This is a genomic window from Saccharopolyspora sp. NPDC050642, from assembly GCF_040654735.1.
Lineage (GTDB): Bacteria > Actinomycetota > Actinomycetes > Mycobacteriales > Pseudonocardiaceae > Saccharopolyspora > Saccharopolyspora elongata.
In genome coordinates this window covers 1-50,911 of sequence record NZ_JBFAIN010000052.1, presented here as the reverse complement: position 1 = coordinate 50,911, position 50,911 = coordinate 1, and the positions used below count along the sequence as shown (strand labels likewise).

Annotated in this window: 60 protein-coding genes, 1 tRNA gene and 1 pseudogene; 40 read left to right on the top strand and 22 right to left on the bottom strand. The window is 68.4% G+C overall.

The features are described 5' to 3' along the window. Positions 1-205: 205 nt before the first annotated feature. The 4 genes from AB0H93_RS40475 to AB0H93_RS40460 all read right to left on the bottom strand — a co-directional run bounded on the left by AB0H93_RS40475 (position 206) and on the right by AB0H93_RS40460 (position 4,119). Positions 206-1,465, bottom strand: coding sequence for an amidase (locus AB0H93_RS40475; protein ID WP_358581330.1), 1,260 nt, complete (start codon positions 1,463-1,465; stop codon positions 206-208). Next, complete coding sequence (locus AB0H93_RS40470) at positions 1,462-1,740, bottom strand: hypothetical protein (RefSeq protein ID WP_358581328.1); 279 nt, start codon at positions 1,738-1,740, stop codon at positions 1,462-1,464. Before AB0H93_RS40470 ends, AB0H93_RS40475 begins: the two co-directional genes overlap by 4 nt. Positions 1,741-1,983: 243 nt before the next feature. Further along, the gene (locus AB0H93_RS40465) at positions 1,984-2,496 is read right to left on the bottom strand and encodes a flavin reductase (protein ID WP_358581325.1); all 513 of its coding nucleotides are present in this window, start codon (positions 2,494-2,496) and stop codon (positions 1,984-1,986) included. Positions 2,497-2,604: 108 nt separating this feature from the next. Continuing rightward, complete coding sequence (locus tag AB0H93_RS40460) at positions 2,605-4,119, bottom strand: PAS domain-containing sensor histidine kinase (RefSeq protein WP_358581323.1); 1,515 nt, start codon at positions 4,117-4,119, stop codon at positions 2,605-2,607. A 133-nt stretch (positions 4,120-4,252) separates the two neighbouring features. Here AB0H93_RS40460 and AB0H93_RS40455 point away from each other — a divergent pair, with 133 nt between their 5' ends. The 6 genes from AB0H93_RS40455 to AB0H93_RS40430 all read left to right on the top strand — a co-directional run bounded on the left by AB0H93_RS40455 (position 4,253) and on the right by AB0H93_RS40430 (position 9,594). Beyond that, positions 4,253-5,422: an acyl-CoA dehydrogenase family protein gene (locus tag AB0H93_RS40455; protein ID WP_358581321.1), complete on the top strand. Its 1,170-nt coding sequence runs from the start codon at positions 4,253-4,255 to the stop codon at positions 5,420-5,422. 257 nt (positions 5,423-5,679) lie between these two features. After that, positions 5,680-6,060, top strand: a complete 381-nt coding sequence (locus tag AB0H93_RS40450) for a hypothetical protein (RefSeq protein WP_358581319.1) — start codon at positions 5,680-5,682, stop codon at positions 6,058-6,060. Positions 6,061-6,082: 22 nt separating this feature from the next. After that, entirely contained in the window at positions 6,083-7,360 is a 1,278-nt protein-coding gene (locus AB0H93_RS40445) for an aromatic ring-hydroxylating dioxygenase subunit alpha (protein ID WP_358581317.1), read from the top strand. Next, the gene (locus AB0H93_RS40440) at positions 7,353-7,880 is read left to right on the top strand and encodes an aromatic-ring-hydroxylating dioxygenase subunit beta (protein WP_358581314.1); all 528 of its coding nucleotides are present in this window, start codon (positions 7,353-7,355) and stop codon (positions 7,878-7,880) included. Before AB0H93_RS40445 ends, AB0H93_RS40440 begins: the two co-directional genes overlap by 8 nt. After that, positions 7,877-8,623: an SDR family NAD(P)-dependent oxidoreductase gene (locus AB0H93_RS40435; RefSeq protein ID WP_358581312.1), complete on the top strand. Its 747-nt coding sequence runs from the start codon at positions 7,877-7,879 to the stop codon at positions 8,621-8,623. The genes AB0H93_RS40440 and AB0H93_RS40435 overlap by 4 nt, the downstream gene beginning before the upstream one ends. Positions 8,624-8,637: 14 nt before the next feature. Then, positions 8,638-9,594 carry a PDR/VanB family oxidoreductase gene (locus tag AB0H93_RS40430; RefSeq protein ID WP_358581309.1) on the top strand — a complete coding sequence of 319 codons (957 nt, stop codon included), beginning with the start codon at positions 8,638-8,640 and terminating at the stop codon, positions 9,592-9,594. A gap of 227 nt (positions 9,595-9,821) precedes the next feature. Here AB0H93_RS40430 and AB0H93_RS40425 read toward each other — a convergent pair whose 3' ends face one another. From AB0H93_RS40425 to AB0H93_RS40400, 6 genes and pseudogenes are all read right to left on the bottom strand, one after another. Continuing rightward, positions 9,822-10,670, bottom strand: coding sequence for an ABC transporter ATP-binding protein (locus AB0H93_RS40425; protein WP_358581307.1), 849 nt, complete (start codon positions 10,668-10,670; stop codon positions 9,822-9,824). Continuing rightward, complete coding sequence (locus tag AB0H93_RS40420; protein ID WP_358581305.1) at positions 10,667-11,068, bottom strand: GntR family transcriptional regulator; 402 nt, start codon at positions 11,066-11,068, stop codon at positions 10,667-10,669. Before AB0H93_RS40420 ends, AB0H93_RS40425 begins: the two co-directional genes overlap by 4 nt. Before the next feature lie 55 nt (positions 11,069-11,123). Beyond that, positions 11,124-12,086: a hypothetical protein gene (locus tag AB0H93_RS40415; protein ID WP_358581303.1), complete on the bottom strand. Its 963-nt coding sequence runs from the start codon at positions 12,084-12,086 to the stop codon at positions 11,124-11,126. Further along, positions 12,083-12,958: an ABC transporter ATP-binding protein gene (locus AB0H93_RS40410; protein WP_358581301.1), complete on the bottom strand. Its 876-nt coding sequence runs from the start codon at positions 12,956-12,958 to the stop codon at positions 12,083-12,085. Before AB0H93_RS40410 ends, AB0H93_RS40415 begins: the two co-directional genes overlap by 4 nt. Positions 12,959-13,216: 258 nt before the next feature. Then, a pseudogene (locus tag AB0H93_RS40405) lies at positions 13,217-13,394 on the bottom strand (helix-turn-helix domain-containing protein); the annotation flags it as partial. A gap of 289 nt (positions 13,395-13,683) precedes the next feature. Continuing rightward, positions 13,684-14,091 carry a helix-turn-helix domain-containing protein gene (locus AB0H93_RS40400; protein WP_358581298.1) on the bottom strand — a complete coding sequence of 136 codons (408 nt, stop codon included), beginning with the start codon at positions 14,089-14,091 and terminating at the stop codon, positions 13,684-13,686. Between the two features lie 152 nt (positions 14,092-14,243). Between AB0H93_RS40400 and AB0H93_RS40395 the strand changes: the two genes are divergently transcribed. Both AB0H93_RS40395 and AB0H93_RS40390 read left to right on the top strand, forming a co-directional pair. Next, on the top strand, positions 14,244-14,801 hold the full coding sequence (locus tag AB0H93_RS40395; RefSeq protein WP_358581296.1) for an SRPBCC domain-containing protein: 558 nt from the start codon (positions 14,244-14,246) through the stop codon (positions 14,799-14,801). A gap of 268 nt (positions 14,802-15,069) precedes the next feature. Then, positions 15,070-15,456, top strand: a complete 387-nt coding sequence (locus tag AB0H93_RS40390) for a PPOX class F420-dependent oxidoreductase (RefSeq protein ID WP_358581339.1) — start codon at positions 15,070-15,072, stop codon at positions 15,454-15,456. Between the two features lie 152 nt (positions 15,457-15,608). On the opposite strand, the gene AB0H93_RS40385 is transcribed toward AB0H93_RS40390, so the two are convergent. Further along, a complete protein-coding gene (locus AB0H93_RS40385) occupies positions 15,609-16,238 on the bottom strand; it encodes a TetR/AcrR family transcriptional regulator (protein WP_358581293.1) in 630 nt (209 codons plus the stop codon). 141 nt (positions 16,239-16,379) lie between these two features. Here AB0H93_RS40385 and AB0H93_RS40380 point away from each other — a divergent pair, with 141 nt between their 5' ends. Together AB0H93_RS40380 and AB0H93_RS40375 are read left to right on the top strand one after the other, a co-directional pair. Continuing rightward, positions 16,380-17,810: an MFS transporter gene (locus AB0H93_RS40380; RefSeq protein WP_358581291.1), complete on the top strand. Its 1,431-nt coding sequence runs from the start codon at positions 16,380-16,382 to the stop codon at positions 17,808-17,810. Positions 17,811-17,846: 36 nt separating this feature from the next. Next, positions 17,847-18,509, top strand: coding sequence for an SGNH/GDSL hydrolase family protein (locus AB0H93_RS40375; protein WP_358581289.1), 663 nt, complete (start codon positions 17,847-17,849; stop codon positions 18,507-18,509). Positions 18,510-18,890: 381 nt separating this feature from the next. On the opposite strand, the gene AB0H93_RS40370 is transcribed toward AB0H93_RS40375, so the two are convergent. Continuing rightward, positions 18,891-19,151, bottom strand: coding sequence for a hypothetical protein (locus AB0H93_RS40370; protein WP_358581337.1), 261 nt, complete (start codon positions 19,149-19,151; stop codon positions 18,891-18,893). A gap of 97 nt (positions 19,152-19,248) precedes the next feature. Here AB0H93_RS40370 and AB0H93_RS40365 point away from each other — a divergent pair, with 97 nt between their 5' ends. From AB0H93_RS40365 to AB0H93_RS40355, 3 genes are all read left to right on the top strand, one after another. After that, positions 19,249-19,758 (top strand): RHS repeat-associated core domain-containing protein, encoded by a 510-nt coding sequence (locus AB0H93_RS40365; RefSeq protein WP_358581287.1) that lies wholly within the window; start codon positions 19,249-19,251, stop codon positions 19,756-19,758. Positions 19,759-19,937: 179 nt separating this feature from the next. After that, positions 19,938-20,300, top strand: coding sequence for a hypothetical protein (locus AB0H93_RS40360; protein ID WP_358581285.1), 363 nt, complete (start codon positions 19,938-19,940; stop codon positions 20,298-20,300). Between the two features lie 114 nt (positions 20,301-20,414). Further along, positions 20,415-20,582 carry a hypothetical protein gene (locus AB0H93_RS40355; protein ID WP_358581282.1) on the top strand — a complete coding sequence of 56 codons (168 nt, stop codon included), beginning with the start codon at positions 20,415-20,417 and terminating at the stop codon, positions 20,580-20,582. 44 nt (positions 20,583-20,626) lie between these two features. Here AB0H93_RS40355 and AB0H93_RS40350 read toward each other — a convergent pair whose 3' ends face one another. The 4 genes from AB0H93_RS40350 to AB0H93_RS40335 form a co-directional block, all read right to left on the bottom strand. Then, on the bottom strand, positions 20,627-20,923 hold the full coding sequence (locus AB0H93_RS40350) for a DUF1330 domain-containing protein (protein ID WP_358581280.1): 297 nt from the start codon (positions 20,921-20,923) through the stop codon (positions 20,627-20,629). A 33-nt stretch (positions 20,924-20,956) separates the two neighbouring features. Further along, on the bottom strand, positions 20,957-22,357 hold the full coding sequence (locus tag AB0H93_RS40345; RefSeq protein ID WP_358581277.1) for an MFS transporter: 1,401 nt from the start codon (positions 22,355-22,357) through the stop codon (positions 20,957-20,959). Between the two features lie 26 nt (positions 22,358-22,383). Then, a complete protein-coding gene (locus AB0H93_RS40340; protein WP_020131559.1) occupies positions 22,384-22,746 on the bottom strand; it encodes a MarR family transcriptional regulator in 363 nt (120 codons plus the stop codon). 1,667 nt (positions 22,747-24,413) lie between these two features. After that, positions 24,414-24,971, bottom strand: a complete 558-nt coding sequence (locus tag AB0H93_RS40335) for an NIPSNAP family protein (protein WP_358581275.1) — start codon at positions 24,969-24,971, stop codon at positions 24,414-24,416. A 278-nt stretch (positions 24,972-25,249) separates the two neighbouring features. On the opposite strand from AB0H93_RS40335, the gene AB0H93_RS40330 reads away from it, so the two are divergent. Both AB0H93_RS40330 and AB0H93_RS40325 read left to right on the top strand, forming a co-directional pair. After that, on the top strand, positions 25,250-25,411 hold the full coding sequence (locus AB0H93_RS40330) for a hypothetical protein (RefSeq protein WP_358581273.1): 162 nt from the start codon (positions 25,250-25,252) through the stop codon (positions 25,409-25,411). Positions 25,412-25,576: 165 nt separating this feature from the next. Continuing rightward, the gene (locus AB0H93_RS40325) at positions 25,577-26,119 is read left to right on the top strand and encodes an HD domain-containing protein (protein ID WP_358581271.1); all 543 of its coding nucleotides are present in this window, start codon (positions 25,577-25,579) and stop codon (positions 26,117-26,119) included. Here the strand turns inward: AB0H93_RS40325 and AB0H93_RS40320 are convergent. The 3 genes from AB0H93_RS40320 to AB0H93_RS40310 all read right to left on the bottom strand — a co-directional run bounded on the left by AB0H93_RS40320 (position 26,116) and on the right by AB0H93_RS40310 (position 27,860). Beyond that, positions 26,116-26,592 (bottom strand): NUDIX domain-containing protein, encoded by a 477-nt coding sequence (locus AB0H93_RS40320; protein ID WP_358581269.1) that lies wholly within the window; start codon positions 26,590-26,592, stop codon positions 26,116-26,118. The genes AB0H93_RS40325 and AB0H93_RS40320 overlap by 4 nt on opposite strands. 11 nt (positions 26,593-26,603) lie before the next feature. Then, on the bottom strand, positions 26,604-27,347 hold the full coding sequence (locus AB0H93_RS40315; RefSeq protein ID WP_358581266.1) for a helix-turn-helix transcriptional regulator: 744 nt from the start codon (positions 27,345-27,347) through the stop codon (positions 26,604-26,606). A gap of 141 nt (positions 27,348-27,488) precedes the next feature. After that, positions 27,489-27,860, bottom strand: a complete 372-nt coding sequence (locus AB0H93_RS40310; protein ID WP_358581264.1) for a winged helix-turn-helix domain-containing protein — start codon at positions 27,858-27,860, stop codon at positions 27,489-27,491. 103 nt (positions 27,861-27,963) lie between these two features. Here AB0H93_RS40310 and AB0H93_RS40305 point away from each other — a divergent pair, with 103 nt between their 5' ends. From AB0H93_RS40305 to AB0H93_RS40220, 18 genes are all read left to right on the top strand, one after another. Continuing rightward, positions 27,964-28,476 (top strand): hypothetical protein, encoded by a 513-nt coding sequence (locus AB0H93_RS40305; protein WP_358581261.1) that lies wholly within the window; start codon positions 27,964-27,966, stop codon positions 28,474-28,476. Beyond that, positions 28,473-28,859, top strand: coding sequence for a hypothetical protein (locus tag AB0H93_RS40300; protein WP_358581258.1), 387 nt, complete (start codon positions 28,473-28,475; stop codon positions 28,857-28,859). Before AB0H93_RS40305 ends, AB0H93_RS40300 begins: the two co-directional genes overlap by 4 nt. Continuing rightward, positions 28,859-29,143 carry a hypothetical protein gene (locus AB0H93_RS40295; protein ID WP_358581256.1) on the top strand — a complete coding sequence of 95 codons (285 nt, stop codon included), beginning with the start codon at positions 28,859-28,861 and terminating at the stop codon, positions 29,141-29,143. The genes AB0H93_RS40300 and AB0H93_RS40295 overlap by 1 nt, the downstream gene beginning before the upstream one ends. Beyond that, a complete protein-coding gene (locus AB0H93_RS40290; protein WP_358581254.1) occupies positions 29,140-29,940 on the top strand; it encodes a hypothetical protein in 801 nt (266 codons plus the stop codon). Before AB0H93_RS40295 ends, AB0H93_RS40290 begins: the two co-directional genes overlap by 4 nt. Before the next feature lie 36 nt (positions 29,941-29,976). After that, positions 29,977-30,327: a plasmid transfer protein TraA gene (traA, locus tag AB0H93_RS40285; protein WP_358581251.1), complete on the top strand. Its 351-nt coding sequence runs from the start codon at positions 29,977-29,979 to the stop codon at positions 30,325-30,327. Between the two features lie 50 nt (positions 30,328-30,377). Further along, entirely contained in the window at positions 30,378-32,408 is a 2,031-nt protein-coding gene (locus AB0H93_RS40280; protein ID WP_358581249.1) for a hypothetical protein, read from the top strand. Between the two features lie 192 nt (positions 32,409-32,600). Then, positions 32,601-33,080, top strand: a complete 480-nt coding sequence (locus tag AB0H93_RS40275; protein ID WP_358581246.1) for a Pycsar system effector family protein — start codon at positions 32,601-32,603, stop codon at positions 33,078-33,080. A gap of 57 nt (positions 33,081-33,137) precedes the next feature. Continuing rightward, the gene (locus AB0H93_RS40270; RefSeq protein ID WP_358581244.1) at positions 33,138-33,503 is read left to right on the top strand and encodes a hypothetical protein; all 366 of its coding nucleotides are present in this window, start codon (positions 33,138-33,140) and stop codon (positions 33,501-33,503) included. A gap of 14 nt (positions 33,504-33,517) precedes the next feature. Further along, complete coding sequence (locus AB0H93_RS40265) at positions 33,518-33,763, top strand: hypothetical protein (protein ID WP_358581242.1); 246 nt, start codon at positions 33,518-33,520, stop codon at positions 33,761-33,763. Positions 33,764-33,834: 71 nt separating this feature from the next. Continuing rightward, entirely contained in the window at positions 33,835-34,101 is a 267-nt protein-coding gene (locus AB0H93_RS40260) for a hypothetical protein (RefSeq protein ID WP_358581239.1), read from the top strand. Between the two features lie 30 nt (positions 34,102-34,131). Beyond that, positions 34,132-34,533 (top strand): hypothetical protein, encoded by a 402-nt coding sequence (locus tag AB0H93_RS40255; RefSeq protein ID WP_358581237.1) that lies wholly within the window; start codon positions 34,132-34,134, stop codon positions 34,531-34,533. Further along, positions 34,533-35,483 carry a bifunctional DNA primase/polymerase gene (locus AB0H93_RS40250; RefSeq protein WP_358581235.1) on the top strand — a complete coding sequence of 317 codons (951 nt, stop codon included), beginning with the start codon at positions 34,533-34,535 and terminating at the stop codon, positions 35,481-35,483. The genes AB0H93_RS40255 and AB0H93_RS40250 overlap by 1 nt, the downstream gene beginning before the upstream one ends. After that, positions 35,480-35,833, top strand: coding sequence for a hypothetical protein (locus AB0H93_RS40245; RefSeq protein ID WP_358581233.1), 354 nt, complete (start codon positions 35,480-35,482; stop codon positions 35,831-35,833). The genes AB0H93_RS40250 and AB0H93_RS40245 overlap by 4 nt, the downstream gene beginning before the upstream one ends. Positions 35,834-35,870: 37 nt before the next feature. Beyond that, positions 35,871-37,400, top strand: coding sequence for a YfjI family protein (locus AB0H93_RS40240; RefSeq protein WP_358581231.1), 1,530 nt, complete (start codon positions 35,871-35,873; stop codon positions 37,398-37,400). A gap of 384 nt (positions 37,401-37,784) precedes the next feature. Beyond that, positions 37,785-38,195 (top strand): RRQRL motif-containing zinc-binding protein, encoded by a 411-nt coding sequence (locus AB0H93_RS40235; protein ID WP_358581228.1) that lies wholly within the window; start codon positions 37,785-37,787, stop codon positions 38,193-38,195. A gap of 13 nt (positions 38,196-38,208) precedes the next feature. Then, positions 38,209-38,883 carry a DNA methylase gene (locus AB0H93_RS40230; RefSeq protein WP_358581226.1) on the top strand — a complete coding sequence of 225 codons (675 nt, stop codon included), beginning with the start codon at positions 38,209-38,211 and terminating at the stop codon, positions 38,881-38,883. Positions 38,884-38,979: 96 nt separating this feature from the next. After that, on the top strand, positions 38,980-39,174 hold the full coding sequence (locus AB0H93_RS40225; protein ID WP_358581224.1) for a helix-turn-helix domain-containing protein: 195 nt from the start codon (positions 38,980-38,982) through the stop codon (positions 39,172-39,174). Next, positions 39,171-40,580 carry a tyrosine-type recombinase/integrase gene (locus AB0H93_RS40220; RefSeq protein ID WP_358581222.1) on the top strand — a complete coding sequence of 470 codons (1,410 nt, stop codon included), beginning with the start codon at positions 39,171-39,173 and terminating at the stop codon, positions 40,578-40,580. Before AB0H93_RS40225 ends, AB0H93_RS40220 begins: the two co-directional genes overlap by 4 nt. Before the next feature lie 136 nt (positions 40,581-40,716). Here the strand turns inward: AB0H93_RS40220 and AB0H93_RS40215 are convergent. Further along, a tRNA-Leu gene (locus AB0H93_RS40215) sits at positions 40,717-40,793 on the bottom strand. Positions 40,794-40,955: 162 nt separating this feature from the next. Between AB0H93_RS40215 and AB0H93_RS40210 the strand changes: the two genes are divergently transcribed. Next, entirely contained in the window at positions 40,956-42,347 is a 1,392-nt protein-coding gene (locus AB0H93_RS40210; RefSeq protein WP_358581335.1) for an amino acid permease, read from the top strand. 117 nt (positions 42,348-42,464) lie between these two features. Then, positions 42,465-43,076 (top strand): response regulator, encoded by a 612-nt coding sequence (locus tag AB0H93_RS40205; protein WP_093273187.1) that lies wholly within the window; start codon positions 42,465-42,467, stop codon positions 43,074-43,076. A 48-nt stretch (positions 43,077-43,124) separates the two neighbouring features. Here AB0H93_RS40205 and AB0H93_RS40200 read toward each other — a convergent pair whose 3' ends face one another. Beyond that, positions 43,125-43,601: a cupin domain-containing protein gene (locus tag AB0H93_RS40200; protein WP_358581220.1), complete on the bottom strand. Its 477-nt coding sequence runs from the start codon at positions 43,599-43,601 to the stop codon at positions 43,125-43,127. A 109-nt stretch (positions 43,602-43,710) separates the two neighbouring features. Here AB0H93_RS40200 and AB0H93_RS40195 point away from each other — a divergent pair, with 109 nt between their 5' ends. After that, complete coding sequence (locus AB0H93_RS40195) at positions 43,711-44,580, top strand: LysR family transcriptional regulator (protein WP_358581218.1); 870 nt, start codon at positions 43,711-43,713, stop codon at positions 44,578-44,580. Between the two features lie 4 nt (positions 44,581-44,584). Here the strand turns inward: AB0H93_RS40195 and AB0H93_RS40190 are convergent, their stop codons facing one another. Continuing rightward, entirely contained in the window at positions 44,585-45,007 is a 423-nt protein-coding gene (locus tag AB0H93_RS40190) for a hotdog fold thioesterase (protein WP_358581333.1), read from the bottom strand. Positions 45,008-45,095: 88 nt separating this feature from the next. Between AB0H93_RS40190 and polA the strand changes: the two genes are divergently transcribed. The 4 genes from polA (at position 45,096) to AB0H93_RS40170 (ending at position 50,803) form a co-directional block, all read left to right on the top strand. Continuing rightward, a complete protein-coding gene (gene polA, locus AB0H93_RS40185) occupies positions 45,096-47,789 on the top strand; it encodes a DNA polymerase I (RefSeq protein WP_358581215.1) in 2,694 nt (897 codons plus the stop codon). 237 nt (positions 47,790-48,026) lie between these two features. Next, the gene (locus AB0H93_RS40180; RefSeq protein ID WP_358581213.1) at positions 48,027-48,437 is read left to right on the top strand and encodes a VOC family protein; all 411 of its coding nucleotides are present in this window, start codon (positions 48,027-48,029) and stop codon (positions 48,435-48,437) included. Positions 48,438-48,624: 187 nt separating this feature from the next. Further along, a complete protein-coding gene (locus tag AB0H93_RS40175; protein ID WP_358581210.1) occupies positions 48,625-49,935 on the top strand; it encodes a hypothetical protein in 1,311 nt (436 codons plus the stop codon). Between the two features lie 43 nt (positions 49,936-49,978). Further along, a complete protein-coding gene (locus tag AB0H93_RS40170; protein ID WP_358581208.1) occupies positions 49,979-50,803 on the top strand; it encodes a MerR family DNA-binding transcriptional regulator in 825 nt (274 codons plus the stop codon). Positions 50,804-50,911 lie beyond the last annotated feature (108 nt).

Here is a 50,911-nt window from a genome sequence, read left to right as displayed (position 1 = left end):
GGCACGATAGGTGATCACGTGGGGTCCTGGCTCTGCGGAAGATGATCTTGTGGTGAGACCTCTTCTACCAGGACCCCACGCCCACACCTCTTCAACCCCCCAGCACACACCACCTCAAGACCCCAGCCCCCATCCCACTGAGATCACCTCAATGGAAATTGCGGATCCCCGATGCGCGGAGCCGGGGACTGGCCTCGCGGTCGACTCACGAGCGCAGGGCGGCTTCGACCCAGCAGCCGGTCGCGAGGAGCGCGGACTCGTTCCGCGCGGGCCCGACGAGCTGGAGGCCCAGGGGCAGCCGGGTCGCGCTGCGCAGCCCCGGCACCGCCACCACGGGCAGTCCGAAGGCCTGCCAGGCCCGGCTGAGCACCGGGTCGCCGGTGGCCGCGAGACCAGCGGGTGCCGTCCCCGGGGCGGCCGGGCCCAGCACCGCGTCGTACGAACTCAGCATGGCCGACACCTGGGCGCCCGCGTCGGCCACCGTCTGGAGAGCGGCCTGGTAGTCGCCGTCCCGGGTGGTCGCGCCGGTCTGGAGGAGCTGCGCCAGCGGCTGGCTCAGCCGAGACGCCTGAGCCAGTTCCGCCGCACGTTCCCGGGCCGCCTCGTAAGCCATCACCACCGGATGCGCGGCGGTCGCCTCGGCAACCAGCGCTTCCGCCGGGAAGGCGTCGACCACCGCACCCCGTGCGCGAAGCCGCCGCGCGGCGCCGGACAACGCGGCCGCCATCTCGGGACCGACCACGCCGAGTGGCTCGGCGGTCCACAGCAGCAGGCGCGGAGGGCGGCGGGGGAGCAGCCCGACGTCCGGTTCACCGGTGAGCGCCGACCAGGCCAGCGCCAGATCGGACGCGGTCGCGGCGTACGCGCCGTGGCTGTCCAGGCTCGGGCTCAGCCCGGTGACCCCTTCCACGGGGAACCGGCCGCGGGTCATCACGAGGGAGGCGACGCCGCAGTAGGACGCCGGCCGGGTCACCGAGCCCGCGGTCTGGGATCCGAGCGCCAACGGCACCTGGCCGGCCGCGACCGCGGCGGCGGACCCGCTTGATGAGCCGCCAGGGGTGTGACCGGGCGCGGCCGGGTTCCAGGTGGGACCGGGCGCGAAGAAGGCGAATTCCGTGGTGACGGTCTTGCCGATCGGCACCGCGCCGGCCCGGCGCCATTCGGCGACGATCGCCGCGTCGGCCTCGGCGGGTGGGGCTTGCGCACGCAACTCCGAGCCGCACCGGGTCGGAAGTCCGGCGACGTCGATGATGTCCTTCACGCCGAGCGGCACGCCGCCGAGCGCACCCGCGGCGGAGGCGAGATCGGGGGCGGGGTCCGGCGCCACCCACGCGCGCAGATCGGACTCGGTGCCGGCGATGCGGTCGCGGCTGCGAGCGAGCGCTTCGGCGGGGGTGGTCGTTCCGGCGGCGAGCTGACCGGCGAGCTCGCGCAGGGACCACGGCCGCCACACCGGGGCGCTCATGCCTCGGCCCAGGCCGCGTCGGCCACCCAGTAGTCCATGCCGCTCGCGCTGACGCCGTGGCGCCATTCCGAGGTCCGCCGCAACAACGGCTCGACCTCCGCGGTGACGGCGTCGGCCGCGTCCGGGCCGTCCGCGTGCACCTGCCAGTGGACCCAGTTCAGTTCGCGTCCCTCGGCGTCGTGGACGAACAGGTCGACGTGGCGCCAACCGTAGCCGTGGGTGTCGTTGTAGCAGGTCAGCGTCATGGTGCCGCCGGCGGTTGACGGTCGGTTCACGGGAGGTCTCCTCCTCAGCGGTTCTTTCGGGATGCGTCGTCAGCCGCATGCGGTGGGGGACTCAACTTGCACCGCCGCGGGTTCTCAGGCCGTGCCCGCCCTTCTGGGCTACTGGGCGAGGACAGCCCCAGCGCCGCTGGTCATACACAAGTCGGGGATCCCGGAGTCCAGACGGCGGCCGCAACTCCCGCAGGGGGGCCGCTACCCGCACCGCCATGCAAGCCCATTGAAGAAATCATTTCCTCATGCGCTCAGCGGCGCGGCGTCCAGGCTGTGGAACCGGCGCTGGAAGTAGACCAACGCGCCGCTGTCCTGCTTGGTGCGGACCTTTTCTACCTCGACGAACAGCACCGAATGCGAGCCCAGGGTGCGTTCGGACACGATCCGGCCGATGACGGAGGCGATCGCGTTGCGGAGCACCGGAACGCCATCGACGTCGAGGTCCCACTGGCCTTCGGCGAACCGCTCGGCGGTGGGGACCTTGGTCGCGCCCGCGAAGTGCATCGCCAAGTCGTCCTGGTCGGCGCCGAGCACGTTGACGCAGATCCGGCCGTTGGCCATGAGGATGTCGTGCGAACGGCTGGACCGGTTGACGCAGACCAGCACGGTCGGCGGCGAGTCGGTGACCGAACAGGCGGCGCTGACGGTCATCCCGGCCCGGCCGCGCGGGCCGTCGGTCGTGATCACGTTCACCGCGGCGGACAGATTCGCCATCGCGGCGCGGAACTCGCGCTGGGTGCGGGTCGGCTCTGACACGATTCCTCCTGTGACGGACGCGGGCGGGAGGCTTGCTCTGCTCCGACGGTACGTCCGCGATCACGGTCGGAATATCGAGACTTCCACCGGCCGGCCTGAGGATTTCCCCTACGCCGGCGGGTGGTGTTCCCGGGCGAGCGGCAATGTGAAGCCGAAGCGGGAGCCGCCCTCGTCGCGGCGCTGCGCCCAAATGGTCCCGTGCTGGCGCGTGATGATCCGGTAGCTGAGCGCAAGTCCGACACCGCTGCCGTGTTCCTTGGACGTGAAGGATTCCTCGAACGGGTCGTGCGGCAGGCCGCGGCCCTGATCGTCGACGGTGAGGACCCCGGCGGCGTCGTCGATGCGCGTCGTGATGGTGATCCGCCGCCGGTCGGGGTCGCAGGCGGCCATCTCGTCGATGGCGTTGAAGCAGAGGTTGAGCACGACCTGCCCGGTGAGCACGCGTTCGCACCGGACGGCCACCGGTTCCGGATGGCGCCGCACCGCCACCTGCACGCCCAGCGGGGCCGCTCGGAGCCGGACGAAGTGCAGGCACTGCTCGACCACGTCGTTGAGGTCGACGACCTGCTTGACGTGTTCGAGGTGACCGACGAAGGCGCGGACGGCATTGACGATCGTGCTGGCCCGTTCGATCTGCTTCTCCGCGCTGTCGACCCCGAAAGCCAGCCGCGCAGCGGCCTCGGACGGCAACTCGCCCGAGTTCACCAGCGTCTGGCTGCGGGCCCGCACCCCGGCGAGGTAGTTGCCCGCCGCGGCGAGCGGCTGACCGAGTTCGTGGGCGATCGCCATCGCCATGTCGCCCATCGCGTTGTAGCGCGCCAGGTAGTTCTCCCGGTGCAGTTCGCGTTCCCGGCGGGCCTCCTCCTGCACGCGGTCGGAGACGTCGTGCAGGATCATCAGCAGGGCTTCGTCGTCGGTGTCCTTCAGGCGTTCCAGGCTTCCTTCCAGCCACACCGGTTCACCGGCGTCGCGGGGGATTTCGAGCCTGATCGCGGTCACCGGATCCGCCCGCGCGGCCACCTCGTCCCAAGTGGACGCGCGGCCGTCCGACCACAGCCGGCCGTACTGCGCGAGCGGGCCGAGCGGCTCGGTCGGACGCGCGCCGATGAGCGCGACCGCGGTGTCGGTGGCGAACCGGAGGGCGCCGGTGGCGTCGAGCATCAGCGCGATCGTCGAGGTGTGGTGCGCCAGCGCGTCGATGTAGGACGTCGTCAGCCGCAGTTCGCGCTCGATCTCCTGTTCCCGTTCGATGTCGCGGAACTGCACCATCACCGCGGGTCCTTGGGCCAGTTCGACCCGCACGGCGACCGCCTCGCTGGGAATCACCCGGCCCGACTTGGCGCGGTAGTGCCATTCGATGCGGCTGGCGCCCTTGTCGACCGCTTCCTGCAGCCAGGCGCGTCCGAGCACCCGGTCGTACTGCTGCGCCGAGCTGCTCATGTGGTTGGCCTTGAGCGGGCGCAGCTCGGTGACGCTCCAGCCGAGCATTTCGCACGCGGCGGGGTTGGCCCACAAGATGTTCTTGGTGGCCGCGTCGTGGATGAGCACGCACATCCGGCTGGCGTTCAGCATCGCCACGAAGTCGTTCGCGGCGAGCTCGGGGGCGCGCGGGTCGACCTGCATGACGCCAGCGTAGTTCGGTCCGAGCCCGGGGACCGCTGAAGAAATCCCCTATACCGACGCCGGGCACTACCAATACCGCGAGCAAATCCCGCTTCCTACCGTCGGATGCAGGCCGGAACGACGAGGAGGACCAATGGTGCACACCCAGGAGGCGGCCCCCGGGGCGACACCCCGTTTCGCGGATGCCGCCGTCACCTTCGACGACGTTCTGGCAGAGCTCGCGCGGCGGCGGGCGGAGTTCCGCGAGCAGCGCTACGTGCCGAAGGACTTCGTCGATCGGCTCAAGCGGATCGGGCTCTACCGCGCCGCCACCCCGGCCAGGTTCGGCGGCGAGCCGCTGCCGCCGGCGGAGTTCCTGGACCGGATCGAGCGGATCTCCGTGGTCGACGGTTCCACCGGCTGGGTCGCCAGCTTCGGCTCCGCGCTGATCTACCTCGCCGCACTCCCGGTGGAAACGCAGGCGAAGATCTACCGGGACGGCCCGGACGTCGCCTTCGCCGGCGGGTTGTTCCCGATCCAGGCGGCCGAGCCCACCGACCGCGGGTTCCGGGTCGACGGGCATTGGAAGTTCGCCAGCGGCTGCATGGGCGCCGACATCCTCGGCGTCGGCATCCCCGGCGACGAGTCCACCGCCGGCAAGCCGCGGACCGCGCTGCTGCGCCCGGACCAGGTCGAGATCGTCCAGAACTGGGACGTGGTCGGCATGCGCGGCACCGGCTCGTTCGACCTGGTCGTCCGCGACGTCGAGGTCCCCCGGGAATGGACGTTCATCCGCGGCGGAGAGACCACAGTGGACGAACCGCTCTACCGCTACCCCGTGATCGCCTACGCCGCGCAGGTGCTGGCCGTGGTCGGCGCCGGTGTGGCGCGGGCGGCGCTCGACCACGCCGAGGAGGTCGGCAGCGGATACGCCGGCGTGACCGGCGCGCCGAAGCTGGCCGACCGGCCCTACTACCGCGCGGAGGTCGCCGCCGCCGAGGCCGCGCTCCGTTCGGCCCGGGCGTGGTTCTACGAGCTCAGCAACGAGGTCTGGGAGACCGTGGTCGCCGGTGATCCCGCCACCGACGAGCAGAACGCGCATCTCCGCCTCGCCTCGGCGCATCTGGCCAGGACCGCCTCGGAGGTGGTCGGCAGGCTCGTCGAGATCTCCGGCACGGCACCGATCTACCGCGACCACCCGCTGCAGCTGTTGCTCGGCGACGCCCTGGTGCCCAAGCAGCACGCCTTCCTCGGGCCCGCGATGTACGACGCGGCCGGCGCCGTCCTCATGGGACTACCGCCCACGACACCCGGCTTCCGCTGAAAAGTGATTTCTTCAATGGGCTTGCGTGGCGGTGCGGGTGGCGGCCCCCTGCGGGAGTTACGGCCGCCGTCTGGACTCCGGGATCCCCGACTTGTGTATGTCCAATACGCGGCGCTGGGGCTGTCCTCGCCAAGAACCCCGACGGGGTGGGCACAGTCTGAGAACCCGCGGCGGTGCGAGCTGAGTCCCACACCGCATGCGGCTGCCGCCGCATTTTGAAAGGACCCTGAGCCGACCACCGACGACAGGAGACGAGCATGACCGCACAGCCGCTTCGCGTGCTGTTCTGCATCGGCATCAACCAGAACTTCTTCGACCTGCCCTCCGACGGCATCACCTCCGGTGCTGTCTGGCAGGCGTTCGTGTCCATGATGGACCAGCTCAAGGCGCTGCCCGGGGTGAGCTTCATCGGCGACATCGACGACGACTCGCACCTGGTCGGCCCGTCCGACGGCTGGCCGTGGACCTGCTACATCCTCGCCGACGTCGACACCCAGGACACGGTCAAGGCCGCCTGCAACCTCTTCCGCACCACCCCGGTGGGCAGCAGCGAGTTCAAGCTCTGGCGGTTCGCCAAGATCGAGGCCCGCATCGGCCGTGCCCTCACCATCCGCGACGACGTCGAGCTTCCCGACTGATCCCCGGAAAGGTTTCAGACCCATGACCGAGAACGTCTTCGACGTCGCGCCCGCCGACCTGGTCTCCGGCGATCGCGTCGCCGGCCGCCTCTACACCGACCCCCAGATCTTCGAGCAGGAGATGACCCGGATCTTCGAGCGCACCTGGGTCTGGGTCGCCCACGAAAGCGAGGTGCCGAAGCCGGGCAGCTTCAAGTCGACCTACGTCGGCCGCCAGCCGGTGATCGTGACCCGCGACCGCAAGGGCAACATCCACACGTTGCTCAACCGGTGCCGCCACCGCGGCGCGAGCCTGTGCGAGAAACCGAAGGGACAGGCCAACGGCTTCACCTGCCCGTACCACGCCTGGTCCTACGGCCTGGACGGGAAGTTGCGCGGCATTCCCTATCCCGACGGCTACGAAGGCGTCGTGGGCAAGACCGAGCTGTCGCTGAAGAAGCTGCGCACCGAGTCCTACGGCGGCATGGTGTTCGCGACCTTCGACGACGGCATCGAGCCGCTCGACGAGTTCCTCGGCGACGCCAGGCTGTGGATCGACCGGTTCATGAAGCAGGGCGGCGGTTACCCGATCAAGGTGCTCGGCAAGCACCAGTTCAGGTTCAAGGGCAACTGGAAGATCCAGCTGGAGAACACCACCGACGGCTACCACTTCCCGATCGTGCACCGGTCGTGGATGGCGTCGGTGGATGCCGAGACCGCCGACATGATGTCGTTCATGACCGACCCCGAGGCCATCACCCACGACCTCGGCCAGGGCCACAGCGTGATGCAGATGGTGCCCGAGCACTCCGATCTCGACGCGGACGATGGGAGCGAGCCGTTGCAGGCCCGGTTCGGCCACCTCGTCGAGGAGCTGTCGAAGACCCTCGACGCCGCCCAGGTGCGCAAGCTGATCCGCGCCATGCACGGCACCGGCTTCAACCTGAACCTCTTCCCGAACGTGTCGATGTCGGCGGCGTTCTTCCGCGTGCTGCGCCCGGTCGCGGTGGACGAGACGGTGATCGAGCACATCGCCATCGGCCCGGACGGACCGCCCGAAGTGGACATCGTCAACCGGGAAAGACTGCGCATCCACGAGCACTTCCAGGGCCCGTTCGGCTTCGGCACCCCGGACGACGCCGAGGGCTGGGACCGCGTCCAGCGCGGCGCGCAGGGCGCCCCCGAGATGCCGATCATGGTCAATCGCGGCCTCTCCCGGGAGAAACCGAGCCCGGAAGGCTGGCCCACCTCCCACGTCACCGATGAGACCGGCATGCGCGCGGCCTACGACCAGTGGAAGCAGATGATGAGCGATGACTGACGCGACGCCCACGCTCGCCCCGGCCCCGATCCCGACGACCGATCCGCGGGTGGCCCGGGCGATCGACCTGGTCTGGCGCGAGGCCGACCTGCTCGACCGCAAGGAGTACCAGGACTGGAACGAACTGTTCGCCGAGGACGGGATTTACGTCATCCCGATCGAGCCGGACACCGAGGACTTCGCCAACACGCTCAACATGGTCTACGACGACGCCCGGATGCGGCGGATGCGCGTGACCCGGATGACCGAGGGCTACGCGATCGCGGCCGTGGACGCCGCTCGCATGGTGCGCACGGTGTCGCGGTTCGTGCCGGAATCGGTCTCAGACGAGGAAGTCGTGCTGCGCTCGTCGCAAGTGCTCGTCGCCTACAAGCGCGGCGATCACGACATCTGGGCCGCCGACCTGGAGCACCGGATCCGCCTCTCGACCGACGGCCCGGCGGCCGACCGGATCGCGCTGAAGGTGGTGCGGCTCGTGGACAGCGAAGCTGCCGTCCCCGCTACGGGATTCCTGCTGTGAGCGCCGCGCAGGTCGCGGTCGTCACTGGCGGCGGCAACGGGCTCGGCGCGGCCATCGTGCGCCGGCTGCACGCGAACGGCTACCGCATCGCGATCGCCGACCTCGACGGCTCCGCCGCGGCCGTCCTCGCGGAAGAACTCGACGGCTCGGGCACCACGGCGAGGGGGTACGTGGTCGACGTCAGCGAACGAGCGGCCCTGGAGCGCCTGCTCGCGGACGTGCTGGCCGATTTCGGCGCGGTGCACGTCCTGGTCAACAACGCGGCCCGGACCCAGGCCAAGCCGCTGCTGGAGATCACGCCCGCCGACCTCGACTCCGTCATGGCGGTGAACTTCTCGGGCACGTTCCACGCCTGCCAGGTCTTCGGCGCCCACTTGGCGGAACGGGGCTACGGCCGAATCGTGAACATGGCCTCGCTGGCCGCGCAGAACGGCGGCACCGCGACCGGCGGTCACTACGCCTCGTCGAAGGGCGCGATCCTGTCCGCGACAAAGGCATTCGCCCGCGAGCTCGCCCCGCGCGGCGTCACGGTCAACGCGGTCTCGCCCGGGCCGCAGGACACGCCGATGGTGCGCTCGATCGTCGGCGAGGACAACCTCGAGAACTACCTCACGAACATTCCGGTCGGCCGGCTCGGCGACCCGGCCTTCATCGCCGAGATGGTCGCCCTGCTCGCCTCCCCGGGCGCCGCCACCGTCACCGGCGCCTGCTGGGACGCCAACGGCGGCCTCTACCTGCGCTGACGACGGGAGCGACGATGACGAACATCCTGGTCCGGGTCGCGGAGATCGCCGAGGAGACCGCCGAAATCCGCACGTTGCGACTGGTCCGAGACGACGGCGAGCCGCTGGGGCCGTACGAGGCCGGCGCGCACATCGACGTCGCGGGCCCGACCGGATTGGTCCGGCAGTATTCGCTCTGCGGCCCGCCCAGCGAAGTGTCGTCGCTGCTCATCGCGGTCAAGCGCGAGCCGGAGTCCCGGGGCGGTTCGGAGGCGCTGCACACCGTGTCCGCGGGTGACCACCTCAAGATCGGTGAACCGCGGAACCTCCTGACCGTGGCCGGCGACGCGGACAGGCACGTCCTCGTCGCCGGCGGCATCGGCATCACGCCGCTGCTGAGCATGGCCTACGAACTGGCCGGCCGGTCCGCCGACTTCGAGCTGCACTACTTCGTCCGCTCCCCGGACGAGGCCGCCTTCGTCGAACTCCTGGAGAACCGGGTGGAGTTCCGCGACCGGGTGCGCCTCCACTTCGGAGCACCCCGCGCCGAACACCCCGCCCTGCTCGCTCCGGTGGTCCCCGGGCTGACCTCCGCCAGCCACGTCTACACCTGCGGACCGCAAGGCTTCATGGACCAGGTCACGGCGATCTTCGCCCCGGCCATCGGCGAGAACAACGTTCACGTCGAGCACTTCACGGCCAACGAGATCGACACCAGCGACGACCTGCCCTTCACCGTCGAACTCGACACCGGCGAGGTCTTCGGGATTCCCGCGGGAAAGTCGATCCTCTCCGTCCTCACCGAAAACGGGATCGACGTCGCGAAATCGTGCGAGGAAGGAATCTGCGGCTCTTGCGTCTCCGGAGTCCTGGAGGGTGCGCCCGATCACCGCGACCAGTGCCTCTCGGCGTCCGACAAGGCCGCAGGCACGGAGATCGCGTTGTGCGTCTCCCGCGCCCTGAGCGACAAGCTCGTGATCGAGCTGTACTGAGGGCAGCAGGCACTGCGTCGACCGAAATCCGGGGTGACGCGTTCCTTCGGCGGGTTTCCGGCATGACGTCGAGCCGAGAGATCAGGCCCGACCCCACGGCCGATCATCACTTGCCCCGTCCCGCGTGCGCCGAACAACCGCTCACCGGGCGCTCCACTCCGGCGCGCTCAGGCCGTGCACATTGCCGCGGCCCATTCCTCGCTCGAACCGGCCTCGTCGCGCGGTGATCAGCGACTTCCCTGCCGAGCCCGCAGGTAGTCCGTCACGAGCCCTTCGAGCTCCGGCCGCTGCCCCTCCCAGCCCGCCGCGAGCGAGCCGGGGGTGCGGACGAGCGAGCGCTGCTGCCGGCCCGTTCGCCTCGTGTGGATCACCGTGCCGGTGACCGAGGATCCGTCGTCGGCCGGGCCGATGACGTCGAGGTGGTCGTCGAGGATCTCCTCGACATCACCGTTGAGCAGCACCTGCCCGGCGTCCAGCAGCATGAGGTGATCGCACACGTCGCGCAGTTCACCGAGCGAGTGCGAGGACAGCACCACCGTCATCCCGCGCTCGGCGACATCGGTCATCACCAGTCGGAGGAAGTCCTCCCGGGCGAGCGGATCGAGATCCGACATCGGCTCGTCGAGCAGCAGCAGCTTCGGCAGCCGGCCGAGGCTGAGCGCGAGCGCGAACTGGGTGCGCATGCCCTGCGACAACGAACTGACGCGGCTGCTGCGATCCATCTCCGGGTGCGCGGCCAGGGCCTCCTCCACCCGCTCCGGCGACCACCGCTGGTTCACGGCGCCCACCGTCCGGATCATCTCCGCGATGGTGAAGTCCTTGTACAGCGGGCGGTGCTGCGGCAGGTACGACGCGTCCGGGTGCAGGCGGCCGCGCACCTCGTCACCGAACACCCGCACCTGCCCGGCCGACGGCCGGATCAGTCCGGCCGCCAGCCCGAGGAAGGTGCTCTTGCCCCCGCCGTTCGCGCCGACCAGCCCGATCACCTTTCCCTCGGGCAGTTCGACGGTGCAGTCCCGGAGTGCCTGCTTCCGGCCGTAGCTCTTGGACAACCCGGTGGTGCGCAACGCGCTCATGATGCGTTCGGCCCCTCAACGTTGAAATGCTCGTCTCGGACGGCAGCGTAGAGCGCGTCGACGGCCTCCACGGCGAGACCACCGCTCTTCGCGCGGCTCATCCAGTCCCCCAGATCGCGTCGCAACGGCGCTTCGAGGGCGGTCAGCTCGCTCGCCAGCGAACGCGTCACGAAGGTTCCCACTCCTCGCCGGGCCTCGACCAGCGATTCGCGCTCGAGTTCGCGGTACGCCTTGAGCACCGTGTTCGGATTGACCGCCGTCGCCTCCACCACCTCACGCGCAGTGGGCAGCCGATCACCGGGCCCAAGCAGGCCCAGCCGCATGGCCTGTTTGACCTGCTGGATGATCTGGACGTACGTGGAGACCCCGGAACGACGGTCGATCCGGAACTCGATCATACGACCCAGCATAATCCGCCCCGCTCATCCGAGCGCGGAACCCGGCGCCGCCGGATCAGTGCTGCCGTTGCAGCGTCCACGCGGTTCCCACCAGCAGCAAGATCGCGGCGAGGCCGAACACGGCGAACTCGGCCAGCTGCAGACCCGGCGCCGCGGACGGGTAGATCACGTCGGCGAAGGTTCCGGTCAGACCCTTCTCCGCGTAGCAGGCACGAAAGTCCACATCAATCGGGCAGGAGGTCACGTCCGACGACTCAGGGCGCAGGACCTGCCCGCCTTTACCGAGGAAGCCGGAGTCCAGCACCATGGCCCCGGGCTCACTGGGCGTCGCACTGATCGTCGGGTCGGACGTGGTGAGGCGCTGCACCGGCAAGAAGTTCGGGGCGACGTTGGTCACCACCACGCGCAGTACGACCAGCGTGCCGAGCGTGGTGGACAAGGCCATCAGCGAACGCCGCATGACCGCGCCCAGCAGCGCACCCAGGGCGAAGCTGAACAGCAGGTGCACGACCGGCATCGGCCCGGTGCTGTCGAAGCTCAGCCACTGGAACGGGCCGCTCCGCAACGGGCCCAGCAGCCCGGCGGCCGCCACCCACCGGGCGACGAGCAACTGGAGCACCACCACCACGACGGCGGACGGCAGCAGCAGCACCGCCATCTTGGTGATCATCCAGCGGAGCCGGCTGACGGACTGGGTGAAGGCGAGCACGTGGGTGCCGTGCTCGATCTCCCGGGCGAACAACGGCGCGGCGAAGAACGCACCCAGCAGCGCCGGGAGCGCGAAGACCACCCCCTGTCCGACCTTGATCAGATCGAACCATTCCTTCTGGAACTCCACCCGCATCTGCGCGCAGTCGGGGGTCTTCTCGCGGATCGACAGGCACGCCTGCAGGCCGTACTCCTCGATGTCACCGGTCATGCTGGCATGCAGCACCAGCACGGTCGCGCTACCGAGCAGCAGCAGGGCGGCCAGGGTGATCAGCTGTGCGCGATGTTGCCGCCAGGCGACCCAGATCATGCCGCCACCTCCGTGTTGTCGTCGTTGTTGCGCATGTAGGCCAGCGCGATGTCGTTCAGCCGGGGCGCGTGCTCGCGCCACCCGGATGCTGTCACCGGCCCGCGCCGCTTGGTGATCAGGACCTGCTCCTGCCCGGAGTGCACGCTGTCGACGACGTCGCCCGGCGCAACGGGCAGCTGCCCGGCTCCCCGCAGAACGCGGTGCCGGGCAACGAGATCGGCGACCGGCCCGTCCAACCGCACCCGGCCGCGGCTCAGCAGCACCAGGTGATCGCAGACCGCTTCGAGTTCTTCCAGCACGTGCGAGGACAGCAGGATCCCGATGCCGTGCTGCCGGGATTCCTCCTGCAGCGTGCGCAGAGTCGCCTGCCGGGCCAGCGGGTCCAGCTCGGCCAGGGGCTCATCGAGCATCAGCAGCCTGGGGCGCTTCCCCAGCGCCAGCGCGAGCGCCACCCTGGTGCGCTGCCCGCCGGAGAGCTTGCCGACCTTGGCCTCGAACGGCACCTCCGCCGACCGGACGAGCTGCTCCGCGTACGCCTGGTCCCAGCGGGTGTTCATCCGCGCGGCGAAGCGCAGCGTCTCCGACACGGTCAGGCCGGCGTAGAGCGGCTTCTGCTGGGTCACGTAGGCCACTTCCTCAGGCGCACCGGTTCCGCTGGGCCGCCGCTCGAACACCTCGATGTAGCCTTCAGTCGGCTTGAGCAGACCGGCGGTCAGACCCATCAGAGTGCTCTTGCCCGCCCCGTTGTGGCCGACCAGCGCGACCACCCGGTTCGGGGGCAACGACAGCGAACAACCGCGCAGCGCCCACCCGCGGCGATATCTCTTGGCCAGCTGGTGCGTCCGCACCGCGGGCACCTCTCCTGCATTCATGATCGCCCTTCCCGGTTCAAATGACCATTTCACCAGTTATCTAGTGAAACAGTACACCAGGGAGATCGCGTTGTTCGCCGAACCGCCGAATCCCCGACCGGTCCCCGCGGAGCGGAAGCGGTAATCCCCTTCGCCACCAGCGGGATCGACGTTCGTGGGGGAGAACCCTCCGCCGCGCGCACCGGCGGACACGGTTGCTGGACGGCCCAGAATCGTTGTGTGGCCGGGACGTCTCGTCCCGGCCACTTCACGCCCGGATCACCGAGCAGCGGGCGAGCCGAACCGGTAACGGACGCACCACGCCGTCATCGGCATCCCGGGGCGCGACGGATCGTCCTCGATCTTCTCCCGCAGCCGCCGGACGTGAAGTGACGGTCGAAGCATCACCGAAGTCATGCGACCACACCGCCCGCATCAGCTCGTCCCGCCGCAAGTAGTCACATCAAGGCGATCCACAGTTGGTTCGACAGACCCGGGATGGTTCCCGGTGCCAGCAGGCGGTCGAGCCAAAGACACTCGAAGCACGCTTTCCCGGGCTCCTCACCGTCCTCTTCCAGGACCCGAACGAACCGTCCTGAGCGCGTCGTTCGAGCCCCTCCCGGGAAGGCGCGGGCGCAACCTGATCCGCGGTCAGGATGAGCACACGGCACCCGGCGGTGCGAGCCGCCGTGCCGACGCTGTCGCGCGCCCAGTGAGCCGAGAGCACCGCGACATTGCCCGTTGCCCTACGGTGCCGCGGGTTCGGATCCCTCGAACACCTCGCGGTTACGGGCAATCTCAACCTGGTGTTCCTGAACCCAGCGCACCACGTGCGCGACGGTGTCGCTGAGCGATCGCCCCAGCGGGGTCAGCGCGTACTCGACGCGAGGCGGTACCTCGGCGTAGGCCGTTCGCGTGATCAGACCGTCGCGGGTCAGCGCACGGAGAGTCTGGCTCAGCATCCGCTGCGACACCCCGGCGATCCGCTCGTGCAAGGTGGTGAAGCGCAGCGGTCCGTCCGCGAGCGTCGTGACGACCAGGACGGTCCACTTGTCTCCGACACGGGCGAGCACGTCGCGCACGAGTTCGATCGTCGCGGTGCACTCCGGGCCGACCCCGGCGGCCGCCAGCTGGGAACGCAGTGCGGAATCCAAGAGCCTGTTCCCTTCGAGTGCGTAGCTGACTTGAAAGTGCGTAAGCGCGAGACCTTGATCGCGGCGGCCACGCCCCGTTACATACGGATAGTAACTAACGGGCGCTGCGCCCCGAACCGCCGCGACACCACGTGAGGGAAAACATGGCCACCATGGGAGCCACTGCGCCGGACTCGGCCGCCGATGAGCACGTCGGCAGCGCGATCCCGGGGGTGCGGCACGAGACCTTCACAGTCGGATTCCACCTGGCCTCACCCCCGAGCGCGGTGTTCGAGGCCTTCGCCGACGCTCAGGTCCGGCACCGCTGGTTCAAGCTGCCGGGCCGCCACGTGTCGTACCACCACGACTTCGCGGTGAACGGCGGAGAAACGGCGTCCAGCGTCTTCACGGTCCCAGGCGCACGCCCGGAACGGCTCGCGTACGAATCCCGGTACCTCGACATCACGCCGGACTCGAGGATCGTCTACGCGTACACGTCTCACGTGGACGACGTCCCGCGATGGACCTCGCTGGTGACCGTCGAACTGCACCCGGAAGCCAACGGCACCCACCTGCGGTGGACCGAGCAGGCAGCCTTCCTGACCCCTTCCGCGGAGCCGGACCACGACTTCCCCCACCTGCGCGGCGCCACCCGCCTGCGATTGACCGGACTCGAGGTGGCCTTGACGGCCGCGGGCCGCGAAGACGCCCGTCCGCAAGCGAGCGGCTGAACCCTCGGACGCATCCACGACGCGCTCGATCGGCGGCGCCTGTAGCCGCCCCTACGTTGACTGTGGAGTTGATGAACAAGGTGTTCGCCCTGACGTTCGGTCGTAGTTCCGCGGCGCCAGGGCTGGACGAGCAACACCTTATTGATCTTGTGATGGGTTCGTGCCGGAGACGGACGCAGGGTGTCCGCACTGCACTGCTGCACCGATGACCTGTTCGCCGCCAAAGGATTGATCGACGTCAATGTCAAACTCGCATACTCGCCGCGTGATCTTCACGCAGGCAGAGCTCGAATATCTGGCCGGGCAGCGCCTCGGTCGCCTGGCCACGGCTTCTCCGACCGGCCAAGTCCAGAACAACCCAGTGGGATTCTTCGTGGATGCCACCTCGGGCACGATCACCATCGGCGGGCACGCGCTGGGAGCGTCCAAGAAGTTCAGGAATGTCCAGCAGGGCAGCACCGTGTCGTTCGTCGTCGACGACCTGGCCTCGGTGGACCCGTGGGTGGTACGCGGCATCGAGATCCGAGGCTCGGCCGTGGCCCTGACCGACCACGAGCCGCCGGTGCCGTACTTCTCGCGGGAGATCATCACGATCACACCCACCAAGATCATCTCCTGGGGGATCGACGGACCACGATCGAGCCGCGAGGTGTGAAAGCTCGCGAAGACAAGGACCACCCGAGCGAGGGCCGCGCAGCGCGCCGGCGACTACCGGCCAGTTCAGCCGAAAACCGAGGCCGGTCGCTGACGGCGATTCTGAGGCGCGGACGTCGGCGTGTGCGGACTCGAACCGGTGGAGACCGCAGATCAGGCGGCGGCATCCAGTAGACGGTCGACCACCTGCCGCGCCATGGTCACGCTGTCGTCGTCGCCGAGGCGCAGGGCCAGGTTGACGGCATTCAGCACGGCACTGACCTGGAAGGCGGCCGCCTCGGGATCGATATCGGCGATCTCACCGGCGGCGACGGCTCGCCGGAACTGCGTCGCAAGAATCGTGACCCAGGCACGCTGTTGCTGCAGCAGCGCATCCCGGACCGGCCCGGGCCGGCTGTCGAATATCGGCAGGTTCGCGCCCCAGAAGCAACCGCCGGGGAACAGCGGCTGTACGGCATAGTCGATCCATCCGTCGACGAGGGCGCGGATGCGTGCGACGCCCGCGGGGGAGTCCCGGGCGGGCCGGACGACCGCGTCGACGAATGCCTCCTGTGCCGCTTCCACGGTCGCGAGCTGCAGTCTCTCCTTGGTTCGGAACAGGGTCTGGATGCCGGCCTTGCTGATGCCGAGATCTTCGGCCAGACGCCCGAAGCTGAGTCCGTCGAGTCCGTCCAGCGAGGCGATCTCGACCGCGCGTGCGGTCACGGCACGCCGTGACCGCACGCCGCGCAGTAGCCGCCGATCGGCGCTTTCGTCGGCCGTCTTGTGCCCAGATGTGACCATACGGCCGATCGTATGCCGCTTGGTCCGGCGCGCGAAAGCAGGTTGCAATATAAATACGGTCGACCGTATTCTTGATTGGCACTGCATTGGTGGAGATCGGCGGGTGTTGCCGAGACCGGTGCCGACAAGAAGGGATGCCTGATGGATGGCGTAGCGGCCAAGCGGACCGTGACCACGGACAAGACGACGACGCTACGGTCGGGCCGGGATCATTCGACGGCGATCGTGTGGGTCCTGTGCTCGGCCGCGTTCATGGCGATGCTCGACGTATTCGTCGTGAACGTCGCGTTCACGAAGATCGGTGAGTCCTATCGGGGTTCCTCGCTGGCAGATGTGAGTTGGGTCCTCAATGGATATGCGATCGTCTATGCGGCACTGCTGATTCCGGCGGGGCGCTTCTCGGACCGGTACGGGCGCAAGGCCGGATTCCTGGTTGGCCTCGGCATTTTCACGCTGGCGAGCCTGGCCTGCGCGGTGGCTCCGTCGCTGTGGGCGCTGGTGGCGTTCCGGGTCCTGCAGGCCGTCGGCGCCGCTGCCCTGACCCCGGCCAGCCTGGGGTTGCTCGTCACCGTGCTGCCGCCGGCGCGGGTGCCGGGCGCGGTGAAGATCTGGGCGACAACGAGTTCCTTCGCCGCGGCGTTCGGTCCGGTGGTAGGCGGGGCACTGGTCGAGGCTTCCTGGCGCTGGGTGTTCTTGATCAATCTGCCGGTGGGCGTGGTGGCCGGGGTCGCGGCCATGCGCCTGGTGCCGAATCTGCGTCAGCGGATACCGGCTCGGGTGCCCGACCTGCTCGGGGCGGCGCTGCTGATCGTGGCGATCGGGGCGCTGTCGCTGGGCCTGGTGAAGATCAGCGAATGGTCGTGGGCCAGTGCCGCGACATTCGGCGCACTGGCCGTCGCGGTGGTCGGAGTGGTCCTGTTCGTGGCGCGGATGATGCGGAATCCGGATCCGGTGGTGTCGCCCGCCCTGTTCCGGGTGCCGACGTTCGTGTGGGCCAATGCCACCGTGTTGGCGTTCTGCGCCGCGTTCGGGGCGTGGTTCCTCAGCATCGCCATGTGGCTGGAGAACGTGGCCCGCTTCAGCTCCATCGAAACCGGGCTCGCCATCGTCCCGGGACCGATCATGGTGCCGATCTTCGCCGCCGTCAGCCAGCGACTGATCAAGCGGATGCCGGTGGGGTTCGTTGTGGCCCTGGGGAATCTGCTGTTCGCCGGCGGCGTGGTGCTCGTGCTGACCACCGCTTCCACACCCGTGCAGTACGCCACCGAGGTGCTGCCGGGCTGGGCGATCTCCGGCGTCGGCATCGGCCTCGCTCTGCCCAGCATGATCGCCTCCGCCGTCGTCGATCTGCCGCCGGACCAGTCCGCCACCGGCAGTGCCGTGGTGAACACCGCCCGCCAGCTCGGCTACGTGCTGGGCGTCGCCGTTCTGATCGCCATCCTCGGATCGCTCGATGCCGCCGCCGACCGGATGCTGACCGCGTTCCAGCACGGCTGGTTGTTCATCGCCATCGTTGCCGCCGGCAGCGCGGCAACGGCATTCGGCATCACGCCCCGCACTCGTCAGTCGTAATCGGAACCGAAGCAGGTGAACATGCTGATACCGGCAATGACCGAACAGTCCGATCCGCTCTGCTTATCCGAGGTAACCGCCGCGGCATTGCTGTTCGATGCTCCGTGGAGACGATTCGGCGTGGTCGGCGACAGCTTGTCGGCCGGCGCCGGCGACCCCACACCCCGGTACACGAACAAGGGCTGGGCCGATCGGGTCGCGGATGTGCTGCAGCGGGTGTGCCCGGATGTGCAGTACCTCAACACCTCGGAGTTCGGGGTCACCACGGCCCGGACCGTGGCCCACCAACTCGACCGCATGGTCGAGTTCGGCCCGGACCTCCTGCACCTGCCGTGCGGCCCGAACGATATTCGGCGGCGCAATCCCGATTTCGACGAGATCGAGAAGACGATGCGGCGCATGTACGACCTCGCGGCCCGCACCCGCGCCCTGCTGACGACATTCACCCTGGGGAGGGCGTATGTCGTGCCGGCATTTCCGGACTGGCACGAACGAATTCGGGCCATGAACGACATCACGCGCCGCCTCGCTGCCGAATACGAGGCCGTCGTCGTCGACATGTGGAATCACCCGGTCAACGACCGGGAAAACCTTCTCAGCGAGGATCGAATCCACTTCTCGACATCGGGTCAAGCGGTGATGGCGACCGAGGTCGTCCAGCAACTGGCGTACGTGCTCTCGAGCTGGACGAGCGAATAGCGCAGATGTCCGGGTCGGCGCTAGGGATCTGACATCCCTGCGGTACCGCCGATGGGATACACGGGCCGATGTGTCGCGGCTGCCCTCGACTCCGTCTTCCGGCAAGCGAGCAGGATGCCGCTGTGACGTCGTGTTCGCCTTGCTCCGCGACAAAGCCCTTTCCTAGCCACAGGCCTCTCGGACCGCATCCGTTCAGGCGGTTGGGCAAACCCGTGGAGACTCCAGGCGGCTCGACGTGACGCCCTCGCGACTTTGGAAGCCCCGACTTGGGTGTCACGGTGGTCAGTACCGGCACTTCGCCGTGAGCAGGGTGTCCCAGTGTTGGTCGTGGGCGCGAACAGCCTGCCTGTGGCCAACGCCCTGCGGGACAGGCCCACGACTTCACTGGTGGCGGTATGCGGTGGTGACTCCGGTGGTGGCGTTCCATTCGATGTAGCCACCTCGGAAGTCGTTTCGGCGTCCGGCGAGCACCGGGTATTCGTCGCTGGTGGGGTAGCCCAGCCAGGACGTTTCCCAGCCGAGGGCGCTCCAGTGCTCCCGGATGGCTCCGTGGACGAGGTGGGCGTCGGTGGTGGGTGTCCAGTAGATGGAGGCGTTCTTGGTGAAGTGGTTGTAGCGGCCGACTCCGTCAGGTGTGCCCAGTTCGTCGGTGGCGGGGTAGCCGGCAGGGCCTGTTTCCCAGCCGCTGGCGGCCTACGGCGAACCCCTCACCACGGCCGGTGCTGTCGATCCGGACAACGTGCCGGACAACCAAACCGGGCAACTCGACTACGGCTGGCTTGGCCAGCACCAACGCCCCTACGAACACGCAGGAGCGTTGTCCCTCGTCCAGATGGGAGCCCGTCCCTACTCACCCCTGCTCGGCCGCTTCCTGTCCGTTGACCCCGTCGAAGGCGGCTCCGCCAACGACTACGACTACACCAACGCCAACCCCATCAACACCACTGACCTCGACGGCCGCTGCCCCCCGTGCGCGGCCGCGGCTGCGGCCGCAGGCGCCATCCCTGCCAGTGCCTTCATCGCTGTCGGCGCGATCGTCGTCGGCGCCTTCGGCTTAGCGATGGCGAGCCGACACCCCTTCGCAATGCCCGCAAGGTGGACCACCAACCGCCGCTCTCTCAGCTTCAAAGGCCGCTCCCATTGCAGTTTCCCTGGAAAGAAGAACGCATCGCTCCGGTTCTACCGGACGATGATGTGGACACAAGCGAGTACGGCTACATGTGCGCTATACATGTCTCGCCGGAGATAGCTGCCGAAACGGACCCAAAAATCGTGTTCTCCTGGCTGTACGCGAAAGGTTTGGAAGCACTTGAGCGCATAGGCGAGAAGACAAGACTAGGAAGTCCGCCGTACGGGTCCCATCTGACCCTCCCGTCGGAATTCGCGCCCGAACCTTGAGCAGTCAGGCTCGTTGCCCTTCCTCGGCTGGTGAAGAAAATCGCTAACCTGGACGACGAACAGAGAGCCGTTCTCGACCCAGTTGGGAAGATGCGTGGCGTTGATGCTTGGACTGTGGACATTGGTGCTGTTTCGGATGCGGTACCTCGGTCTGCCCGTGGCCGCGCGGAGTTCGTCGAGCAGAGGATCAGGGCAAGCGGCGTGCTGCCCAGAGAACAGGGAACCTGGGGGCAGTTCCGGATCAACTCGCATGGCTTGAGCTACCGATCCGTTGTGAAGAGCCTCAAGCTTCTGGAACGCTGGGCAAATTATCAGCTGTCCTGCGACGTCGTCGATGTGGGCCGCGCCAACCACGTGTACTGGATGACCATCGCGCCAAGTCGTCGACGGTGAGCCAATCGACGCTTCGCCCGAGCCCTGATCCGCACCACTCTGTCCCGCCTGTGCCGCCCCGGAGGCACGTTCTACTTCTCCAACATCGCGACCCCGAACCCCTACGCCGCCTTGATGACCCACATCGGCCGCTGGAATCTCGTCGAACGCACCCCCGCCGACATCGATGCCGACGTCCGTGCCGCCGCGCCGCCGGGAACCGTCGCCGGACTGGACATCACCGCCGATGCCACTGGTCTGACGCTGTTCGCGACGGTGCGGCGCGCTGACGAGCCGGGGTGATCCCGGCAGTCGGCTTGGTGTTCGTCGCCGCGCGGCCTCGATCGTCAGTCGAGGCCTTCGATGATGCGGAAGTCGCGCTCGAAGCCGTCGGGGAGTTCGGCCAGCGCCTCCTGGTAGGCCGCGCTCGCGCGTGCGGCGACCGCCTGTTCGAAGCTGTCGAACTCGATCAGGACGACGCGCTCGGCGATTCCGGCTTCGTGTGCGTCGACCCGGCTGCCGATGCTGGCGAGCACCCGCCCGCCCGCGGCCGCGACGGCTAGACCGGCCAGTTCGTTGTAGACATCAAGCCCCTCAGGGTCGGTGATGGTGGGGTAGACGCTGACCCAGTAGCCCTTGGGCATGGAACCTCCAGTGTTGGGATGAGCGCATCTGACTTACGGGTTGGTCTCGGACGAGCGTCGGCGGGCGAGGGCGAGGCTTGTCAGCGTCGTGATCGCCATGGCGCCGATGCCGACCAGCGCCGCGGTGGTGTAGGCGCTGTCGTCGGGGAAGAGGTGGCCGGGGCCGGTGCCGGTGGCGAGGATCAGGCCGCCGATGGCGCTGCCCAGGGAGTACCCGACGCTGCGGACGACGTAGTTGAAGCTCATGGCGCTCGACGTCTCGCTCTTGGGGGTGACGGCCAGGATGACGCCGGGCATGGCGGCCGAGAAGCTGCCGACGCCGAAGCCCAGCACGCCCATGGCCGCGAGCAGTTCGGCCAGGTTGGACCGGGCGGTGGCGAACAGGACGAACCCGCCGCCGACGATGGCGGCGCTGCCGGCGAGGAGCAGGGGGCCGTCGATCCGTTCGCGGACCCTCGGCGTGAGCTTGCCGGCGACGAACCCCAGCACGGAGAACGGGATGAGGACCAGTCCCGCCACGAAGGTGGTCAGTCCGAAGCCGTAGCCGGCGCTGTGCGGCGTCTGCGCGTAGCGGGTGATGAGCGTGAGCAGGAGGTACATGCCGCTCCCGCCGACGAACATGGCGATGTTCGCCCCGGCGACCGCCGGGTGCCGTACCGCCCGGACGTCGACCAGGGGCGTCGTGGTTCGCAGTTCGGAAACGGTCCAGACGCAGAGCAGGAGTACGGCGGCGACGGCAAGGGTCACCGCCACGGCGAGGTGTCGGCTCCACAGGCTCCTCTCGCCGGCCAGGAACAGGACGAGGAGCAGTCCACCCGCCAGGACGAGCGCACCGGCCACGTTCACGTGAGCGGAGCGGCCTTCGGGAGCTGCGGGCATGGAGCGCCACGCGGTCACGAAGGCGATGGCGGTGACGAGCAGGCCGAGGCCGTAGGCGGCCCGCAGTCCGCCGAACTCGGCGAGCAGCGCGGCCAGCGGGTAGCCGACGCCGGCTCCGATGATGGAGACCACCGAGATCAGGGCGATCGTGGCCGCGCTGCGCTCCTCGGGAAGATGGTCGCGGGCCACGCCCATCATCAGCGCCGTGAGACCGAGTCCGACGCCTTGGGCCGCTCTGCCCACGAGCAGCCAGGCGAACGGCAGCGGCAGCACGGTGAGCGCGCTGCCGGCGACGACGATCGCCAGCGTGGCGAGAATCGTGGCCCGCCGGTGCGGGCCGGCTCCGAGCCGGCCGAGGACGGGTGTGGCGACGGCGCCGCTGAGCAGGGCGATGGTCAGCGTCCACTGCGCGCTGTCGAGGGAGACGTGCAACGTGGTCGCCACGCTGGTGATGAGCGGCGCCCCGAGGCTGGCGACCGCCGCCACGACCAGGGCGATGAACATCAGGGCGGGGACCAGCAGACGTGCCTCGGAACGTAACAGAGCGGTGCTCATGGGCTGGTCATGAGCCTGGGCCGCGGTCACCGGTCCGACTCCTCTCGGGCGTGGCTTTCGAGCTCCGCCAGATGCAGCAGCGCCGGAAGGGCTGCTGCCAAGGCCTCGACCTCGTCACCGGTGAGTTCGTCGATCAACCGCGCGTACGCGTCGACGCCCGCCTGGCGTCGCGTCCGGACGTACGACGCGCCGGCCTCGGTCAGGCACACCAGCGTGACCCGCTTGTCGGACGGATCGCCCTTCCGCTCGACCAGCCCGGATTCCTCCATCACCCGGACCAGGACGGTCATCGCGGGCTGGGTGACGCCTTCGGCCACCGCCAGATCGGTGATCCGTCGCGGGCCGGTCTTGTCCAGGGTGGCCAAGGTGGCGGCGGACGTCAGGCTCATGTCGCGAGGAAGGCGTCTCACGGCCCTGGTGGCCAGACCGTAGAGGGCTGACCCGATGGCATCGGAAGCGCCGTGCGCGGCGTCTCGGCGACTCACGCCTGAAGCATAGCAGATTTATATGAATCCTTTATGCATCTCCGATCAGGGTTCGGCGATACTTGACCTACCACGGGCAGGTCCCGCGGACGAGTGCGTACCCAGGAGTGCGGCCGCCCGGACCGCACCCCACAGTCGGGACAGCATCGGGCCTGCTCATCGCGGGTGACCAGGGCCAGCATCGGAACGTCGTCGGCGCCGACCTCGACGCCGACCACCTCCACCCCGACCAAGCCGAACAGCCGCGTCGTATCGTTGGACAAGCCCGTGGCCCTTCACGTGATCCTTCAAGCGTCGCAACTCGAAGAATCACAGAGCGTCACGGGCGTTCTGCACCCGTCAAGACCCTGACAGCGGACCGTGCCCACCGGGCACGGTTAAGTTCGAAGACCCGCTATGGGCCGCTTGTGGTTGACCCAGTGTTCGGAATCCAATTCGCATGCGCGCTCGAACAGCGGGTCGTTACCAACGACGGTTCCCGGGACCTCAGGCGCCAACATGTCACTATCAGTGCACTGGCCGGCCATGTTGTTTCCTGGAATGCACTCCGTTGGATCGGCCTCATCCGCTAGGGCGTCGCCTGTCGATGAGCGCTCACCGGCCTGCGGACGATGGAATGTGGTGGGCTGCCTGAGGTGTGGCAACCCACCGCGGCCCGACTCTCACCGTGCCGGCTCTGACAACGCCGCCCCGGGTTGGCGACGTTGCCGGACGTGGCGGGTCAAGGCGCGGGCGCGGCGGGAAACGATGCCAAGGCGTCGGCGGAGCGTGTCGGCCGAGATCGCGCGCTGGTACGAGTTCCAATGCTCGGCGTCGAGCTGGCATGCCTGCTCGACCAACGGATCGTCGTCATTGCCATTCGATGTCTCCGGGCCCGCGTCCTCGCCGCAAGGGTGCTGATCAGCCGGTAGGCCGAAGCGGCTGTCGGGCTTCGATCGACATCCCGCCCATGGTCCGGCGGAAAGCAGAGACCGACGGTTGCTGTCGCTGGTGCTCGGGATTAGGGCGATTGCTGGCTCATCGAGCGAGTCCGCCCATGCCAGCAGGCCGAGCTCCCGCGGTGGAATGCCGGACAGTTGCAGGCACACGCGCTGTAGGTGCAGGTTCAATGGGCAGGGCCATCGAGGGAGTGGGAGTCACGCGTTGCATTTGGCTCATCGGGCCCGCGCCCGCCTTGCCCTGCGCTCCATCGCCAGCTGCACTCCGGCCTGGATCTTCAGATCAGGCGGACTGGGACTTGGTGTGATTGCTGCGAGTGCCCCCGGTGCGACTCGAACGCACACTGGACGGATTTTGAGTCGTACTGCGATTCGTGGGCTGACCAGCACGCAGGTCATCTGAATCTTGGACTCGTCCGCGTATTGGCCGTGAAGCGAGAACTGATCAGTGTTCAGCGGCTCGCAGGCCAGTCAATGAGGCTCGGGCCGCAAAGAAAGCGTGCAAATGACGGATCCTCGAGCGGCACAATCCAATAGATTCGGCCGAGCCTTCAGTTCGGTCAGCGGTCAACGCGGCGCTGGAGCTGCCCAGCTGTACGTCGACGAGGTCCGATCGTTCTTCCGGCAGGTGCGCTAGCGCAGCCAGGACCGCGCGGTCGGCTCCAGGCGGAGAGTCTCCGGGCTCGGTTCGGGACTGTGGTCCTGCACGGCGACGGTGACGGCCACGTCCTCATTCTCGCGGACCGGCAACGCCGGGAACGTGTTGGGCGCATGCTCGCTGCGCAAGGTCGCAACGACCTGGCTGCCCGTGACGTGGCGGTCGGACACGGTGACGGTGACTAGCTTCCCGGGCGTTTTCGGTCGCGTGAACGGCTCGCATGGCCGCAGCAACAGCACATCGTCGGAGTCGACCATGGTGGCGTTCGCGGCTTCCCGGTGCTCGGCCCAGACCGGCCCGTGGTAGAAGCCGGTCAGGCTGGCGTGGCGGGCCGCCATGTCGGCGAACCCGCGCAGCCACACAAACCGGTCCGGGTCGTCGAGGTCGCGGAATGTGCCGATGATCCGCATGCCGAGCGCTTCCTGCGGCTCGACGAGCTCACGCTCGAACAGCTCGATCAGCACGTCCCGCTGCCCCGGTTTCAGCGTGTACTGCCGCAGCTCGACCACGTCGCACCACACCTGCTCCGTCATGACCGCGACCGTAGCGGACCCTCCCGACAATTCCGGGCATCAACCGGCCAGGCGGGCGTCGAGCTGGCCGAGGTCCTCGAGGAATCAGACGTGCCACCCGCGGTTGGATTCACGGACCGGGACCATCAGCTGGGCGGTGTCGGAGACTGAGCGGTCAATGGTCAACGCTGAACCCGATCCACAACCTGGCTACCCTGCTGTGGCCCGACGAGGTCCGCGAGCCCGACTTCGGCTACCTCGCCGAGCAGGCTCCGCCACCTCGGGAAGACGAGCGGCGGATGGCTGAACAGCTGGTGATGTCGCTCTCCGCGGAGACCTTCGACCCCAGCGGCTACCAGGGCCGCTCACGCGAATCAGCCGAAATGCTGGTCAGGCTGGATTCTCGGTGCTCATTCGTGGTGCCCCCGGTGCGACTCGAACGCACACTGGACGGATTTTGAGTGGTTCCGCGATTGTTGATCTGACCAGCACGTACGCCGTCTGAATCGTGGTCTTGTCCGCGCATTGGCCGTAGAGCACGCCTCCTGCTGGCGTGCGTGTCGACTTGCACGCCGTCGTGGCCAGGTCCAGTGAGGAGCTGGGCGGCGCCTGTAGCGTTGAACGGTATGAAGCTCGCAACGACTGCCGCTGAAACCGCCGAGTCGTTCATCAAACCGCTTGGGCGCCGATGGTCGCACGTCCAAGCCGTAGCGGGACGCGCGCACGAGTTGCGCGCAGCAGTCGCCCCCGAGGACGAGGAGACCCTTTTGGCCGCGGCCTGGCTCCACGACATCGGGTACGCCCCGGAGATTGGCCACACACGGTTCCATCCCCTTGACGGCGCTCGATTCCTGCGTGAGCAGCAGTGGCCTGAACAGGTGGTGAACCTCGTCGCGCATCACTCCGGTGCCCGATTCGAAGCCGCCGAGCGTGGTTTGTCCGAGGAACTGGCCGAGTTTCCGTTCGAGGATTCGCCGCTGCTCGACGCGCTAGTGGCGGCGGACCTGACCACGGGGCCTGCCGGCGAGCGATTCACGTACGACGAACGCATGGACGAGATCCTCAGTCGGTACTCGCCGGGTGACCCGGTGCATCGGACGTGGACGAAGGCCCGACCGGTGATCGCTGAAGCAGTTCAGCGTGTGGAGCGTCGACTCGCCGAGGCTTAGCCTAGGTAGGGCTCAGCTCGCGAGGAGTCGAGGGCGTGGTCGATGCGGAGTCGCATCGATGGATGGATATTGAGCGTGTCGAGGTCCGCTGGGGGCACCCAGCGGACCTCTTTGGTCTCACTGCCGTCTTCCCGGGGCTCGCCGCCGATCCACCGGCATTCGAAGCACAGGGAGAATTGCTGTCGGACCTCACCATCGTCGTAGGCCATGACGTGGTTGGGGTTGGTGTATGTGCCAACCAGGCGGGTGACCGTGACGTCTAGGCCGGTCTCTTCCTGAACTTCGCGCACCACGGTCTCGGTGAGGTACTCGCCAGCATCGTGTCCACCGCCCGGAAGAGCCCAGAGGTCGTTGTCGACCTTGTGGATGAGCAGGATGTCGCCACCGTCGTTCCGTATCGCCGCTGTCACGGACGGGACCACGGAATTCGCCGCCGGGGCCACCGGGTCGTTGAAGTAGTCAATGCGGGCCACGTGGCGCCTCCTCAGGTCGGTTCGGGCAGGGCCTGCTCCCACACCCGGTCGTACGAACGCATGTAGTTGTCCCATATCAGCCCGCTGGGCAGCTGGCGGAGGTGCAGGACGGGGTTTTGGCCGGCCAGAGCGCCGAATGCGTGCCCATTGACCAACAGTTGGTCGTCGAAGCGGTACAGCGAGTTGTAGAGGATCGTTCCGTGCGTCCGGACCTCAACGGTCGACAGATCTGCAATCTCCGAGAGATAACGGCGCATCATCTGGATCCGCCCCTGCAAACCGCCAGTTGTGCCCTCCTCCATGGCCCGTTGTGTTACCGCAGTTGACGTCTCGTCTCCGACTAAGAACCTGAACTTGACGCCTTGGCTGGCTTTCTGTTGCACCACCGGCAGGATGTTGTGCTGCTCGACTAGGAACTGCCCTGAGAACACCAGCACGTCCATCTGGTGCTCGACGCTCGCGATCAGCTCCGTCCAGAGGGAGAAGGGAACAGCAGATCGCGATGGGTATAGGTGCACTAACTCGGTTTCGGTGTTCGGCTTGGTGTGCAGGCTTTCCGCCAGGGAGGGCCAGAGGTGGACTTCATCAACGCCAACGAGTTTCGAGATGTCCCGGCGATTCGCCCGGTGGGGAATCCTTCCGTCAGCGGTGATCCAGCGACCAGCGGTCTTGGGGTCGACGCCCAGCTTTTCCGCCACATTTTCGATCGTGAGACCAGCAGCGCGGATTGCCGCGCGTAGACGCTCGTTCGGCATTCGCACCCCGCTGGGACGTTTCTGGGACGGGTCGGGACGTTTCCGGACGCTATCGCGATCACAGGACGTCTGCAAGTGACCATGAAAGACCCCTGGGAACGTCCGCTTTCCTGGCGTGAACTTGTTGTCATGCAGGAGAGATCAGCGGCCCCGGGGGATCCGGTCAACCACTTCGGAAAGACGCTCCTCAGTGGCGGCGAGCGCGGAGGTCGTCTGTCGGAGCTGTTGGCGAACGTCCTCCAGTTCTACACGGAGATCCCGGAGTTGATCCTCGGCGGTCTTCTCGGTGGCCTCGGCGACGAACGCGCCGCTGCCATGTCGTATGACCACACGCCCCTCCTGCTCCAGGATGCGGACGGCCTCTCGGGCGGTGTTCACCGAGATTCCGTGCTCGCTGGCCAGTTCGCGGTAGGACCGCAACTTCGTGCCAGGAGCGAGGTCCTCGCGTGCGATCTCATCGCGAAGTTGTTTGGCGAGTTCGCGGCTGCCTAGCCGGTCTTGCTGTTGATCCACGACACCACCTTAACCGCTGTATCAAACACCCCTTGACAGAACGAACAGCAACCCTCTACTGTTCCAAACAGTCAGAGTGTATCAACACAGTTAGGGCCTGATAATGAACGTTTCCCCAGGTGAACGCCGGAAGATCGACCCGGATTACTTCTCCCTGCGCATCCGCCGAGCTCTCCAGGCGGCGGAGCCGGAGGAGTACATGGATGACCCGCTGGCCGGCGCGGTGGCCCCCGACGCGGGTGACCTGCTGTCAGAGGAGTTCACGTCGCTGTCGGATCACCCCGAGGTGGTTGCGGCGGACCTGGTGGTGGTGGAGGCCGAGGCGGGTGACCTGCTGTCAGAGGAGTTCACGTCGCTGTCGGATCACCCCGAGGTGGTTGCGGCGGACCTGGTGGTGGTGGAGGCCGAGGCGGCGGTGATGGAGGCCGAGGACGCTGGGCTGACCGACGAGTTGGCGATGTGGCGGCTGGACCGGGCGCGGGCTGCAAAGCGTGAGGTGCTGGTGCGGTTGCAGCGGCAGCGGGCGGTGGCGCACACGCAGCGGGCGGTGTCGCGGGTGGCGCAGGTTGTGCCGTTGCGGCGGTTCGCGGTGGTCGAGGGTGGTGCGGCGGCATGAGCACCCACGTGAATCTGGTGAATGTCCGACCTGTGCCTGGTGGTGTTCGGGTCCCGAGCGTGACCATCACCGTCCGGAACGTCGCCTACACGATGCCTGTTCTCGCGTACCAGGTCAGCGGCTCGACGGTCGTCTTCCCTGGTCTCGAAGGGGACGAGCCGAACGCGATCCGGGTGCGGTTCGACCGTTGGCGGGTCGCCCGCGACTGTGATCCGTGGCGTGAGCTGCCGCTGGACTTTCCGGACATGGGGACCGCGGTCAAGGCAGCAATGGAATTCGAGTCCACGCCTGGGGTCAGCTGGGACAGCTGCGATGAAGATCTCGGCGCGTGGCTCGTTGGCTACGTCGAGCGCCACCGGGCCCGCGCGGGCGGTGATCGGTGATGGCCGACGCGGTGAGGGTGGCGACGTTTCCGTTCCGGGTCCTGTTCCGGCTGGTGCGGTTCTTGTTTCTGCCGGCGGTGTTCGGCGGGTTGTCGGTGTGGATGTACAGCGCGCTCGGGGCGGCGTGGTTGCTGGTGCCGATCGGGTTCTGCGTGGTGTGGGCGCTGGTGATGCTGCGGCTGTGGCAGGTGCAAACGCGCGGTGAGCTGCGGTCGTTGGCTCGCGGCACCGTGCACGTGGACCGCCCGCGGCGCCGCCGGTCGAGGCGGGGTGATCGGTGGTGATGCGCAAGGCGGGCTTGTCCGTGGTGATGCTCGGCGCTTTGTCGCTGTCGTTTGCCGGGCAGGTCGATGCGGTGATGCCGCTGTTGGGGCAGCAGCTGGGTGTGGTGTTCGCCGCGACCAACGATGTGGCGGCGCTGCTGGCGCTCAACGTTGTGCTCGACGCCGGTGTCGAGCGGCGTGTCCGTGGGTGGGCGTGGGTGGTGCTGTTTCTGTCCGGCGGTACCGGGCTGGTGCTCAACACCTGGGACGCGCTCAAGGCAGCGATGCTGCCGGACCCGGCGTCGATCCTGGTTGGCGCGCAACCGGTAGTGCTGGCGTGGGTGCTCTCGCACGTGGTCGCTCTCGTGCACGCCAAGCGTCGGCAGGTCGGCGGTGAGCGCGCTTCCCAGACCACCACGGAACCCCCCGAAACCCCCGTCGAGGACACCCCCGAAGACGCCGCCGGGCAGCCGTTGCCGGAAGCGGCCACCAGCGGCCCGGAGAGCGTTTCCGGAGCAGGTCAGCCCGCACTCCCGCAGTCCGCCGAGACCGCGGCGAGCGCGGAGGAACGCCCCGTGCGGGAAGCGCTGCCCGCAGTCGCTTCCGAGGCTGCTGATGCGCTCCCGGTGGACCTGATCGACCGGGCCGAGCGGGCCGAGCGTCAGGCCCTGGCGCGCAGTGGCGGGAAGCGCGGCCTGCCGTTTAGGGAAGCGCCCCGCAAGCTCGGCGTCCGCTACGACACCGCCCGCGCCGCCCTGGAAGCCGCCCGCGCCCGCATGGCTTCCGAGACGCCCGCCATGGCCGATCATGCCGCCTGAGTTTCCGCACCGCATCGAGAAAGGAAGGGGTTCGTAATGAGCAAGGAGATTCTGGGTTCGCCGGAGTTCGTGTCGTCCTCGGCGATCCGCCAGTACTGCGAGAACGCCCGCCGGCTGTTCCACCCGCTGTATCACGAGCTGCACGTCTCGGCCGAAGAGCTGGAGGTCGCGCTGAAGTACGTGAAGTCCGCGGACCCGAAGCTGGGCGGGTTGGACTCGCGGTTGCGGGCCAAGTTGGTCTCGCGGCAGCTCAAGCAGGCGGCCACCGCCATGGAGGTTGCTTCGAAGTCGACGGTGGGCACCTACATGGCGTTCTTGAAGCACTACGCGCCGGAGGTGGCGCAGCGGCGGCAGAAGTCGCGGCGCACGTTCGATTTCGACGAGTGAGCGCGTGAGTTTTCACCGGATCGACAGGCCACCGGGAAAGGAGAAAAGCGATGGCTGGCAAGAACAACCGCGACCACGGTGACCTGGCGGTCCCGGGTTCCGGACAGGGGTTCGCCTACTACACCCCGCGCAAGCACTGGGCGTCACGGCTGGCGCCGTATGCCTCGGAGTGGGCGGGGTTCGCTGCGACGTGGCCGGCGGCGTGGGGTCTGCACGAGTGGATGGCGGCCGAGCCCACGGCGATGCCGTGGGCCAGTGCCGGGCTGACGCTGCTGGGTACCGGGCTGACGGCGGTGACCTGGAAGTGTTCGAAGGCCCGCGCGGCGGTCACTCGCATGTTCGCGACCGCCACCACGGGCATCACGGCCGCGTGGATGACGGTGGCCACGATCGCCGGCCCGGCCGGGTCGCCGCTGCTGGAGTTCTGGGCCATCGGTGGCGCTGGTGTGGCTTTGGCGTGGTCGATTCACAAGACACTCAAGCGCGGCGGCGATGGGGAAGAGGCCGGGGGCGGACTGTTCGAGCAGGTCCGCTTGGCCGGGGTCACGGCCAAGCAGATCGAGACGCACCCGAACAAGGTCACCGCCCAGTTGCAGTTGCCCGCGGGCGAGATGGAGGTGAGTGACGTGCAGAAAGCCACCGGTCGCATCGCGAGTCTGTTCCGCCTGGGCAAGGGCTCGGTGCGGATCACCGAGAATCCCGACGACACCTCGCAGGCCACCATGACCGTGGTTCCCACCGATGTCCTCAAGACCCCCACACCGTGGCCGGGGCCTTCGGCGTCGGGCGGGTCCATCATGGACCCGCTGGTGGTCGGGGTCTATGAGGACACCGAGCCGGTGCGGATCTACCTGCCCGGCGATAAGTCCACCGGCCGAAACGCCACGCACTACGGCGTGATGGGCATGAACGGCTCGGGTAAGACCCACGGCGCCAAGGAGTCCTGGACGGAGGTCCTGACCCGCCGCGATGCCGGGTTGATCGTGCTCGACCCGGTCAAGGGCGAGCAGACGGTCGGTTTCCTCGGTGACGCCCCGTACAAGGTCGTCACCGGCGACAAGCAGTGCCGCCGGTTCATCAAGCGGCTGCCCGCGCTGGTGGCCGACCGGGCCTCCCAGCTGGGGCAGTGGGGCTACGACCAGTGGGTTCCCGAGGCCTTCGAGCTGCATGGGCTGCCGTATCTGGTGGTGTGGGTCGAGGAGGCCCCGCGGGTGCTGGAAGACGCCAAGACCACCATCCGACTGGCTCAGGAGGCCCGCTCGGCGGGGATCTCGCTGGTGTTCTCGCTGCAAAAGGCCAGCTACAAGAACATGCCCACCGACGTGCGGTCCCAGCTGGGCGGGGTGTGGTGCTTCGGGGTCTCCGACATCGAGGACGCGGCGTTCCTGCTCGATGAGGACGTCATCGAGGCCGGCGCCCAGCCCGATCGGTGGAAGAACCGCCGCCCCGGCTGCCACTACCTCGAAGGACCCGGCATCCCGGAGGACCGCTACACCACCCCGGGCCGCACGCACACCCACACCGACGACGAGCTGGCCGCGGTCATCGCAGACCACGCCGACATTCGCCCCGCGCACCACCCGATCGACGCCCGGCACCTCGACCTGACTGCCCCGGCCACCACCAACCCCACCATGGTCGCCAGTGCCACCGAGATCGAACCCACCGACGACTTCGAGTCCCTGGCCGATCTCGACCCGACCGACGCAGAGGACTTCGACGACGAACCCCTGCCGGTGCCCGGACTCATCGATGACGGGCTGGAGATCGACGACGAGCACGAGCTGCCCGCCGACCCCATCGCCGTGGCCTTCCCCGAGGGGCGGCCCACCCGCAAGGAAGCACTGGCCGAGCTCCGCACGCACATCGAGGAGCTGACCGCGGGCGGCACCACCACGTTCACCGTCCGCGCCTTCTCCAACCCCGAGGCCACCTACGGCCGCGGTCGCTCCTGGGTCTCCGGTGAACTCGACAAGCTCGCCGGCCAAGGCGTGCTCGTCCGCGTCGGCGAAGACGACCGCGCCACCGTCTACCGCCTCGCCCGCCCCCACACGCACTCTCCCGAGAGTCACGCAGCGTGAGACATGGCCGCGTCTGACGTCAGGCGCCAGACGCGGCCGTGAGTGGGCTTCCAACGCGCGCGAGCGCGCGTGCGCGCGCGAAACGAGTTTTGTAACAGTGTTCTGATTTGACCTGACGATGCTCAGGGCGGCGTTCTGCGCCCACCTGACGCTACGCACAGTAATCAAAACCGAGTGGGAAGAGGTACTGAGATGGTGACGAACTACGTGGCCGTTCCCGCCCCCGCCGAACACATCGCCGCCGGCCGACAGGATGTGCAGGCCCAGCTGCAGCGCGCCGACACCAAGGCTCAGGCGCTGCTGGGACTGACCGTCGGAGTCCTGGCCGGCGTCGCCGGACTGACCCGCACCGGCGTGTCCCCGGCCGCGCTGGTGCTGCTGTGCCTGGCGGCGATCCCGACCGCCACCGCGGTGGGATTCCTGCTGTGGGTGATCCGCCCCTACCTCGGCGGCGCCCACGCCGGGTTCGTGCGCTGGGCCCACTTCGTCGGTGAAACCGAGGCCCTGCTCGCCGACCTGGACCGTCCCGAAGAGCAGACCACCGGTCACGCCGCCCACGAACTCGCGGTGCTCTCCCGGCTCGCGGTCACCAAGTACGAGCGCATCGCCTGGTCGGTCTACCTGCTGCTCATCGGCCTCGGCCTGGCCCTGCCCGCCCTGTTCCTCGCCTGAGAGCCCGAATTCGCCACGTAACCCGCTTCCGGCTTCCGAGACATCAAGGAGTGGATCATGCCCGATCAGCATCTGCCGCGCGCTCTCGGCAACGTTCTCCACGCCGCACGCGAGGCGCAGAAACAGGCCTATGCCCACTACACCCACCCGGGGGACGCGGCCCGCGCCTTCTTCGAAGCGGTCTATATCGGCATGAGCCTGCTGGACCTCGCCAGCGCGATCCGGTTCCACATCCGCGACATCGTCGAGGACCCCGACACCGACCTCACCGACACGCAGCGCCGCGCCTACGAGGAGGTGCACGCCGAGTTCAACTACCTGGCAAAGCGTTGCATCGGTCTGTCCACCGGAATGAGCCGTGCCGCAACCGCTCTCGACCACCTCGCCGAGGTCACCCGCAAGCACCCCAACGCCAAGATCTGACCCGGGAGGCCGCCATGTCGAACGTGATCGCCCTGCCACACCGCCACCGGGCCTACCTGCGAGCCGTGGCCGACGGGCGAGCGGAGATGACCTGCAGCCGCCAGCCGGACCTGTTCATCGACGGCCTGGCCTGCTGCGACCAGCACACCGCCCACCAGCTCGCCGAGAACGGCCTGATCAGCCCCGCCCGGCCCGGAACACCCGGGCAGCGGGTGCCCGCAGTCCTCACCGACACCGGAAACGCCGCGCTGGCGGCCTGATCGACCGCCTCGCCGCCCGCATTGCCCGCCACCGACGACTGACCGACCTCACCGCCTGAGAGGAACCGCTCATGAGCCGCTACGGCCTCCCTGCCCGCGATGAGCACGCCTCCTGCGAGATCGCCGTGGGATGGGACCGGCAGATGGGCACGTTCTTCGCCCAGGTCTCTGACCCCGGCAGCGATGTTCCCGTCCTCGACCGCGGGGACCTCTTCGACCGTCTCACCACTCCCGGCCAGGCCCTGGCGCTGGTCCGCGACTACGCGGACGTCCCGCCCGACATCGAGAGCACGTTGTTGCGCGATGCCCGGGCCGATGGCCACCGCACCGCCGCCTGACGTCCCGAGTTGATCAGGAAGGACCTGAACATGTCCCCCCTCGCTGACATCACCGCGGACCTCGCCACGTGGTTGACCGAGCACGCCGGCCCGGAACTGCCGCCCATCGTTGGCATCCGGGTTGGAGACGACGCCGGGGCGCGGCTCCAGTTGCCAGTCGGATACGACGGCCGCGCTTTGACCAACCTGGCGGACTGGGCCGAGCACCTCGACACCGGCATCACCGTCAAGCGCCCGCGAACCAGCAGTGAGTACCTCCGAGCGGAGATCACCACATCGTTGCGGCACGGGCAGCTGGTGACGCTGTGGGACCACCTCGAAGGCCCCGACTGTGAAGCCCTCGAAGCCGCATGTGTCCTGGATCCGGTGGAGCCCACGTCTGGCCTCACCGCGGCCGACTTGCGCCGGGCAGCCGGAATGTGGGGCCGCTGATGTCTGCCGATCAGCTGTTGCCGTGGGCGCTGAACCTGGCCGAGCTCGGGTGGCGGTTGTTCCCGCTACGGCCCGGCACGAAGCGCCCCGCGCTGCACGGCCACCGCCAGTGCCCCCGTACCGGGATCTGTCGTGACGGGCACCAGGGCTGGGAGCAGCGTGCCACGGCCGATCCGGGTCGGATTCGGGCGTGCTGGTCGCTGGGTGCCCGCTACAACATTGGCCTGGCTACCGGCCCGTCTCAGTTGGTGGTGGTCGACCTCGACCAGCCCAAGCCGGGCGAGGAGCTGCATGATCGCTGGAACACGCTGGGGATTCGCACGGGTGCGGAGGTCCTCGCGGCCCTGGCTCGGCGTGCGGGGGAGACGCTGCCGGAGACCTACACGGTGACCACACCGTCCGGGGGCACCCACCTGTACTTCCGCGCACCGGCCGGCGTCGAGTTGCGCAACACCGCCGGCGAGTTGGGTCCTCTGATCGACACCCGCGCCCACGGCGGCTACGTGGTCGCGGCCGGATCGGTCCTTCCGGAAGGGGCTTACGAGCTCTACGACGACACCAAACCTGCCGAGTTGCCGGGCTGGTTGGTCCAGGCCCTTGCTCCCAGGCCGTCACAGGCGATCTCAGAGCCCGTTGAAATCGCCCCTGTGCGTCACTCTGCCTACGTGGCCGCCGCACTTCGGGCCGAAGCCGCACACGTGGCAGCGGCCCGCTCAGGCCGGCAGAACAAGACCCTGTTCACCGCCGCCCTCGCCCTGGGGCGGTTGGTGGCCGGCGGTGAGGTCGACGAGACCACCGTGCGGCAGGTCCTGCACCAGGCCATGTCCCGGCTGCCCGCCACCCGCCCGAATGATCCGTGGACCCCGCAGCAGATCGACAACACGATCGACTCCGCCCTGCGGCTGGCCGCTTCCCGGCCGCGCCGACTCGGTGGCGGGGTGGCCGCGTGAGCGGCTACGCCCGGCCGCGCCGCGGTGAGTGGATCACCTTCCACCGCCACCCCGTCTACGGGCCGCACTGCCACAAAGCCTGTCGCGCCCCGGGTGGGCACAAGGGATACGCGGCGGTCGGACAGGTAGCGGGCCTGGCTGAGGCGTTGTTTTTCGGCCGCCGCGTCTACCAGGTCCGCTACTGGCACCCTCGCGCCAACGGCCACCCGGAAGCGCTCGAAACGCAGGTGCCGGCTGACCGCATTATCGCGATCGTTGCCCACCCGCCCGACTGGAAAGCCCTTGTCGCCACCGAGCCCTCCGCCGCTTCGCCGCGATCCACCCGCATCGGGCGCGCGACCGCGGCATGAGCACCGAACCCCCTGACCAAGGAAGGAGGACGACCCTGTGACCGCACACCTGACTGTTGTGCTCAACGAGCATCCGGAGCCGCGCACCCCGCAGACAAGCCCCTGGGAAGAACCCACGCCGCTGGGCATGAACCGGGAACTGCCGGCGTTTCCCACCGATGCGCTGCCGGACTGGATGGCCGAGATGGTCACCGCGGTCTCCGGATTCACCCAGACCCCACCGGATTTGGCCGCCTGCGTGGGCCTGTCCGGGGTGTCGACCGCGATCGGCGGCCGAGCCACCATCCGCATCCGGCAGGGCTATACCGAGCCGTCCAACCTGTTCCTGGTCTGCGCGCTGCCGCCCGGCTCCCGCAAGTCCGAGGTGTTCCGGGTCATGACCGATCCGGTCGTGGCCGTCGAAGAGGCGCTGATCGAACAGGCCCGGCCCCGCATCGTCGAGGCGAACCTGGCCAGACGCATCGCCCAACGCGAGGCCGAAGATGCAGAGCAGAAGGCCGATAGCGGGGACCCGGATTCCGTGGGCATCGCCACCGAAGCCGCGATGCGGGCCGAGAAGATCGAGGTGCCGGTCGAGCCGTGCCTGATCGTGGATGACACCACGCCGGAAAAGGCCGCGAGCATGCTCATCGAGCAGGGCGGACGACTGGCCGTGCTCGCCCCCGAGGGCGGCATCATCTCCATCATCGCCGGCCGCTACTCGGGCACCCCGAACTACGACGTGTTCCTGCGCGGCCACGCCGGCGAAAAGCTCAACGTCACCCGGCAGAACCGGGACAAACAGAAAGTCGACAAGGCGCACCTGACCCTCGGGCTGGTCGTGCAGCCGGTCGTGCTGCGCAACCTCGCCGGCATCCAGGACGCCAAGGACAAGGGCCTGCTTGGCCGGTTCCTGTACTCGCTGCCGACCTCCACCCTCGGCTTCCGCGAAGTCCGCAACGCCCCACCGATCCCATCCGAGACCGCCACCGCCTACGACACCCGGCTACGGCTGCTGGTCCACCACTACGCCGGGCTCAAACGGCCGGTGGACTTCGTGTTCGACCACGACGCCAACGAGGCCATGTTCGACGTCCAGGAGGAGATCGAACCCCACCTACGGCGGGACGGCGCCTACGGCCACATGACCGACTGGGCCGGTAAATACGCCGGCGCTACCGCCCGGCTGGCCGGCGCACTCCACGCCCTGCAGCACCTCGACCGGGCCGGCGAGCGCAAGGTCACCGGGGAAACCTTCGCCCAGGCCCGCCGCATCGGCGAGTACTTCCTCGCTCACGCGCTGGCCACCTTCGACTTCGTCGGCACCGACCCCGACCTCGACGACGCCCGCACCGTCCTGGAATGGATCGAGACCACCCAACCGGTCTCGTTCACCGAACGCGCCGTCCTCAACGCCCACCGCCGCAGCCTGCGCACTGCCGAACGCGTCAAAACCGCTGTGCACCTGCTCGAAGAACACGGCCACGTCCTGCGCACCGACCCACCCCAGCGCCCCGGACCCGGCCGTAAACCCGGCCCCACCTACTGGCCCCACCCCAACTACCGAGCCCCCCAGGACCGCCCGTGAACCCCGACCCCCGTACGCAGAATCCGCAAAATACGCACAATCCCATCCGAGGAACTAAAACCGCAGGTCAAGCAACCTACGCCGGTCGGCCGCCGAACGTACGCAAAATGTCCGCAAAATGTACGCAGAATTCCCCCGCTCCTGGCGCTGCCGCGGACTGGCCGCACCGACCCCGCCCCGGCGCCAGCCGGCCAGGCCGACGCACAACCCTATTTTGCGTACATTCTGCGTACATTTTGCGTACAGCCACCATGATCCACCCGCAGCCCGCTGACCAGTGAAAACGAGCCGAACGCTGAATTTTGCGGATTCTGCGTATTTTGCGTACGCCCCCCGGGCTCCACCGCCCGAAGTCATCCCGCCCTTTCACTCCGGGAGACACCCATGTCTGAACACCGCTACCGCACCAGCCTCGACTGCGACGACCCCCACGCCGAACGCCACCCCATCCCCACCTACCCCTGGAACGCCGCCCCCGGCTACCTGTTCACCCGACGCCAACTCCGTGAAGCAGGCCTCTGCCCCGGCGGACACCCCGCCGTCGCCCAAATGCTCCGCCCCCGCAAACGACGCCCCACCGAACCCCTGCGCGCCTGGCTCTACGACGGCCGCCGCGCCACCGAAAAACGCACCCCCACCCTCGCTCAACGCCGCGCCATCCAAGCCATGAACCGCGCCCACCGCATCTGCGACACCTGCCACCGCGACGTCGGCTACCGCATCCCCACCACCAAACCCCTCGAAGGCGAATGCCACGACTGCCACGACCACCGCACCCACCGCACCGCCGCCTGAACAGGAGAAACCCATGACCCCCAAGCCCCTGCTCTTGGACCTGTTCTGCTGTGCAGGCGGTGCCGGAATGGGCTACCACCGAGCCGGATTCGAGGTCATCGGCGTCGACATCAACCCGCAGCCGAACTACCCCTTCGAGTTCCACCAGGCCGACGCCATCAAGTTCGTCACCTCCCACGGCCGCGAGTTCGACGCCATCCACGCATCCCAGCCCTGTCAGGCTGGATGCACTCTGACCGCCGGCACCAACAATGGCCGGACCTACCCACAGCTGATCCCGGCGACCCGGGACGCCCTGATCCGCATCGGGCGCCCGTGGGTCATCGAGAACGTCGCCGGCGCCCCGATCCGCAAAGACCTGATGCTCTGCGGCGAAATGTTCGGCCTCGCCGTGATCCGCCATCGGTTCTTCGAACTCGACGGCTGGACAATCACCCAGCCCCCACACCCCAAGCACCGCGGTCGAGTCGCCGGGATGCGACACGGCCAATGGTTCGAAGGCCCGTACTTCGCCGTCTACGGCGAAGGGGGCGGCAAGGGCACCGTCCCCCAGTGGCAACAGGCCATGGGCATCACCTGGACCGACGTTCGCAAAGAGATCGCCGAAGCTATCCCGCCGGCCTTCACCGAACTCATCGGCTCCGCACTGATGGCAACCCTCACCGCGCCAATGGAGATCGCCGCATGACATCGGCTGCCAGGTCAAAACTGCCGCCGCACCAGCTTCCAACCCACTACTGCCGCCACCGCACCCACCGCACCGCCGCCTGAACAGGAGAAACCCATGACACGACGCAGCGGCAACTGGGTGACCGTCACTGAGTTCTGTCAGGAGTTCGGAATCTCTCGATCTACGTGGGACGACTGGAGAGCCAAGGGACGCGCGCCGAAGTGCATCCGACTTCCCAACGGCTCCCTCCGGATTCGGCGCACGGACTTCGAGAAGTGGGTCAACCTACTGGAAGACGAGGCTGCATGAGCAACGCGAAGACGAGCTTCAACGTCAAGGTCTGGCGTGCCACCTCGCGGAAGAACGCCAAGGGCAAGGTCACGAGCTACCGGGTGCGCTGGCTCGTCGACACCACGGAACACCACGAAGCGTTCAAGACGCGAGCACACGCTGAGAGCTTCCGTTCTCAACTCGTCACAGCGGCGAGCAAGGGGGAGGCTTTTCTCGTTGAGCCGCCGGGGCTTCCGGTGTCGATGGCACGGCAGCAGTCCGAGCTGAACTGGTTCGAGTTCGCTCAGAAGTACGTTGACCTGAAATGGAACCGGGCTGCGGCGAAGTCTCGAGCGGGCAATGCTGACACCCTTGCCACGGTCACACCAGTACTCCTCAGTACCGAGCGCGGTCGGCCAGATCTCAGGGTGTTGCGTAAGGCGCTAACTGGCTGGGCGTTCAACACCGCTCGTAGGGACACGCCGCGACCGCACGAGGTAGAGCAGGCGCTGCGGTGGCTGGCAGCGAACACGCGCCCTGTTTCCGACCTCGAAGATCCCGCCCTGCTCCGGTCCGTGTTGGAGCAGCTGGCGACGAAACTCGACAACAAACCCGCCAGCGCCAAGACGTTCAGCCGAAAGCGCGCAGTCTTCCATAATGCACTGGAGTACGCCTCGGAGCTGAAAGCGCTTGAAGCGAACAGGCTTTCGCAGATCAAGTGGACGCCACCGAAGAAGGCGCGGGCGATCGACAAGCGAACTGTCGCGATCAACCATCAGCAAGCCCAGCGACTGCTGAAGGCCGTAGAAGCACAGCGTGTCGAAGGGCAACCGCGCCGGTCGTCCGGTCCCATGCTGATGGCCTTCTTCGCGGTGATGTACTACGCCGCGCTGCGACCAGAGGAAGTCGCAATGCTCACCAAATCCGATCTCCTCCTTCCCGAATCCGGGTGGGGCGAACTCTTGCCCTCTCAGTCCGCACCGAGCGCCGGGGCAGCGTGGACCGACTCAGGGCAGCGACGGGATCGCCGTCAGCTGAAGCAGCGGGCAAAGGGTGAGGTTCGCCATGTGCCCTGCCCACCACAGCTCACCGAGATCCTTCACCGCCACCTCGAACGCCACGGCACTGCGGCCGACGGCCGCCTATTTCGCAACCTGCGAGGGGGAGACGTCGACGAATCGACACTCGCCCGCGTGTGGCGGAAGGCGCGGCAAAGCGCGCTGACCGAGGAAGAGGCAGCCTCTCCGCTCATTGCACGTCCCTACGACCTTCGGCACGCCTGCGTGTCCACCTGGCTGGCAGCCGGCGTTCCGTCGACCCAGGTGGCGGAGTGGGCAGGCCACTCGGTCGCGGTCCTCCATGAGATCTATGCCAGGGTCCTCGCCGGGCTGGAGGAGAACTACCGGCGGCGCATCGAGACGGTGCTCGACGAGGAACCCGAATAGGACGCCGCGGACCGTGTCCGTGGATTGTCCGTAACCAGCCGCACACAATCGGGTCGCACCGGGTACAACCGCAGACGAGTAGAAAGACGCCAGTCGCGAAAATCGCAGGTCGCGCGGTATTCGCGGTGGTCATCTGTGGTGCCCCCGGTGCGACTCGAACGCACACTGGACGGATTTTGAGTCCGCTGCCTCTGCCGATTGGGCTACGGGGGCTTTCCTCGTCAGCATACGTGACCCTTGATCAACCACTCGATTCAGGGGTGTGCGCCACTTCTCCGGGTGGTTTGTCCTGGTTCGGGACCCTGGTGGTGGTGATCTTCGCGAGTTAGGTTCACAGCCTCTACTCCGGGTGGCCGGTCGAACACGGGGGCCGTGATGGTCGATGAAACCAGGATCGAGTCAGCGACGGGCGATGGCGACGACATCGGATTGCGACGGAGCCTGAAGAACCGCCACCTCCAGATGATCGCGCTCGGCGGCATCATCGGCGCCAGCCTGTTCATCGGCAGCGGGGCGGTGATCTCGACCGTCGGGCCCGCGGCCGTGCTGTCCTACGCACTGGGCGGGCTGATCGTCGTGCTCGTCATGCGGATGCTCGGCGAGATGGCGACCGCCGCTCCCACGCTCGGGTCGTTCATGGAGTACGCGCGGACCTCGCTGGGCGACTGGGCGGGGTTCACCATCGGCTGGCTGTACTGGTACTACTGGGTCGGCGTGGTCGCCTTCGAGGCCGTCGTCGGCGCCGAGCTGCTGAACCCGCTGGTGCCGGCCGTGCCGCAGTGGGTCATCTCGCTGGTGCTGATGCTGCTGCTCACCGCCACCAACCTCGTCTCGGTGCGGTCGTTCGGCGAGACCGAGTTCTGGTTGGCGTCCATCAAGGTCATCACCATCGTGATCTTCCTGGTGTGCGGGACGATCTTCGTGCTCGGGCTGTGGCCGGGCGCGGAGTTCTCGGTCGGCAACATCGCGCTGGACGGGTTCGTCGCCAAGGGCGGTTTCGCCGTGCTGCACGGCGTCGTCATCGTGGTCTTCTCCTACTTCGGCACCGAGATCGTCACCATCGTTTCGGCCGAGTCGAAGGAGCCGGAGAAGGCCGTCGCCAAGGCCACCAAGGCGGTCGTGTGGCGGGTGCTGCTGTTCTACGTCGGTTCGGTGACCCTGCTGGTCATGATCACGCCGTGGCAGGAGATCCCCAGTGAGAGCAGTCCGTACGCCGCGGCCTTCGCCAGGTTCGGGTTGCCCGCCGCGGAAGTCGTGGTGAACGTGGTCGTGTTCACCGCCGTGATCTCGGTGCTCAACTCCGGGCTCTACACCGCCTCCCGGATGCTTTTCGCCTTGCAGCGGCGGAGTTTCGCGCCGAGCTGGGTGCGCGACATCAACCGCCGCGGCGTGCCGTGGAAGGCGATCCTGCTGTCCACACTGGTCGGTTACGTCGCCGTTGCCGCGAGTTACGTCTCGCCGGACACGATCTTCTACTTCATCATCAACTCCGCCGGTGCCGTCGCGCTGTTCATCTACGGGATGATCGCGGCCTCGCAGCTGCGGATGCGCCGCAGGCTGGAGCGGGAGGCGCCGGAGCGGCTGAAGCTGAAGATGTGGCTTTTCCCCTACTTGACCTGGGCCACGTTGGTCGTGATCGTCGCCGTGGTGGTCACCATGGGCGCCATCGAGGAGGTCCGATCGCAGCTCACGCTGAGTCTGATCAGCCTCGTCGCGATCCTGCTGATCTACGTCCTGTTCGTGCGGCGGCGGGTCGCGAGGGCTTGATCGTCGCGATGTCGCAATGGTCACGTCGCGTGTTTACCTCGGCGTGAAGTCACAGCCGGTAAGCTGCGGTTTCCCGATGCAGACCGCATCGGCGGACCCGATTTTTGGAGGATCCCGGTGACGACGCCGGCTGCCGAGGACACACGCGAGGCCAAGCCCGTCGAACGTCGCGTACTCGTGGCCGAGGACGAGGCGTTGATCAGGCTCGACCTGGTGGAGATGCTCCGCGAAGAGGGTTACCAGGTCGTCGGCGAGGCGGGCGACGGGCAGGAGGCCGTCCGGCTCGCCGAGGAGCTGCGCCCCGACCTGGTGATCCTGGACGTCAAGATGCCGAAGATGGACGGCATCGAGGCCGCTTCCAACATCGCCGGCGAGCGGATCGCGCCGGTGGTGATCCTGACCGCCTTCAGCCAGCGCGACCTCGTCGAGCGGGCGCGGGACGCGGGCGCGATGGCCTACCTGGTCAAGCCGTTCGCCAAGCGCGACCTGGTGCCGGCCATCGAGCTCGCGGTGTCCCGGTTCACCGAGGTGCAGGCGCTGGAGGCCGAGGTCGCCGACCTGACCGAGCGCCTCGAGGCGCGCAAGACCATCGAGCGGGCCAAGGGCCTGCTGATGAACAAGCACAACCTCTCCGAGCCGGAGTCGTTCCGCTGGCTGCAGCGGACCGCGATGGACCGCCGCACCACGATGAAGGCCGTCGCCCAGGCGGTGCTGGAGAACCTCTCCTAGTCCGGCGACCCGGCGTCGGCCGCGGTTCGGCGGCCGACGCCGGGGAGCTCAGCGGTGACCGGCGGCGTCCCACACCGGGCTGGTGGTGAAGTGCACGTCGTACCGGTCCTGGATGTCCTCCAGCGCCGACTCCGGCTCCTCTCCGCGAGTGATTCGCTGCAGCAGCCGGAAGAACTCGAACCGGTCGACGCCGGGCGTGATGTAGATGAAGATCTCCACGGCGGAGTCCTCGGTGGCCGCGAAAGCGTGCGGTACGCCGGGCGGCACCACCACGAAACCGCCCTTGCCGACGGTCTCGATCCGGTCGTCCAGCAGGATCTCCATGGCGCCGTCCAAGACGTAGAACACCTCGGCGGACTTCTCGTGGACGTGCGGGTGGGCGCCGTCCCCGCCCGCCGGAATGCTGATCAGGTTGGCGCCGGTGATGCCTCCGGTCGCGCTGCTGTCGGCCAGCAGCGTTTGCGTGGTGCCGGCCTGGATGATCTCGGCGTCATCGGCGTGCACGACAACGGCTCGGGCAGTCATTTCCCCTCCGCAACGGGTGTGTGGTCCTTGCCGATCGAGTCCACATCCGGGGGCGGGGCCGAACAAGGCGCGATCACCACGCGCACCCATCACCGTTCATGATGGGAACGTGGAGATCAGGCAGCTGCAGTACTTCGTCGCGGTGGCCGAGGAAGGCAGGTTCGGCCGGGCCGCCGAACGCCTGAACATCGTGCAGCCCGCGGTGAGCCAGCTGGTCCGCAGGCTGGAACGCGAGCTCGGGGTGCAGCTGTTCGACCGGTCCACCCGGCAGATCCGGATCACCTCGGCCGGCGAGCGGCTGCTGCCGGAGGCGAGAGCGGTGCTCGCCGCCGCTTCACGGGTGCTCGCGGTCGCCGGGGAGATCAAGGTCGGCACCGAAGGCGTCCTGCGGCTCGGCACGGGACGAGCCCCCGATCCGCGCGTTTCCGCGGCAGTCGACGACCTGGTCGTGGCGGCGCCGCGGCTGCGCGTGCGGATCGCCAAGTCGGGCCTCGCCGACCGGCTGGCGGCGGTCCGCTCCGGGGAACTCGATGCCGCCCTCGTACGGGCCATGTCGTCGGCGCCCGGGCTGGAACTCGTCCCGCTGTGGACGGACCCGGTGTACGCGGTGGTGCCCGCGCAGCACCCGTTGGCCGACGAGGACGTGCTGCGCCTGGAGCAGCTCGCCGAGTTGCCACTGCGCCTCGCGCCCCGCGACGCCAACCCGCCGTTCCACGACCTGATCACCGCCGCGCTGCGCGACGCAGGAGTCGAACCGCCGGTCGGGCCGCCGTTCACGCACCTGCAGGGCACGTTCGCCGACATCGCGACCGATCCCACCGCATCGTGGACCGCGTTCTACCGCGCCGGTGACCTGCCGCCGGCCCGGCACGTCGCGATCCGGCCGCTGGCGGGCGTCGAGATCACCACGTCGCTGGCGGTGCCGCCGGGTCCGGCGGGGCCCGCGTTGAGGCTGTTGCTGGACAGCTTCCGCGGGTGACCGATCACTGCCCCGGGGGCTGGTCGCGCAGGACGCAGGTCAAGCGCGCCGAGCAGGTCCGCCGGTCCTTCTCGTCGGTGATCACGATGTCGTAGGTCGCCGTCGCGCGGCCCAGGTGCACCGGCGTGGCGGTGCCGGTGACCACGCCCTCGGTGACCGCGCGGTGGTGCGTGCAGGTCAGCTCCAGGCCCACCGCGATCCGCTCGTCGCCCGCGTGCAGCGCGGCGGCGATGGAGCCCACGGTCTCCGCCAGCACCGCGTTCGCGCCGCCGTGCAGCAGCCCGTAGGGCTGGCGGTTGCCGGCGACCGGCATGGTGCCGACCACCCGATCGGGGGCCCATTCGACGATTTCGATGCCCATCAGCGCGGTGAGCTGCTCCTCGGCGGCCGTCAGCACCCGGTTCAACCGGTCGTTCTCGCTGGTCACAGCATTGCCGTCGTTGAGTGCGGCCACGCCTGGGTCCTCCTGTCGCCTCCGGTACAAGCTGTCAGAGCTTCAGCCTAGACTCGCCGCCGTGACGCATTCCGAGGACCGACGCCTGCTGCTCATCGACGGCCACTCGATGGCCTACCGCGCCTTCTACGCCCTGCCGAAGGAGAACTTCCAGACGGGCACGGGCCAGCACACCAACGCGGTCTACGGCTTCACCTCGATGCTGATCAACCTGCTCCGCGACGAGCAGCCCACGCACCTCGCGGTCGCCTTCGACGTCTCCCGCAAGACCTTCCGCAGCGAGGCCTTCACCGAGTACAAGGCCAACCGCAGCGCCACCCCGGACGAGTTCCGCGGCCAGGTCAGCCTGATCCAGGACGTCCTCGGCGCGCTGAACATCCCGGTGCTGAGCAAGGAGAACTTCGAGGCCGACGACGTCATCGCGACGCTGACCACCCAGGCCACCGCGGCGGACTTCAAGGTCGCCATCTGCACCGGCGACCGGGACGCGCTGCAGCTGGTCACCGACGACGTGACGGTGCTGTACCCGACGAAGGGCGTCTCGGAGCTCACCCGCTTCACGCCGCAGGCCGTCGAGGACAAGTACGGCCTGACGCCGCAGCAGTACCCGGACTTCGCGGCGCTGCGCGGCGACCCGTCGGACAACCTGCCGAAGATCCCGGGCGTGGGGGAGAAGACCGTCACCAAGTGGATCCAGCAGTTCGGCTCGCTGGCCGACCTGGTGGACCGGGTCGACGAGGTCAAGGGCAAGGTCGGCGACTCGCTGCGCGAGCACCTGTCGTCGGTGCTGCTCAACCGGCAGCTGACCGAGCTGGTCCGCGACGTCGAGCTGGAGCTGGCGCCGCCGGACCTGGCGGTGCGGGCCTGGGACCGCGACGCGGTGCACCGGCTGTTCGACGACCTGGAGTTCCGGGTGCTGCGCGACCGGCTGTTCGCGACGCTGTCCAGCGCCGAACCCGAGGTCGAGGAGGGCTTCGAGATCTCCGGCGGCGTCGTGCAGCCCGGTCAGCTGGCCGGGTGGCTGGACAAGCACGCCCGCAACGGCAACCGGGTCGGGCTGGCGTGCACCGGCCAGTGGGCCCGCGGCCACGGCGACCTGACCGGCGTCGCGCTGGCCACCGCCGACGGCGCGGGCGTGTTCGTCGACGTCGCCGCCCTGACCCAGGAGGACGAGCAGGCGCTGGCGGCCTGGCTGGCCGACCCGGCGACGACGAAGGCGGCGCACGACGTCAAGGGGCCGCTGCACGCCATCCGCGACCGCGGCTGGACGGTGGCGGGCCTGACCAGCGACACCGCGCTGGCCGCGTACCTGGTGCGGCCCGGGCAGCGGTCCTTCGAGCTGCCGGACCTGGTGGTCCGCTACCTGCAGCGCGAGCTGCGCGCGGAGCAGGGCGACGACGACGGGCAGCTGTCGCTGCTGGAGGACGAGGCGGAGACCAAGGAGAAGGCCGCCTCGACCGAGCTGGTGAAGGCGCGCGCGGTGGCGGAGCTGGCCGACGCGCTGGACGCGGAGCTGGACCGCATCGACAGCCGCGCGCTGCTCACCGACCTGGAGCTGCCGCTGCTGGTGGTGCTCAGCGAGCTGGAGGGCGCCGGCATCGCGGTCGACGCCGAGCAGCTCGCCGAGCTGGGTGCGCGCTTCGCCGCGCGCGTCAAGCAGGCGGCGCAGGACGCTTATGGCGTGATCGGCAAGGAGATCAACCTCGGCTCGCCGAAGCAGCTGCAGGTGGTGCTCTTCGACGAGCTGAACATGCCGAAGACCAAGCGCACCAAGACCGGCTACACCACCGACGCCGAGGCGCTGCAGTCGCTGTACGAGAAGACCGAGCACCCGTTCCTGCAGCACCTGCTGGAGCACCGCGACGCCACCCGGTTGAAGACCACTGTGGACGGCCTGGTGAAGTCCATTTCGGACGACGGGCGGATCCACACGACGCTGAACCAGACCATCGCGGCCACCGGCCGGCTGTCCTCGACGGACCCGAACCTGCAGAACATCCCGATCCGCACCGAGGAGGGCCGCCGGATCCGGGAGGTCTTCGTCGTCGGCGGCGGGTACGCGGAGCTGATGACCGCCGACTACAGCCAGATCGAGATGCGCATCATGGCGCACCTCTCCGGCGACGAGGGGCTCATCGAGGCGTTCCGCACCGGCGAGGACCTGCACAACTACGTCGCGTCCAAGGCGTTCGGGGTGCCGATCGACGAGGTCGACCAGGAGCTGCGCCGCCGGGTCAAGGCGATGTCCTACGGCCTGGCCTACGGCCTGTCGGCGTACGGGCTGGCGCAGCAGCTGCGGATCTCCGCCGAGGACGCCAAGGCGCAGATGGACGCCTACTTCGCCCGGTTCGGCCGGGTCCGCGACTACCTGCGGGAGGTCGTCGACCAGGCGCGCAAGGACGGTTACACGTCGACGATCCTGGGTCGCCGCCGCTACCTGCCGGACCTGACCAGCGACAACCGGCAGCGGCGGGAGATGGCCGAGCGGATGGCGCTCAACGCGCCGATCCAGGGCAGCGCGGCCGACATCATCAAGGTCGCGATGCTGGGCGTGCACCGCGCGTTGCGGGACAGCGGCATGCGGTCGCGGATGCTGCTCCAGGTGCACGACGAACTGATCATCGAGGTCGCCGACGGCGAGCGGGACGAGGTGGAGAAGCTGGTGCGCGAGCAGATGGGCTCGGCCTACGAGCTGGACGTGCCGCTGGAGGTCTCGGTCGGCGTCGGCCGCTCCTGGGACGCCGCCGCGCACTGAGGCATGCTCCGGGTGACGGCCGTCACTCGTTGAGTTCGCGTTTCGGGGCTGTCACGAAGTGGTCACTCGCCGGAGTCGGTGCGGCGCAACCCCTTTGAATGGCGGATGTCACCGTCGGTGGCCCCGCCCGACCCCTCGTCGAATCGGTGCGGATAGCCTGCCGTACGCGCGTTGCCGGACACGTGCGGACCGGGAGTCGGTCGGGCGCGGCCATCCGCGCCAACCCCGAGGAGGAGCATGATCAGCATCGACAGAGTGGACCACCTGGTCCTCACCGTCGCCGATGTCGATCGGGCAGTGGAGTTCTACGAGCAGATCCTCGGCATGACGCCGGTGGAGTTCCCCGGTGAGCGGCGCGCCGTGAGCTTCGGCAGGCAGACGATCAAGCTGCACGCCGCGAGCGAACTGGTGGAGCCGACCGCGACGCACCCGGTGCCCGGCTCGGCCAACCTGTGCTTCGTCACGCCCCACCCGCTCGCCGAGGTGCAGGAGCACCTGCGCGCGAACGAGGTGCGCATCGAGGAGGGCCCGGTCAGCCGGATCGGCGCGGAGGGCCCGATCACCTCGCTCTACCTGCGCGACCCGGACGGCAACCTGATCGAGATCGCCCGCTACGACGACGCCGCCGAGGAGATCGCGGCCGAGTAGCACCCCTTCCCGCCCCGCGCTCGCCCGGCGTGTCGTGATCGCTCGATCGTGGCGTCGGCGCTGGCGCTACCTTTGCGCGCAACGGGGCAAGATCCGTGCTTGGGGGCATGGGGCGGGGTTGTGTGTGAAAGTGGTTTCGACCTCGGGTTTCACGAGGGACACAGTTGAGCTCCTGACGGGGCAGATCGTGGATGCGCTCAGATGCCCGGTGGGCCTGGGCGACGAGCGGCAGTGGCTTGCGTGGCTGACGGACGAGACCGTCCGGCCGGGGCGGGGCCGGGACGAGCTCGCCACCGCGCTGATCGCGCACTGCCGCGCGACGGAGGTCGAGCCTCCCGGGCCCGACCAGGCCCGGGAGGTGGCGAGCCGGGTCTTGCAGGACTTCGAAAGGCTGCTCTGCCACCGCGTCGCCGTTCGCATGGGCGACTCGGCGGACCAGTTGGAGGTGCTGCTGGCGGATCCCCCGGAGTGTCCCGAGTGGTCGCTGGCCGAGCTGCGGTCCGAGGTGGGCCGGATCGACCTGCGGGAACTCCTGCTGGAGATCGACAGCCTGGTGTCGTTGCACGCGCTGGGGTTGCCGTCCGAGCTGCTGGTCAACCTGGAGGAGAACACCGCGGGCCAGGTCTGGTTGGGCGCGCTCCTGAAGGAGGTCGACAAGCAGGCCGTGGTGCAGGCACTCCGGCTTCCGGCTGAGCTCTTCGACGACCTTCCGGTCGAACTGGTGGAGGCGTGGTGCGTGCGGGCGGCACGCGCGGACCACGACGAGCTGCGGTCGCAGCCGCGAGCGGTGCGGGTGACGTTGCTGGGTGCGCTGTGTTCGGTGCGCCGCAAGGAGATCACCGATCTGCTCGGACGGGTGCTGGTCGGCCTGCTGCAACAACTCCGGGAGCGGGTGGAGCAGCGGCTCGACGACGCCGCCGAAGCCACGTCGCAGACGCAGGCGCGGGAGCTGCTCCTGGTCGAGATCGCCCAGGCCGCCCTGGATCGTCCCGACGAACCCGTGCGAACGGTTCTGTACCCGATCGCCAGTGAGAAGCTGCTCAGACAGCTGACGCGCGACAGCGAGGCCCGCGACGCCGTGCGCGGCCGGCGCAAGCGCACGGTGTTGCGGGGCGCGTATTCCGCGCACTACCAACAGGTTCTCCGGCTGGTGCTGGCGGGCCTGGAGTTCCGCTGCCGGGACGTCGGCTGCTGGCCGATCATGGCGGCGCTCGGCGAGCTGGTCGGCGACTACACCGCGTCCTGGGGCGACGGCCGCTTCTACGACTCACCCGGCGACATCCCGCTGGGCGAGGCGGTTCCGGAGGAGTGGCGGGACGCCGTGGTGGATAAGGAAGGGCGCATCGAACGCGCCGTCTACGAGATGTGCGTGCTGGTGACGCTGCGGGATCTGCTGTGCACCCGGCGGATCTTCCTCGCCGGGTCGAGCCAGTGGGGCAAGCCCGGCATCGGACGATTGCGGCGCTGCACCGACGAGGCCCTCGCCTGGCCGAACTGACGAGGTTGGACTCTGTCCCCGGGGCAAGGTCCAGACTGGACGCATGCTCGGCATTGGGGATTTCGCGCAGTTGACCGGTTTGAGCGCGAAGGCGTTGCGGCTGTACGACAAGCAGGGGCTGCTGAAGCCCGCCGCGGTCGATCCGTGGTCGAACTACCGGCGCTACTCGGCGGGTCAGCTGGAGGTGGGGATCCGGCTGAAGGCGTTGCGCGCGGCCGACATCGGGTTGGCGGAGGCAGAGCGGGCGCTGCTCGGTCGGCGCGAGGCGGTCGAGGTGCTCGAAGAGCACCGGGCCCGGCTGGCCGAGCAGCGGCGGCGGCAGGACGCCGCGCTGGAGGCGGCGACGGCGTTGCTCGACGGCGACGCGCCGGACTGGGCGATCCAGGAGCGGCAGGCCGGCGCGCAGCACTGGGTGGGCGTGGCGCTGCCGGTCACCGACGGAGCCGACGAGGAGTTGACCGACGAGCAGGCGAATGCCGCCTTCGGCGCTTTGTGGGAGGCGTTGGCGGCGGGGGACAACGCGCCGGTCGGCCCGTTCTGGTCGTCGATCCGCGCCGGTTCCACCGAGGACGACGTCGAGCTGCTGTGCTGCTGGCCGGTCGCTCGGCCGATGCCCGCGGACTGGGGGATTCCGGGGCTGGCGGTCGTGCGCGGCGAGGTCCGGGCGGGGCCGGAGCTCGTGGTGGGCTGGCGGCACGACGACGGCGTGGCGGTCATCGACTCGGCTGTGCATCCCGCGGTCGTCGCGCTGCTGGCCGAGGCCGAGCGGCGCGGGGTCGACCTGGACCTCGCGGCGATGCGCCAGGTCGGGCGGCTCGACGAGACCGGCGACGCGGTCGGCATGGAGGTCGCGATCCCGCTGACCTGATCAGCGCCTCAGTGCCGCCTGGAACGTCGAGGTGGCGATTTCGCGCGAAAAGGAAGACCGCCCGGTCGAGCACGTCCTGCGGGGTCTTCGAGCCGATGAAGGCCGTGG

Bases quoted from the DNA above. Each gene is read 5' to 3' on its own strand.
- AB0H93_RS40475 (WP_358581330.1), bottom strand. From the start codon at position 1,465: ATGAGCGCCCCGGTGTGGCGGCCGTGGTCCCTGCGCGAGCTCGCCGGT.
- AB0H93_RS40460 (WP_358581323.1), bottom strand. From the start codon at position 4,119: ATGCAGGTCGACCCGCGCGCCCCCGAGCTCGCCGCGAACGACTTCGTG.
- AB0H93_RS40455 (WP_358581321.1), top strand. From the start codon at position 4,253: ATGGTGCACACCCAGGAGGCGGCCCCCGGGGCGACACCCCGTTTCGCG.
- AB0H93_RS40450 (WP_358581319.1), top strand. From the start codon at position 5,680: ATGACCGCACAGCCGCTTCGCGTGCTGTTCTGCATCGGCATCAACCAG.
- AB0H93_RS40445 (WP_358581317.1), top strand. From the start codon at position 6,083: ATGACCGAGAACGTCTTCGACGTCGCGCCCGCCGACCTGGTCTCCGGC.
- AB0H93_RS40440 (WP_358581314.1), top strand. From the start codon at position 7,353: ATGACTGACGCGACGCCCACGCTCGCCCCGGCCCCGATCCCGACGACC.
- AB0H93_RS40430 (WP_358581309.1), top strand. From the start codon at position 8,638: ATGACGAACATCCTGGTCCGGGTCGCGGAGATCGCCGAGGAGACCGCC.
- AB0H93_RS40425 (WP_358581307.1), bottom strand. From the start codon at position 10,670: ATGAGCGCGTTGCGCACCACCGGGTTGTCCAAGAGCTACGGCCGGAAG.
- AB0H93_RS40420 (WP_358581305.1), bottom strand. From the start codon at position 11,068: ATGATCGAGTTCCGGATCGACCGTCGTTCCGGGGTCTCCACGTACGTC.
- AB0H93_RS40415 (WP_358581303.1), bottom strand. From the start codon at position 12,086: ATGATCTGGGTCGCCTGGCGGCAACATCGCGCACAGCTGATCACCCTG.
- AB0H93_RS40410 (WP_358581301.1), bottom strand. From the start codon at position 12,958: ATGAATGCAGGAGAGGTGCCCGCGGTGCGGACGCACCAGCTGGCCAAG.
- AB0H93_RS40395 (WP_358581296.1), top strand. From the start codon at position 14,244: ATGGGAGCCACTGCGCCGGACTCGGCCGCCGATGAGCACGTCGGCAGC.
- AB0H93_RS40385 (WP_358581293.1), bottom strand. From the start codon at position 16,238: ATGGTCACATCTGGGCACAAGACGGCCGACGAAAGCGCCGATCGGCGG.
- AB0H93_RS40380 (WP_358581291.1), top strand. From the start codon at position 16,380: ATGGATGGCGTAGCGGCCAAGCGGACCGTGACCACGGACAAGACGACG.
- AB0H93_RS40375 (WP_358581289.1), top strand. From the start codon at position 17,847: ATGACCGAACAGTCCGATCCGCTCTGCTTATCCGAGGTAACCGCCGCG.
- AB0H93_RS40355 (WP_358581282.1), top strand. From the start codon at position 20,415: ATGACCCACATCGGCCGCTGGAATCTCGTCGAACGCACCCCCGCCGAC.
- AB0H93_RS40350 (WP_358581280.1), bottom strand. From the start codon at position 20,923: ATGCCCAAGGGCTACTGGGTCAGCGTCTACCCCACCATCACCGACCCT.
- AB0H93_RS40345 (WP_358581277.1), bottom strand. From the start codon at position 22,357: ATGAGCACCGCTCTGTTACGTTCCGAGGCACGTCTGCTGGTCCCCGCC.
- AB0H93_RS40340 (WP_020131559.1), bottom strand. From the start codon at position 22,746: ATGAGCCTGACGTCCGCCGCCACCTTGGCCACCCTGGACAAGACCGGC.
- AB0H93_RS40335 (WP_358581275.1), bottom strand. From the start codon at position 24,971: ATGACGGAGCAGGTGTGGTGCGACGTGGTCGAGCTGCGGCAGTACACG.
- AB0H93_RS40330 (WP_358581273.1), top strand. From the start codon at position 25,250: ATGGCTGAACAGCTGGTGATGTCGCTCTCCGCGGAGACCTTCGACCCC.
- AB0H93_RS40325 (WP_358581271.1), top strand. From the start codon at position 25,577: ATGAAGCTCGCAACGACTGCCGCTGAAACCGCCGAGTCGTTCATCAAA.
- AB0H93_RS40315 (WP_358581266.1), bottom strand. From the start codon at position 27,347: ATGCCGAACGAGCGTCTACGCGCGGCAATCCGCGCTGCTGGTCTCACG.
- AB0H93_RS40305 (WP_358581261.1), top strand. From the start codon at position 27,964: ATGAACGTTTCCCCAGGTGAACGCCGGAAGATCGACCCGGATTACTTC.
- AB0H93_RS40300 (WP_358581258.1), top strand. From the start codon at position 28,473: ATGAGCACCCACGTGAATCTGGTGAATGTCCGACCTGTGCCTGGTGGT.
- AB0H93_RS40295 (WP_358581256.1), top strand. From the start codon at position 28,859: ATGGCCGACGCGGTGAGGGTGGCGACGTTTCCGTTCCGGGTCCTGTTC.
- traA (WP_358581251.1), top strand. From the start codon at position 29,977: ATGAGCAAGGAGATTCTGGGTTCGCCGGAGTTCGTGTCGTCCTCGGCG.
- AB0H93_RS40280 (WP_358581249.1), top strand. From the start codon at position 30,378: ATGGCTGGCAAGAACAACCGCGACCACGGTGACCTGGCGGTCCCGGGT.
- AB0H93_RS40275 (WP_358581246.1), top strand. From the start codon at position 32,601: ATGGTGACGAACTACGTGGCCGTTCCCGCCCCCGCCGAACACATCGCC.
- AB0H93_RS40270 (WP_358581244.1), top strand. From the start codon at position 33,138: ATGCCCGATCAGCATCTGCCGCGCGCTCTCGGCAACGTTCTCCACGCC.
- AB0H93_RS40265 (WP_358581242.1), top strand. From the start codon at position 33,518: ATGTCGAACGTGATCGCCCTGCCACACCGCCACCGGGCCTACCTGCGA.
- AB0H93_RS40260 (WP_358581239.1), top strand. From the start codon at position 33,835: ATGAGCCGCTACGGCCTCCCTGCCCGCGATGAGCACGCCTCCTGCGAG.
- AB0H93_RS40255 (WP_358581237.1), top strand. From the start codon at position 34,132: ATGTCCCCCCTCGCTGACATCACCGCGGACCTCGCCACGTGGTTGACC.
- AB0H93_RS40250 (WP_358581235.1), top strand. From the start codon at position 34,533: ATGTCTGCCGATCAGCTGTTGCCGTGGGCGCTGAACCTGGCCGAGCTC.
- AB0H93_RS40235 (WP_358581228.1), top strand. From the start codon at position 37,785: ATGTCTGAACACCGCTACCGCACCAGCCTCGACTGCGACGACCCCCAC.
- AB0H93_RS40230 (WP_358581226.1), top strand. From the start codon at position 38,209: ATGACCCCCAAGCCCCTGCTCTTGGACCTGTTCTGCTGTGCAGGCGGT.
- AB0H93_RS40225 (WP_358581224.1), top strand. From the start codon at position 38,980: ATGACACGACGCAGCGGCAACTGGGTGACCGTCACTGAGTTCTGTCAG.
- AB0H93_RS40220 (WP_358581222.1), top strand. From the start codon at position 39,171: ATGAGCAACGCGAAGACGAGCTTCAACGTCAAGGTCTGGCGTGCCACC.
- AB0H93_RS40210 (WP_358581335.1), top strand. From the start codon at position 40,956: ATGGTCGATGAAACCAGGATCGAGTCAGCGACGGGCGATGGCGACGAC.
- AB0H93_RS40200 (WP_358581220.1), bottom strand. From the start codon at position 43,601: ATGACTGCCCGAGCCGTTGTCGTGCACGCCGATGACGCCGAGATCATC.
- AB0H93_RS40180 (WP_358581213.1), top strand. From the start codon at position 48,027: ATGATCAGCATCGACAGAGTGGACCACCTGGTCCTCACCGTCGCCGAT.
- AB0H93_RS40170 (WP_358581208.1), top strand. From the start codon at position 49,979: ATGCTCGGCATTGGGGATTTCGCGCAGTTGACCGGTTTGAGCGCGAAG.